Origin of the sequence: Nocardia sp. NPDC058705, assembly GCF_042749305.1 — a bacterium.
In the GTDB taxonomy this organism is placed as follows: Bacteria; Actinomycetota; Actinomycetes; order Mycobacteriales; family Mycobacteriaceae; genus Nocardia.
The window spans coordinates 1-57,671 of record NZ_JBHYRN010000005.1; the positions used below are offsets into that span (position 1 = coordinate 1).

Genomic DNA, 57,671 nt, shown 5'->3' on the forward strand with positions numbered 1-57,671 from the left:
GAGAACAACTCCACCATCACCGGGTCAGACGCCGAGATCACCACCGGTAAGACGATACCTGTTGCTGCTCAACGACTTACGGGACATTCCTTAGGCGGGCACGAACAGCGCCTTCCAATTCGGCGAGCCCCACGGCACGACGTGGCTGGCCGTGAGGATGGTGCGCGCGCCCAGCAGTGACGCGGTGCCCCACCAGCTCCAGTTCGGGCTGGTCGCGTCCGGCCAGACGAAGATTCGCCCGACCAGTGAGTACGGGTAGGCGTTGGGGTAATACGGCGACCGGGCGTCGGGCGGGATCACCCATTCGGGACGGACGCGGGTCCCGTTGCGGCGCAGGATGGTGGGCTGCTCGACACCGGGCGCCAGGGTCGGCATCGCCGACACCGCGGTCCAGTCCGGAATGTAGGACGAACCTTCCGGGCTGAAATCGTCGGTCGGCGCGAGTTCGGCCTCGATGTCCGCGGGCGTCACCGGCTCAACCGCACCGACGACCACGCCGAGCACGGTCTCGGGATCGGTGACCGTCAGCCGACCGTCCGGGGCGATGGCGAACGTTTCGGCGGGCTCGGGTGCGCCGGGGGAAGGGTGGCGATCGAAGGTCAGAAAGTTGGCCGGGTCATGTAGCTGCGTCGGCGCATCGCCTTGCTGGGGGCGCGATTGTGCGAGGACTCGTTCGAGTGGGTCGGGTCGATCGTTGGACATGGGGGTTCTCCCTCGTTCGGGTGGATGTGGCTGCGCAGCTCGCGCTGTCACCCATCGTGGGAGGTGAAAAACGGCCTGACCAGGCTTGCGGCCAAGGCCATACCGGTCCATACGGAGTCGGTGTGTATGGACCGGTATGGCCTTGGCACCAACCCTGGTCAGCGGTGTCGGCGGACTCGCACCATCGGTGTGTGCGGTTTGCGGAATGCACCGCACCCCCAACTCAGTATCGGAGCGCGACCATGTCCACCACTTCCAAAGCTTGCCTGCGGCACCGTATTTTCCGGGTGGCCGTGCTCACCGGGTTCGTGATCGGACTCGGTGCGTTGACCCCCGCCGTCGCCACGGCCGAGGACGAGCCGTACATCCTCGCCAACCTGTACTCCGGGCTGGTCGTGGACGTCCCCGCCCCCAACGGTTCCACCGCGAACACCTTCACCGTGCTGTGGTCGGACTGGGGCGGCGCCAACCAGCGCTTCGACCTCGTGCCCATCGACCCGAACAATCCGAACTCCGACTTCCTCATCAAGGTCCGCCACGCCGGCAAATGCCTCGACGTCAACAACGCCCGCGGCGACGACGGGGCCAGAATCCAAACCTTCGACTGCTACGGCGGCGCCAGCCAGCGCTGGTACACCGAGATCGTCCGAGACCCGTACTGCCAACCAATGACCTTCTGCGGCAACGCCACCACTATCCGCGCGCGCCACAGCGGCAAGTGCCTCGACGCGCACAACCCGAACCCGTCGTTGGCGAATCGCCCGAAACAGGGCACGCACCTGCAGCAATGGACCTGCTTCAACAACGTCAACCAGTTTTGGTCGATCCGTGGCGGGCCCGGGCCCATCCTCCGCTGAAACACCGAGCAATAGCGTCCGGTTGGCTGCGCGGGAACTCGGGGCGGCCAACTAGACGCGTGCCCCCTTTCGTGAGTTCCTGCAGGGCAGCGCGGTTGCTGTCGGATTCAGTGAACGCGGATCACGGTGGCGTCAGCCTCGACCAGCCAGACAATCCAGGTTCGCTGCTCGGTGCGGACGGCTCGGTCCCGCAGGCGGCAATCACCGCGGCGGACACCGTGAGGGCGAGGATTGGCCGACGACACATACGATCTCCTTGGCTGGTGCGAGTACACCTGCCCTCCGGGACCGAAACGCCGAGCGATTCACAACTCTGGGGTGCGCGGATGCGTTTCCGCAGGTCAGAGCGTTGCGCGTGAGATTGGTTGTGGAACATGATCGTTCAGGAGGGGATGCGCGGATCGTCGGTGTGTCGATGCAGGTCAACGGGGTAAAATCGAGGAGCTGTTACGCATGCACGACTCCCGCGAGGGAACAGAAACCATGTAAGTCCTGTTCTTTTGTAGGGACGAAACCGTTACGCGCACGCGACTCCCGCGAGGGAACAGAAACCTGCGATTTCCCGGACGTTTGAGTCCGTACGGCAATTCTGGTCCCCGAAGTCGTCTGCGAATGGCAGGCGAAGGGAATACGGATGTCTGGCGGATTGCTCGAGGCGATTGTGGCGGATGCGAATCTGTTGCAGGCGTGGCTGGTGTCGGAGGCTCGATTGGGAAAAGAGCCCGTGCCGCATGCGGAAGTGGTGGCACTGCGGGACGGACTGCTTGCCAATCTCGCCGCGATCGGGACGGCGTTGAGATCGGGGACGTGGGAGCCCGGGCCACTGCGGCGTGCGACGATCGCGAAAAGTGACGGCGGACAGCGGGTTCTGCACATCCCACCGTTGGTCGATCGGGTCGCTGAGCGCGCGATAGCCGCGGTGTTGACCGTTTTATCTCGATCCGCAGTTGCAACCGGACAGTTATGGGTTTCGGCCGGGATTGGGAGTCGAGGACGCGACTGGCGTGAGCTGCGGAGGTTTCCCGCAGCGAGTGAGGAGCTGGGTCGATGTGGCCTCCATGGTGGGAGCAGTTGCGCCCGTGGGTCCGTAGAAGGTGAGCTGGTTGCGGTCGGTGACCGCGAAGCCGTATCCGGCTCGTTGGGGGTTGGTGGCGAAGTGAGGAAGGGTCCAGGCCGTCGTGCCGGTTCGCAGGTTGAACGCTTATAGCACACCACCTTTAGTGAACACGGTGTGCTCACGGTCGGTGAGCCAGTGAAACGGGACGGTGTAGGACTTGACCACGTCGAAGGGCTGGGTCGACGGGGTCTCGCCGGTTCGGAAGTCGATGGCCGACAACGTGTCTTCGCCGACGAGCAAGACCGTGTCGTCGATGATGTCGGTTACGCCGCGCCCACCTGACCAACGCTGGCTGCCGCCGGTGAAGTTGTAGGCGGTCTCGCCGATGAGATAGCTGTCGGGCGAGTCTGCCACTGTGAGTGGGGCTGCGTCGTCGCCCTGGCTGTCGTGGGTGCGCAGCGTGTTTCCGTCGCTGTCGGGTACGACGGTGCTGCGCTGGGTCTTCGAGCCGCCCGGGCAGGTGACGGCGACGAGTCCGTGTCCGGGATAGTGCAGACGGCGATGCCGTTGGTGGCGATCACCTGTTTGCCGTCGGTCGCGCGTCGGACGATGCTGCCGGTGTCGCCGCCGAAGTAGACGAATTCGTCTGTCGTGCCGAAGTGTTGCTGATCGCCGGAGCCGGGGCAGGCCTGTGTCGACTTGCGATCGACGCTCCAGTCGGCCGTGAGGTCGTCGATACTTCCGCGGGTGATCCGGCACCAAGATCAGCACCGCCATGTCGGACCCCAATCGAGCATTCGCGTTGCCCGGTCTGCGGGCTTGGTAGCAGTGAAGTTTCCGGCGTGAGTTTCTGCGGGGTCTCGTCCGAGGCGAAAGGGAGCGCTCCCATCAGCGGCGCGCTCGTTAGATCACTTGCCTCACAGGCAATCTCGCTACTGCTGTATCGCCCTTTCGCGGGCAAACGCCGACCACCTCGACGTGAGCCGCAGCCGGCTCCGCAACGAATCCGGCAACTCGAGGTTGAGGATCAGACCATCCGGTCTTCACCGGTCCGAACGCTCCGGTGCGCCGTAACTATAAGCAGGCGAGTGTGTTTCGAGAGCTGAAAGCAGACCAACGGGTCTGTGCCGGTCAAGATCGAGGCTGCTGCGGCTCGTGGGTTTTCGCAGTCGAGTGGTAACAGTTCGGCGGTGGCGGCGATACTCCACGGGGGTTTGCGTTACGCATGTGCGGAGAAGGGACCATCCCAGTATGGACGCCATATACAGGCAGTATGCGCAAGAGATGCATGCTGAGTTCGGCTATCTGGCATGTTGGGCACCGTCGGTGCCTCTAGCTTTGGGTGATGTCGGTGTCGTCACCAAGGGGAGATTCGACGGGAGCACGACCCTCGCCGCGTTGGGGATTTCATTCAAAGGTAAGACGCAGAAGAAAAAATTCGATTTCGAGTATTCGTCGGCGCGTTCGGTTGAGATTCGTGCGAACGGCGAGTTGGGTGTGAACGACAATTTGCGGTCGTCTGCGTCGATCCAATTCGACCGGGGTGGTGCAACATTTTTTCAGGCTACTGATTCGACGATCGAGCAGATCGTGAACCTGGTAGCGCTGGAGGCGGATTTGCGTCGATGCCTTCGAGATGGGTTGTGGCGTCGGGAGTATGTTGTGATCACCTCGCTTGTGCACACCGGGCCGACGGTGATCTTCGTATCCAACGGACCAGGTGGCCGGGTCGACTTTAGTGTACGTGGTGACGGGCTGGGCACCCCCCTGCCGATCGCCAGGGCGGCGGCTGATCTGGCTATCACATCGAAGACGGAGTTGGCCGCCACTGTGATCGCACCCGAGGGGGCAACTCCTTTGTTCCGCGCGGGTCAACTACGTAGGCGTTTGATCGGTGGAGAACGGTTGCGTATTCGAGGACCCGAGGACTCCGACGAATGGCAGTTCACACCCTTGGGCTGGGCCGAAATGGCAGATCCTTCCGAGGTGTCAAATGATCCTCGTGAATAGCGGGGGTGAACAGTCGACTCGGCGATTGTCGGAGGCGACCGGCATCGCCCGGGAGTTGGCATTGGTGGATGGCCGGATCATCGATGTGCGAGACTTGGCGACCGCTGTTGTGTATCACCCAGACTCGTCATGCCGGGCGCGGTTGGTGCTGCGCCGCCTGGGAGCTTATCGGCGGATTTCCGACGACGATAGCGAATCCGAGGTGGCTGCGGCGATGTCGCGCAGTCACCGTCCCTCTGCGTCGATTTCGGCAGCAGAGAATACGCTCACGGTGCTGAATCAGGTGCCCTACTGGGCCGAACGAACTGGGGATCGTAATCCCGACACTGTGCATCTGCTGCTCGCCTGTCTCGCCTATGACGCCAACGTCGTACAGTTGCGCGATGCCGGTATAACGGTTAGCGACGTCATTCGTGCCGCTATGGCCGTTCGTCGGAACGTTTCTCCTCTCGACCGACAATTCGGCGATCGCGGTGCCATACCGTCGACTGCCCGACCAGATGTGCCCACACCGTACTTCTTCAAGAATCAGGAACTGCCGGAGGCCGGCGCACTCGGCTACGGCGACGCCATGAGCCGATCACAGGTACCGGGGGTGGCCCATACGAGTTCGCGTGTGCAAGGTCATCTACTTCAGTGGCATATGTGGCTTGACATGGCTGCTCTGGTCACGGCAGTTCTCCTGCCCCTGGGAGCCGTCTATGCCGCCTTCACAAGCAGCGTCTGGTCACTGCTGTGGCTTGCTGGCCAATTGCGCCGATCCGATGCTGGGCTGGGGCTTCGACTGGGGGGCGATCTGGCTCTGATCGTGGTCACGATCGTTCTGGGTTTACCATGGTTCCTACCGATACTTGCCATCGCGAACCGAATCATCGATGTGATCGAAGGCCGTCTGGGGCTCCTTCACGCAAAAGCTGACACCGCTGATGTCACCCTGACAGAGAAGAGCATCAGATCTGATCGACGCATCAATCTGCGCGCCGCGAACACCGAACTCATATCTCGAATAACCGGCGGGGTGAATCGAGAATGAAGGTATCCGACTGGAACGTCTCCACATTCGACCCGCACGCGAAGGTCACGGAGGAGGACCTTCGTACGTGGTTGGAGCAGCGATATCGACTTCCCGATGACGAAGACGTCAACAGCTACATCATCTGGCTCCCGTCGGCCACTGTTACAGTGGGAATCGGATTGCCGCTGCTCATCGAGGCGATTGCACGAGCGCCGTTGTCCATGCGGATTGCGCGCACCTATCGGACTAGGCGTGGATCGATCGGACTGTTCCGATGCGACCTCACATCATTGCTTAACCGTTGTACGTTTCTGATACTGGTCCTCAAAGCTGTTCTGGTCGCCACGGCCTGGGTCGCGGGTTCGCATATCTCCGATTCCGCTCTGTGGGGTGGGCTCACGAGTATCGCGGCATGGTCCATGATGGGATGGCGGGGCCAATTCGCGTTCCCCGTCTACGGCGCTGTGGTCGTTCTCGCCGCTGTGGACCAGCATCTATTGCTGTGGCTGCTGCTGCCCGGCATTTTCGTGTTTCGAGCGGTGAGAATCGCGCTGATGGCGTGGGAAGCGGGTGTGCTGTCCCCAACCATCCTCGATAGTCCCGTGCTGTTCCTGGGCCACCACTACGTGATAAAGGCGTTCTGGAACAAAACCGCAGCGTCGGTGTTGCTCGCTGTCGACAAAGCCACCCACGATGACCGAGCCCGAACCGTCATCTTCACTCGCGACGCGATGGCAGATGCGCCAGCCTATCTCAAACCTGTACTCGTGCAGTGCGATGCGCTTGCCGCTCTCGCGGAACCAGATCTTCAGTCCGCGATGCGGTTGTCTCAGGAGGCACGAGCACTGTGCGACGAGGACCGCCCGGAGATCCGGGGGTGGTGCGCGTTGCAGTCAGGTGACGTGCTGCTTGCAGCCGGACAACTCGCGGCAGCCGAAGTCCGCTGGAAAGAAGCCGAAGAGGATCTCCTCAAAGCAGGCTCGCGTGCGCGATATTGGCTCGCCGAAACGCGTCTTCGACGGATCGAGGCCCTGACCCGAGACCTCGACTCTCCCACACAATGCCTTGAAGGTCTTAGGATCCTGTACGAGCTGCGGCTATCGGCGGTGCGCCGGGCGGACCTAGCGCTGCTCGAAAAGACCGAGAATCTACTGCTGAGGCTAATGCGCGAAGCAGAGAACAGCGCAGGCGCTCTCGAACATTTGGAGGAACGCCATCGGCTGGCGGAAGGACGAATGGCCCTCAAAGTCTCTGTCGGAGATAGTGCGCGTCTAGCGTTACTGCTGGCCACGCTCTGTGTGGATGCCCTCGAGAACCCAGAGGATTACCCCGCGAAAACTCACGGCGACATACGTCTACGACAAGAACGCTACGCATTCGCTGCGAGTGTATGCGACGACGCACTGCGACATCTCAGCACGACGGCCGATCGAGTAGCCGAAGCCCTAGCGCTGGCTTTGCTGGCTCGCATTCAGACTGCTGTCGACCTACGTGAGGAAGCGCTGGCCAACGCGCTGCACAGCCTCAACGTCGTCCATCAGGTCCGATACCAACTGCCGACCACCGCGTGGCGCACGAGTTGGACCACCGGCAACGCCGAAACATACGCGCTCGCTTTGGATCTCGCGTCTGGCCAGGACTCGTCCTTGGTTGCTGAACTGCTCGAAGTTGTCCGAGCGCAAGCCGTTCCGCTCGAGGCGGACTCGGCGAGCAATCTACTGAGATCAGTGTTCGATTCGTTGGTATCACAGACCGGATTGCCGATCAGCGAGCAACGCTCCGATACGGATCTGAATGCTGACCCGGTGATTCCCGACCAGACGATTCTTGTTCAGCAGGCATCGTGGGTCGGCGGCAACATCGAATCTGCAATCGATCTCGACACCGAGCTCCAAGCGATGTACCCGAATAGTTGGTATTGGAGCTATTGTCGGGTCGGTCAATCTGTATACCACGCGGTGCGAAGTCCGGACGGTGACTGGGTCGACGAACGTCGGGATTACGGCGAACTTGCCGACCCACTCCATGTTTTCGTTCGGCACCTACCAATCAACTTGCAAAGTGAAACCAATTACGAATCAAGAGACTCGTACGGCGCTATACGGGCGGAGTATCCGGATAAGCCCACCGATCGCGGCACCGCTGGCCAAGTCTGGTCCCGGATACTCAACGATCTGGGTGGCGCGCTGATTCCCTGGGTGCTCGCTCAGCGAATCGACACTGCGGATGCGGCGGATCCGATCTCGCTCGTGGCGGCACCCACCGGTGCTCTGGTCCTCGTGCCGGTCAGTGCTTTGGTGACCGGCGCAGGTCGCGACGTTGTCGATTATGCCTACACCACGTATGTTCCGTCGATCGCTTTGCTAGCAGCACGGCGGCGGCTCTTGACGTGCGTTGACTCAGGCGGGGATGCGAGCAAGGTTTTGGCCGTGCTTGCACCGCATGTAGTTCCGGGCGACTCTACGGCCAAGGACGGTTTGCCCCAGGCGGAAACTACGGTTCCTGATAGCAGCGCGGTATTGTTCGGCTATTTGACTAGGGATTATTTCGCCGATCGACTCAGGGGCGAGCGCTCGGAGGAGGGCACGCTTTTCCTCGCTGGCCATGTCCTCGAACTCGACGACGTCAGTGCACCAGGTCGAACTGGTATCCAGTTCAGCGACGGTCCCCTCAACCTTCGCGAGTTCTACCGGGTTCGGCCGGACGGGACGCCGCACTATCGGATGCCTGGACGCGTCGTTTTGGCCGGATGTATGAGCCTCGGTGTTTACCCGGACATCATGGACGACAGCATCGAAGACCCTGACTCGACGTTGCTTGCCCCGGAGTGGCTCGGTATGGGTGCGGCAGTTATCTACGCCGGGGCGCAACATGTGTTCTGCACGTTGTATCCAGTCCTAGACACCGAGCACACTAAACGTATCGACCTCGCTCTCGTCGATGCAATGCGCGAGGGTAGCGACCCTGCTCGTGCTCTCAGGGACGTGCAGCGTGCGGAGATCCAACGGTGGCGAAATTCCAAAGGCACACTCCTCGTGGTAGCCAACGCATACGCCTACGTCGGAATCGGTGACAACGTCACAGACCCCACCCAACCCCAGATCCTCCTCGCCCCCGCACCGTTGACCCCCCGATCGCCGAATACGGAACAATCGATCGCCGCGATAGGGCCGAAACCCCGAACCTTTCACCCGGTATTCGAAATGCTTCGATCCCATCCTGCTGGTAGTACCGGCGGTGACGGCATTCTCGAGCCATCCCTGGTCGACGGAGTGGTTCAATTCACCGACTTCGACGGCACGCCACATGGGCCAATTGAAGTTCACAAAGTCACGTGGTCAGGAGAAAACGTCAATACTCTGGTGTATGTACAGGAGAAATCGCGGCAGTGTGTACGGCGCCTCCATCTCTACATCACAGACTGCCGGATCGTCCTGATCTCGAGCGACCCGCGCGCCCGTAAAGTGGCCGTCGGTCATATCCGATACCCCTGGATCTCGGCACTGCTGTTTCGCCCCACCCACTCGCTGTACGACAGTAGGATCCAACTCCACATGAGGCAAGGCATCGACGACACGACAGACCGCTTCTGGGAACTGCGTATTGAGTTTCCGAAGCATATTGACAGCGCGGAGATCACTCACCACATTCTGCGACGACTCGCTGACCACCATCTCCGCCTCGGCGAGCTACCAGTGGAAGCGATCGCAGGCTTCGAGTCCCTTCGCAATGGAACTCGCCAACCCTATATGGACACAGGTGAATTCGCAGCTTACCAAATCGGATACTTCAAACGCTATCCCGACGGCATCGACTACCTATATGGAAAAAGTCCGCGGAGCGGCTGGCTGGGTCCGCAATCTGTTGACCCGGGCGAATACAAAGATGACCACTCGTAGACGACGCAGCGTCAAAGCTCGTCGACCGCGGTGCACTGGCGAACTTTTGATAAGACTGGCCAACTACCAATGCGAGTCACGGTGTCGAGATTCAGCCGTGTCGGAGTGGTCCTGCTCGTCTCAAGATTCGGATGCTGTTTCGATCGCGGAATCCGTTGCGGCCGAGAAGAATTTCGTTAACCGGATAATATGTCGACCCAGGCAACCTGCCGCCAGCGCTGACTGAGTTTACCTCTGGATCGTCACGGCTCAGGCAAAATCGTCTGCGTCCCAGCTGAACCAGCATCGCAACTCGAACTCGTAGCCCCGCCGGGGAAACAACCTCCACGGCCAGCCCTGGGTACGGTAGGCCCAAACTCCAAGCTGGCATGTCGGGCGTGCACTCCCCGGACACCATGCCACCCGGCCCGGGTCCTAATCGGTGACCAGGACGACTATGTGCATCTCTCATTCTCGTCGTCCAGTCGACGGTTCGGCCTGGGTGAAATGACCGATGGCAGGCCGCCGCGAACGGGGTTCGCGACGGCCTCGTCGGCAATGCCTATTTGTTCTGTTTGGTCTCTTGGACTTTGCGGCGCATCTCGGCGGCGAGGGCCTTCTTCCGTTCCTCCTCTCGCTGGCGACGGATCTTGTCCTGCTCCTTGGCGTAGCGGATTTCGCTGGTCTGGGGAGTCAGGGGTGGCTGGTCGATGGGCATGGTGTGCTCCTGTCCGGTGACGGTTGGTCACTGGTTGTTTCCGGGACCAGATCTGCCTGTCCGGCGATAGCGGTGGTGGTTACCGCACCGAGCCCAGTGGGGGTATAGCGGCCGAGCGAGGCGATTTCGGCGAACGCGCACAGCACCCGAAACCACACCAGCACGACGGGATCTTCCGCGGCGCACACCAAGTCGAGATCGAATTCGAGTGGAACCTCACGAATGGCAGGGGTGCCGCTGTCGGGGTTGGTCGCGATCTGATGCGCGGTCGCGGGCGCGCAGTGGCGAATGGCGGCGATGGTGGTGTGCGCGCGGAGTTGTTCGAGGATGTCCTCGGGCACCACCGCTGGTTCGCGCGGCGCGGGCTCGGTCGGTGGGGACCACGAGTTGAGCAGTTCCCACCGGTTGGCCAGGGAATTGAGAATGTGTGTGGCGCTGACGTATTCGGTGTGGCCGCGTTTGAACAGCACGCCGGAACGCGTGCGGAACCGGCACGCGACCCAGTTCTCCGCCGCGGTCGTGGTGAAGAAATGCCACAGCGCGGCGGCGGTGACGGTGGTGGGGGCCGATCGCAACGTGAACTCGACCACGCTGGTTCCGTTGCCCCAGTTGAGGTGTCCGGTGGGTGGTGGCGTACGCAGCGGCGGCCACCGGTCCGACAGCCAGGTGAGCTGGAGCAGGCCGGGATGGCGTGGCCCGGGAGTTCGCAGATACAGCGCGCGGGGTTTGACGTTGTCGTCGTGTTTGTCGTCAGCGGTGACGTGTTCGCCGAGTAGTTCGATACCCATCTCGCGCACTTGTGTGCCGCGCGGGGACCGCATCCGATCGCCATCGAGCAGGCCGCTACGGTAGGTCAGATCGAACTGCCAGGTGTGCATGGAGCAAGCGTAGGTTGGCGGCGGTATCGTCACCGAAATAGGCTCAGGCAGGGTCGAATCGGTGCAATTCGGTGCAGCCGAGGGTGCCGTCGGCGAGCGCGCGCAGCGGACCCGGCACCGGCAGATCGGCCCGAGTAGCGGCGACCATGGCGACCGCGCGCGAGACCACGTAGTACACCCCGGTCCGGGCTGCGGGGAGTCCGTCGACGCGTGTGCCGAACTGTCGTCGCCGCACTGCGACAGGGACGCTGTGCGACCCGCACAGCTGCACCGGAAAGGTCGACGATCCGCACCGGGCGCGTCGCTGGGGGGGCAGCCGACGCGTGGTGTTCGCGGCGACTATGAGCACGACCTCGTGCGGAGTGAGATTGATCAGCACCATCGCCTGCCCGACGCGTCAATGCTGTTCGCAGCGTGGGTGATAGCGGACTAGATCAGCACATCCCAGGACGCCGTGCGGGGCCCGCACCCGCATTGTCCCCGGAACCACCAGGTCACCAAGGTCGGCACGCAACAGCGCGACCGCGCGCGAGACGATGAGGCACACCCCGTCGACCGGCGCAGGCAGGCCACGCACCAGCGTGTCCGGGGTCAGATCACGGACCGGGACCGGGACCGGGAGGGGGTTGGGCAGCCGTGTACTGAACACATCGTCGGTGACTCGGGCGATGGTCTCCCCGGCCGGCACCCGCAGTGGGCCGGTGGCGGTGAACAACACAATCGGGTGGGGGTGGTGTTGACCAGTCGCATGTCCTCGTGCCTTTCAGCTGATCGGCTGGAGTCGAACGGAACGGTTACGCGCGGCCGGACCCGGCAATAGCACGCCGTCGGCGGTGATGTCGGGCACGAACTCCGCGAAATCTGTTCCGACGCCGCGCGCGATCAGCCGATCAGCGGCGATGCCTTCGTCGAGGAGCACCTGGCGTACGGATTCGGCTCGCGCGGTTGACAATTCGATGCGATCGCGACCGTGCCCCGGTATTCCGGTGGCGGTCGTTCCGGTGATCTGCAGCCGCATCCCGGGATCGGCGCGTAGGGCCGCGACGACTGGGGCCAACACCGCGCGGGCGGCGTCCGGGTTGACGAACTGTTCGCTCTCGGGCAGGAACCGCAGGGTGTTGCTGTCGAGGACGGTCGGTGTCGCGGCGAAGGCGGGCGTCGCGGGGGCCGACACGAGCGTGACAGGGAACGGGGAACCGGTAGGAGCGCGGTCGGGAACGGTGTTGAGGAACGAGATACATGACGCGCCGGCCGTTTCCAGCACTGCCCGATAGATCGCGCGCAGGTGTATCGACTGCGCGTCGGTCAGCGGTTGCTGGGGGCTCGCGGTCGAACCGATTCCGGCCAGCAGCACCGCGACCCCCGAGAGGTCAGGCAACGCCGCTGCCTGCCGCAAGAACTCAGCCACCTCGCCAGGGTCGGCTCCCAGCACACCTGGCTGCGAAAAGTCTAGCGGCGGAACGGTTTGCAGACCCGAATCGATCACCAGCACGGTCGGCGTCCCGCTGCCGGTCCGCGCGGCCCGCGCCGCGACGAGAAGCGCCCCGATCACATCGACCTCGTGCGCGTCGGCCCGCAGGGTACCCAACCGCGCGCTCACCTCGACGATGTCGGCATCGACCCGCTCCCGCCGAGCCCGCTCATTGGCGGGCAATGTCTCGGGCACGAACTTCGCGCGCACCGTCGGAGACCCATCCGCATCGACGAACACCACCGACCGTCCATCCCTAACCATCCCCACGATCACCTCCCGCACCGGCCCCTCCACCCGCGGGCCGAGGCGAATTCTGCCGCATGGCGGCGACCACCGCGAGCGACCCCGACCCGGCCGCACATTCCAGGTCGCTGCTCGGTGCGGACTGCTCGGTCCCGCAGGCGGCGATCACCGCGGCGGACACAGTGAGGGCGAGGACTGGCCGACGACACATACGATCTCCTTGACTGGCGCGCGTACACCTGCCATCCGGGACCGAAACGCCGAGCGATTCACAGCGTTGTGGGTGCGCGGACACGTTTCCGCAGGTCAGAGCGCTGCACGTGAGATTGGTTGTGGAACATGATCGTTCAGGAGGGGGTGCGCGGATCGCCGGTGTGTCGTTGCAGGTCAACGGGGGTAAAATCGAGGAGCTGTTACGCGCACGCGACTCCCGCGAGGGAACAGAAACGAAAGCCATAGTGACACTCCTTGGTGAGGTGCGTGTTACGCGCACGCGACTCCCGCGAGGGAACAGAAACAGTTTTCTCCTACGTCTTGATGAACCCTTGTGTTACGCGCACGCGACTCCCGCGAGGGAACAGAAACGAGTCGACATGACTTTACTCCCTTGTGCTAATGGTTACGCGCACACGACTCCCGCGAGGGAACAGAAACAGTTTCTGTTGAGCGGACTTCGCGCCCATGGGGTTACGTGCACGCGACTCCCGCGAGGGAACAGAACCTGCGATTTCCCGGACGTTTGAGTCCGTATGGAAATTCTGGTCCCCGAAGTCGTCTGCGAATGGCAGGCGAAGGGAATGTGGATGTCTGGCGGATTACTCGAGGCGATTGTGGCGGATGCGAATCTGTTGCAGGCGTGGCTGGTGTCGGAGGCTCGATTGGGAGAAGAGCCCGTGCCGCATGCGGAAGCGGTGGCACTGCGGGACGGACTGCTTGCCAATCTCGCCGCGATCGGGACGGCGTTGAGATCGGGGACGTGGGAGCCCGGGCCACTGCGGCGTGCGACGATCGCGAAAAGTGACGGCGGACAGCGGGTTCTGCACATCCCACCGTTGGTCGATCGGGTCGCTGAGCGCGCGATAGCCGCGGTGTTGACCGTTTATCTCGATCCGCAGTTGCAACCGGACAGCTATGGGTTTCGGCCGGGATTGGGGGTCGAGGACGCGACCGGCGCGTTGCGGGGGCAGATCGCCGATGGGCAGCGATGGGTGATTCGCACCGATATCGAGGAGTGTTTCGCCTCGATTCGCGTGGAGCAATGCTTGGCGGAGTTGGCACGGGCGGTCGATGATCCGGCCGTGGTCGCCTTGGTGGCGAAGGCAGCGCGGCGGTCGGTGGGTGAGCGCGCGGGTATCGGGTTGGCGCAGGGCTCGCCGTTGTCGCCGATATTGGTGAACCATTTTCTGGACGGGCTGGACAGGGCTGGTTGGGACGAGGGTGTCTCGGTGATCAGATATGTCGACGACATCGCTGTCACCGCGACTTCGCGGGCAGAGGCTGAACGGCAACTCGCCGTCCTGCGACGGCTCGCGAAACAGCGTGGCCTGACTCTGACGCCGCACAAGACACGGATCGTCCGGGCGGATGATGGAGTCGACTTCCTCGGCACGGTCGTGCGATCAGCGACGGTCGGCGCCGGCGCGCGCCTGACCGATCCGGCTCGCGCCACCGTGCACATCACCCGGCGCGGGTCGGCACTTCGGGCTTCTGGCAGTCGGTTCGTGGTCACCGGTGCTGGGCGGAACTTTCGACATCCGGCGGGCCGTACCCGGATGATTGTGTGTGCCGACCGTGTACTGATCACCTCGGCCGCCCTCGGCCTCGCAGCCAGGTCGGGAGTCGGGCTAGTGGTGGTCGACCCGCAGAACGAGCACCTGATCTTCCTCTCTCCCAACAGCGGCCGGTACGAGGTACTTCGAGCACAATACGCCGCCGAGGAGGATCCCGCACGCGCGCACGCTGGCCGCCGCGATGGTACGAGCCAAGATCACCAACGGACGAATCCTGCTCACCCGCACCAAATCTCGTCGCGACGCGGTGCCCCACCCCACTGCCGCCCGCCTCGACAGGCTTCGTGATCACTGCGCGAACGCGACCACGATCGCCGGCCTGCACGGAATCGAGGGCGCCGCGTCGCGCATCTACTTCGACAGCCTGCGCGCGTTGATCCCCGCCGACTGGGGCTTCGTCCGTCGCAACCGTCGTCCACCGAAAGACCCGATCAACGCCATGCTGTCCTACAGCTACACCATCCTCGCCGCCGAGGCTCGCCACGCCGTCGAACTCGCCGGCCTCGACCCGACCCGGGGCTTCCTCCACACCCGGCACCGGGGCCGCCCCAGCCTCGCTCTCGACCTGATGGAGGAGTTCCGCGCCCTCGTCGTCGACACGACCATCCTGCGACTTATCGCCACCCGCGCCGTCAAACCCGAGGGATTCACCACGAGCGTCAACGGTTGCCGCATGGACCAACCGACCAAGCGCGCCCTCGTCGAAGCGCTCGAGCGCCGCCTCCTCACCCGCGTCGTCCATCCAATACGCCGCACCCCGATGTCCTACCGCGACTGCATCGAGCACCAAGCCGTCCTCTTGGCGAACGCAATGGTCACCGGCGGCACCTACCAGCCGATGTTGTGGCGGTAGGCCATGTCTCGCGCGCTGGTCGTGTACGACATCGCCGACAACCTCCGCCGCGCCACCCTCTCGGCGCTGCTCACCGAATACCGGCCGCGCGTCCAACTGAGCGTCTTCGAAATCGAGCTGCCGACCGCTGCGGACCGCGTCATCCTGCTCTCGCGCATCCGCGCGGTCATCGACCGCCGCGAAGACCAGGTGCGAATCTACGAGATGCCGGTGCACGCCACTTCCCGCACCATCATCGGCGAGCGAGTACTGGAGGAACGCCGTGGCTACTACATCGTCTGATCGGACGGCGTGTCATCGCCGAGGTGCGCGCACCCATCGATGCAGGTCAGGGCATCGTGGGCGATGTCGGAACTGAAACAAGATCGTTCGGGTGGGGGTGCGCGATTTCGGGCTATGTCGTCGCAGGTCAGACGGGGTAGAATCGGCGAGCTGTTGCGCGAACGCGCGTCCCGAGAGGGAACAGAAACAGCCATATCGGCTCCTTACTTGAGTGAGGTGCGTGTTGCGCGAACGCGCGTCCCGAGAGGGAACAGAAACCCTCATGCTAACCATCCTCCTTGTGCCGAAAGTTGCGCGAACGCGCGTCCCGAGAGGGAACAGAAACCCGAATTGCCCCGCGTCATATTTTCAACCTTCTGTTGCGCGAACGCGCGTCCCGAAAGGGAACAGAAACGCGTTGCTCGGCGGACTTGCTGAAACAGGAAGGTTGTGCGAATGCGCGTCCCGAGAGGGAACAAGACGGTCCCGTGAGTTGGCGCGAGTGAATTAATCGGAGATCGGGTTTCCTTCGCATTCGGTTGCGTAATGGTGCCAGAGTGCGGCATCTATGATCAGCACAGCCACCCCGCCGAGTCGATGGTGAGTCCGCTCGCGGTCGGCAGTACCATCGCCAGCGCCGAGCTGACCAGCGGAACCTCTACGATCGCGGCGACGAGAAGCAAACTCTTGCAGGCGATCTCGAAGGCGATGACAGCGATGAACGGCCACCCCAAGTAGCGGTGCAGCAGGCGCGCTGCTGTGCTCAGTCCCGGTGGTCGGCGTCGGTGGTCATGGCGGATTCGAACGAAGTCATCGCGGCGCTCCGAGTGGTGGGTCGTGAGCACAACCTCTCCAGGATCAGATGCGGGCCCGCGCTCGCTCACCGATGACGCCCGACAGCCGTGATGAGATCCGGGGAATCGGTAGGTGGGGCATTGACACAGTCGCGGCCGGTGAAGCTTCTATCAGCATGGGGCGGCCAGGGGACGTTCGATGACCACCGTCCACCGATCCGGATACCTGCGCGCGCCCCACTCGCGGTCGCCGCCATCACACCCAGCAGCACGTCGCTCGCCACTGCCGTCAGTTCGACCATCCCGACGGACGGTGCACCGACCGCCGGCGACGCCCATGAGTGACCACGACCCTGACCACGCACGGCCACCCAACAGCGCGGACATTATCGTCAGCGGCTCGCCGTGAGCTGCTTTCACACCCGATCGACAGGACGGTTTGCTCGACGCAAGTGTTGATGCGCTTCATGCCCTGCTGATCGGGGTGGAGGTCACGGAGCCGAGTCCGGTAGGCGTGTAGCGGCCGATCGATGCGATTTCGGCGAACGCGCAGAGGGTCCGGAACCAGGTGAGGGTTGTGTCGGTTGTGCTCGCGCACCGCAGATCGAGGTCGAATTCGAGGGGGGTCTCGCGGATGGCCGGGGTGTGGAGTTCGAGTTTGGTGGCAATTTGGTGCGGGTTGCTCGGTCCGCAGCGGCGGACTTCGATGGCGCAGGTCGACAACAGTTCCTTCATGACGTTGGCCGGGACCGGCTGGGCAAGAGCTAGTTTCGCTGTGCCGGGCGGTGTCCAGGTGGTGACCAGTTCCCATCTGTTGGCGATCGCGTTGAGCAGATGGTTGGCGCTGACGTAGTCGGTGTGGTCGCGTTTGAACAGGACGCCGGAGCGGGTGCGGAGTCGGCACGCTGACCAGTTTTCGGTGTCGGTGTTGTCGGTGAAGTAGTGCTCGAGCGCGGCGACGGTGACCGCGGTCGGGGCTTGTCGTTGGTGGAAGTCCACGACACTGGTGCCTTGACCCCAGTTGAGGCGGCCCGATGGTGGGGGAACCCGCAGGGGCGGAAAATGATCCGACAGCCAGGTCACCTCGAGTAGTCCCGGGTGTCCGGGGCCGGGTAGCTCGAGTCGGAGCGCACGGGGTTTGAGTTCGTTGTCATGGTTGCCGTGTTCGGTGGTGTGTTCGCCGAGTAGTTCTATGCCCATTTCGCGGATCTGGGTGCCGCGTGGTGCGCGAATGATGTCGCCGTCGAGTTGTCCACTGCGGTAGGTCAATTCGAGGGTCCAGGTGCGCACCGATCGAGGGTAGCCGGTTAGTGACTTGCCCGGAGGCTGTGGACGTTCGCGACAGCGCCCGACAGGAGATGTCGGGCCGCTGCGCTCACTGCCTATTTCTTCTGTTTGGTCTCCTGTGCTTTGCGCCGCATCTCGGCGGCGAGGGCCTTGCGGCGCTCCTCGTCACGTTGGCGACGGAGTTTGTCTTGTTCTTTCGCGTACCGCACTTCGCTGGTTTGCGGGGTCAGGGGTGGCTGGTCGATGGGCATTGGGGCTCCTCGGGTTAGAAGGGGGGGACATTCTGTGTATCCGGGACCGAATTCGCTTCCGGCCGTGGACTGGTCAGCGTGAGCAGCGTGGACAGTGACGGTCGAGTCGCGGCCGTTCGCGGCGGTGGTGGAATCGAACAAGGTCGGCGCAGCCGATCTGGCCGTGGGGTGGGCGTACCCGCAGCGCACCCGGGACGAGCAGGTCTGTCCGCTGCCGACACAGCATCGCGATCGCGCGCGAGACGATGTACCGCACGTCGTTCTCGGGTGCGGGTAGGCCGTGGACGGTTGTGCCGAGGGCTAGATCGCGGACGGGAACGGGTAGGGCGTTCGACTGGTTCACCTCGATCGCGGGGTCAACGATCCTGGCCGGGGCGGTGGCGGCGGGCAGTCGCACGTGGCCGTTGTTGGTGAACAGGACGATTTCGTGGGGTGTGGTGTTGACCAGTCGCATCGGTGATGGTTCCTCTCAGCGGATCGGCTGCAGCCGGACTGAACGGTTGCGGGCAGCGGGACCGGGCAACAGGGTGCCGTCGGCGGTGAGGTCGGGGATGAACTCGGGGAAATCGGTGCCGACGCCGCGGACGGTGAGCCGATGGACGTCGACGCCTTCGCCGACGATCAGGATGCGCACGGATTCGGCTCGCGCGGTGGACAGTTCGATGTGGTCGCGGCCGTGACCCGGAATCCCGGTGGAGGTGGTCCCGGTGATCTGCACCCGCAGGGTGGGGTCGTTGCGTAGGGAAGTGACGACCGGTGCGAGAACTGTGCGGGCTGCGGCCGGGTCAGCGAATTGTTCGCTGTCTGGCAGGAATTGGAGGGTGTCGCTGTCGAAGACGGTCGTGCCGGCGGAGAATGTCGGCGCGGTGGGAAGCGCGACCACGGTGACGGGGTACGGGGAGCGGCCCGGAGCGCGATCGGGAACGGTGTCGAGGAACGCGACGCAGGGCGCGCCGGCGGCGGACAGGATGGCGCGATAGACCGCGCGCAGATGTGTGACCTGTGCATCGGTGAGTTGTGCTTGATGGTCGGCGGTCGCGCCGAGTCCGGCGAGCAGCACTGCGACGCCGGTAAGGTCGGGCAGTGCGTTCGCGCGCTGCAGGAACAAGGTGATCTCGGCGGGATCGGCGGACAACACCCCCGGCTGGGAGAAGTCCAGGGGGCAATGGTTTGCAGGCCGGAGTCGTGGAGCAGGACCATGGGTGCGCCAGGGCTCGTGCGGGCGGCGCGGGCCGCGACGGTGATCGCGCCGAGAATGTCGGCTTGATCGGCGTCGGCGCGCAGCGTGCTGAGCCGCGCGGTGACCTCGACGGTGTCGGCGTCTGCCCGCTCGTCGCGTGCCCGCTCGTTGGCGGGTGGCGGTTCCGGGACGAATTTCCCCCGGACAGATGGTGACCCGTCGGTGTCCACGAAGTACACCGGTTGTCCGGCACGCACCGTGGCGGCTACCGCATCATGAACCGCGCCGTTGATCCGAGGTCGCGGCGAATTCTGACGTATCGCGGCTGCGACAGCGAGCGGGCCCGAACCTACCTCGCACACGGGGTGGGGTCCAGGCTCGGCATTGTCGGAGCCGCAGCCGGTCACCGTGCCAGCAGCCACGGCGGAGGTCGCGAGTGAAACAAACAGGCGGCGCATGGGAGCTCCTTCGAACTGTGGTGTCGCGCTTGGTGTCGGGGACCAGATTGGTGATGTGGACGCTGTGCATGGGTCGCGGCCGCGTAGGGTCCGGGATGCGCAGTAGTGGAGACCGTCCACTTGCCGGGGAACCGATAGGTTGAGTGATGTGACCGCGCTGGGCTGCGAAGTCTCTCCTCGGCGGAGGGTGGGAGGTGCGCGGCAGCATTTGTGCTGGTCAAGAGGTTTTGGTAGTTGTTGAAAGTGAAGCAAGATCGTCCAGGTTGGGGTGCGCGATCTGTCGGTGTGTCGTGCCTGGTCAGCGGGGGTAAAATTGAGGAGCTGTTGCGCCCCGGCGCTTCCCGAGAGGGAACGGAAACGCACCGTTTTCCAGCGTGTACATGGCCATGATGGTTGCGCCCCGGCGCTTCCCGAGAGGGAACGGAAACCCGGATACTGTCATCTTGTTAACTCCTGGACTCGTTGCGCCCCGGCGCTTCCCGAGAGGGAACGGAAACCTTACGGTGGTTACCTGATGCATTACAGTCCTCTCGTGGTTGCGCCCCGGCGCTTCCCGAGAGGGAACGGAAACACTTCATGAAGTCGCATCGCTGGAGGTCAGCTGCTGAGTTGTGCCCAGGCGCTTCCCATGAGGGGAGGCGCCTTCTTCGGTGTGCTCTTGGTGGCTGAGTTCGGTCCCGGATCTCTCCTGTGAAGGAAGGAGCGGGGCGATGGTGAGCGAATTGTTGGCCGCGATCACGGCAGACGCGAATCTGCTTCAAGCGTGGACCATCTCGGAGAGTCGTCTGCCGGACGAACCAGTTCCACACGAGGAAGTGTCCGCGTTCCAGTCTTCGCTGTTGCGGAATCTCGAACAGGTCGGAACGGCACTGCGGGAACAAACCTGGTGTCACGGACCGTTGCGCCGCGTCGCTATCCCGAAAAAGGATGGTGGGCAACGGGTTCTGCATATTCCGCCGCTGGTTGATCGTGTCGCGGAACGGGCGAACCGCGGGATCCAAAGTCGAAGCCGAAAGGCACTCGCGGTACTGCGCCGGATCGCCCGCCACTCCAAGCTGGCGCTGTCGACGGGCAGGACGCACATCGCGCACGCCCGTGACGGCGTCGACTACCGCCGACAAAGCGCGCACTCATCGACGAACTCGAACGCCGCAATCTGATCCGGGGTTGTTCACCTGATCCGTCGCGCCCGGTTCTCTTACCGGGACCAGGTCAGGATCTACGAAATGCCGCTGCACGCCACATCTCGGACCATCCTCGGTGAGCGGGTGCTCGAGGAACGTCGCGGGTACTACATCCTCTGAACGGGGAGGCAGGGGTGCGCGCAAGCATTCGTGCAGGTCAGGGCGTTGTGGCTGAGATAGGGAGCGAAGCATGATCGTTCAGGTGGGGTTGCGAGATTTATCGGCGTGTCGTTGCTGGTCAGAGGGGGTAAAATCGGGGAGCTGTCGCGCCCCGGCGCATCCCGTAAGGGAACGGAAACCACATTGATTGGTCATCGACGACCTGTCTTCGTTGTTGGTTGCTCACGGGCGTGTCCCGCGAGGGAACGGAGTCCCCTGTATCCCAACCTTGTTCGGCTTAGGTTGTTGCCCCTCCGGGCATATTCTGCGAGGTAAACGGAAGTTCAGGCGCCTTGTTGAGGCTCCCATCGAGCTGATGTCCGGGCGGCCGAGCGGTCCTGGACATGGTTCACGGCGAAGGGAAGTTCGTGGCGGGTCCAGACCTTATGGTCGCTACTGTCGGGTTGAACCCGGTGCCGGTGGTGTTGGCTGTTCTGACCAGAAAACCTGATCGAGTGATCCTGGTGCACAGCACCGAGTCTGCCGCCGTGTCGATACGTATCGCCGCACTGATCAGCAGCCTGACCGATATGCTCGCTCCCGAGGTTGATCGTTGGGATTGTGGTGGGGCCGAGGGCTTCTCGAGTACCCTTGAGTCGTTCAAGCGGTTGGCCGACGAAATGCTGGGTGGCGCAGACACCTACCTGTTGGATTACAGCGGTGGCAACAAGATCATGACGGCATGTGCGGTGTGGATGCATCTGCGCCATCACTGCGGGGGTGGGGAGCGGCAGCGGTCCTACGTGGACAATCAGACAGGCATGCTCGTCACCGGGTCGGCTGAGGACGCGGCGCTGACCGTTGTCAACGAGGGTCTGACGCTGTCGAATCTTGCTGAGTTGCACGGATATGTGCTTGATGACATCAAATTGGACTGGCAGCGGGCTCGGACAGTGGAGGTCGCTGATGTTCGGAGCCTGATCGTTGACGTTGACCGCGAACGTCCTCAGGTGGTTCGGCTCCAAGAGCGTCTGGCGCGGCTGACGCATGCGGCGGGTATTGAATCGAGGTGGCTCGACGAGGCATTCGAGAACAAGCGACGCGCCCGGGAGAAGGTTCAAATAGTCAAGGGACTCGCGCGGGAGTTGCTTGCTGTGTGTCTGCTCGCGCCGTTGGTGGACGACGGCGTTGAGGCGATGTTCTCAGTTTCCGTGACGGACCCGACTCGGCCTGGTCAGCGTCGCCTTGCCGAGCTTGATCTGCTTGTGCGGCAAGGGCATCGGGTCCTTCATGTCGAGGTCAAGTCAAGTGCCGAAGGGGCGCGGAAAGAGCTCGGGCAGCGAACAGCGTTCTCGCGGTTGGTGTTCGGTTCGGCTGCGGAGACCGCGACTGCGGCCACCGAAGGCTTCGTGCGGCATAACGGATGCGACTGGGAGGCTCTGACGACTAAACGGGAGGAGTTGACACGAGCCGCGCCCTGGTTGGGCAAAGTATCGATATGGCGGCTGGAGGCCGACTCTGACAAGGGTGTCGAGTTCGCGGCTGGTCTGCGGAATTGGTTGGCAACCGCGCCGGATCCAGGTGCGGTTGGCAATCCCGGTCCCGCCGTGAAATCGAACAGTGCCGTTGTCCCGGCCATTGGTACGAAGCTGGCAGTGATCGCTTCGTTGGAGCGAGTCGGTGATCTGTCCGATGGTGATGTGGTGGGGGTGGGAAATGGTGATCCTGCCCGGAATTCATGGTATTTCGACCGGTGTGAGGATCTGGGTGTTGAGGCCGACGAGGAGGTGACGGTGTTGCGCGGGTTCAGCGAGGCCGCCACTGTCGAGTTCGTGCCGGAAGCTGCTGCCGCGATGGTGACTCCCGGGCCGAAGGGAGTAACGGCAGGCTTGGTTCGTGCCGTTTATGCGGGCAACGGAACCGTCGGCCATGTTGGGCTGGACGGTCGTCTGCATACGTTCAGTGGGACGGAAGACCCTATGGGCGAAGAGCATGCACCCGCCGCGGGATATAGCGCGCGATGGGCCGACGTCCTGGATGGTCGATTCGACCCATACGTCAAGCAAGATGGTGCGCGAAAGTCGGTGCGCTCGGTGGCCGACTTATTGCGGGCGTGTTTGGCCGACACAGATGTCGAGTTCTGGTGGCCTGTCGAGCCACGGGTCAAGCATGTCCGAGACCCGCGCCCCGAGTTGCTGATCACGGGACGCTACGGATGTTGCTCGGTAAATGTGTTGCATCTACCCGAAGGCGAATACCCCTCGCCGGGGAAGATTCAGGCACAGAGAGAGCGTGGGGACGCCCAAAAAAAGCTGGACAATGAGGTCAAGCGGTACCGATTCGGCGTATTGTCCGCCTCCGCTGAAGCGGCGAACATGCTGGGCGATGCGCACCGGCCGCTCGTCGTGTTGCACAATCGGCGCGGAGCACGCGCACTCGGCAATCGGAAAGACATCGTCCGTGCGACGCTGATGAGCCATTCCGACAATCAGTGGGAAAGATTCGCTGAGATTGACCGCTGGCTGCCTCTGGGATTGTGGTCGGATGCGGATGTCCCGGCGGTACTTATCGACCGGGAGGCGGTCATTCAGCATCTCAACGGCCACCAGGGTTAGCGGGTCAGCCGCCGATCTCGAAAACTCCCAGCATGGGTATCTTCGCGCGGTGCCCACTCACACCCATTTCGGCGGTAGCGGCCGGATCGGGGCGGGTGTTCCAGCGTGCTGCGGTGAGCCACGCCGCGACGTGTTCGGGCCAGGACTGGTTGGTGACGCGGTCATGATGCCAAGTGGCGTCGGCCTTTTCGGAAGTCCAGCCGACTGCGCACCGAAAGGCGGTGATGAATTCGGTGCCGTCGTCGGCGACGATTCCGTCTTCGGTCAACGACAGGTAGCGGTCGGGGGTGTGGCGGAAGAGGTCTGCGGTGATCGCGACCGAACCGAGCCCCAGGGATTGGCCGCCACCGAGTTTGTGAGCGAAGGGGTGCCCGCTCTCATTGTTGGTGGTGGGGAAGCGTAGGACGAAGAGAAGGGCGCCGAGTTCAGCGTCGGTGAGGTTGGTGAAGGTGAGGCGGGCGGTGAAAGTGGTGCCGATCGGCAAGGGGGCGAGCGTTGTTGAGGTTTCGTCGCCTTCGTGGGGGTCTTGAGTGTTGTCGGTGACCTCGGCGGTCAATGCGTGATGGGATTCGACGGCCGTGCGCCACTGCTGCGCGCCGCCGTCGGTACCATCAGTGGGCCAGTGATGCCAATACCGTTCCCGTCCACGGTATTTCGGCGTGTTGTTGCTGTAGTCGATGGAGGGGGTGTGGGCGGTGGCTGTGGTGCCGGTTTCGTGGTTGCCGCCGTCGGGGGACAAACGGGTGTGGGCCGATTGAGGATTCGGGGATAGCAGCACGACGGGCAGCGCGGCGAGCGGGGTGACGCCTGTTGTCGCGGTCGCGTGGCCGACGCCGATGCGGGCCGCGATTTGCTGGTCGCCGTCGATGGCACCGAGCAGCGCGATGACCGCGTCGTTGGTTTGTACCGGAGTGCCGATCTTGCCGGCCCACGTGCCGCCGCCGTTGGCTACGGCTTCGGCGACGGTGTGGGTGGCGCGGATCGGGAACCCGCCACTGCCGCCCAGAAACGTGACTTCACCGTTCTCGGCGTCGAAGAATATGGGCCACCCACCCTTGCCATGCAGGTCGGCGGGTGTCGGGAACCCGGTCCAATATGGTTGGCGCAGAGTGAGTTCCAGTGTCTTCAACGTGTCGCCGTTGACGCGTATCGGTGCGTGCGCCCCGTGGTAGGTGTCTTTGGCGCTGGCGGAGAGAGCGGTGCCGGGATCGGCGAGTAGATAACAGTTGCGGGCAACGTGGGTGACCTCGCCGTTGCTCTCGTTCGCACGGGACGTGGCGACGCCGTTTGCGTCGAGATTGCTCAAGTTGGTGGGGAAGAAGGTCAGGGGCTGGGCGACAGGGGTGTCAATCTGGGACCGCCGCGCGTCGAGGTAGTGATCGAAGGTGTGCTCGCCGTAGCCCTTCTTAGGCGGTGGGGCCACGATCTGGATCGCGGATTGGCCGCAGGCGAGTCTGGCGGTGGCGTTGGCGCGCGCGGTGGACTCGTCGCGCCCGATCGCGAACACGACCGGGCGGGGTATCGCATTGACCCGCACGCGCGCACATACGACATGAACACGCGTTCCACGCAGTGCGCGGAGAACGTCACGCACATCACCGGAAGCGCCGCCCAACAGGTCCTCCCGGACGACCCTCCACTGCGCTGAGGGCACTTTGCGGCGATTCCCGAGCTGCTGCTGCGGGCACTCCCGCACGTACGCGGTGTCGGACTTGCCATCCCAGTCGAGCAACCCGACTCGTTGTTTGCCGACCTTGGCCGATGCGCCGCGGCGCTGCAGGTAGGCGTTATGCCGGATTTGAGCGACGTCACCGTCTTTTCCACGGACCGGATGTCGTTCCAGCACTGGAATATCCAACTCGGCAGGAAGCCCGAGTGCACCGCCGAGGACTGTAGCGAGTTCGGCGCGCAGCATTCCGCGCAGTGAGAAGGCAGGAATGGCGTGACGGCCGTTGTCTACCGGCCAGCGAAAGGGGTGCTTGTCGGTACATTGGCCGACGTGCAGGGGAGTCAGGGCGGTGATCGTGAGGTCGATATGTCCGGTATGCGCGCTAGGCAGCAGTCGGTCGAATGATCGGGTGGGGTCCACGTCGGGGGTCTCGTCACCGGATGGCCACAGCTGCGCGGCGGTGACCGTCGGGGCGAACGGCACGAACGTGTACGGGGCGGTAGTGGGTCGGATGCCGCCCGCGTTGTTCGGCGACGGCTTCTGGATGCCGGTGTGGCGGCGTGGGTTTCGCGATTCGATCGCGGCGGTGTCCTGGACCATCGGTGTGCGGAACTTGCCAGGCTTGTTCTTCCTCGCGGGCATCAGACCTCCTCGACGGGGTGGGGGTTGTCGCCGTAACCGGTCCACACCACGGCTGCGACTCGGACAGCGCCGGTGACCGCGTCGGTGGTGAAGTATTCGGTGGTGTGCGCGTAGCCGCGCTCACCGGTGAGCACCCATGGCACGACCGCGAGCTGACCTGATCCGTGCGTGAGTATGGTGAAATGGGTTCTGACCTGGCGAACTGTGCTGTCGGTGGCGATGAGGTAGGACCGCTGACGAGGCCGCACAGGACCGTCGGGTGCGGGGCCGGTTGCCTGAACCGGCCCGGCAGGGCAACGATTCGTGCGCGGTGGATCCGTGTCGACGACAGTCGGCCGGAACTGCCATGCCCGCCAGATGCCGTCGATGCGGGCGACGACGACCTCGCCGTCAGGACCGAAGAATCGCAGGCGTTCCAGACCTGCGGCCGGGCCGCTGCGGGGATGCCCGACCTGCGCACGGTCGAAGGCTTCCGAACCCCAGTGCCAGCGGTTGCCGTCGCGGACCGCGACGTCATAGCCGTGGAGATACGCGGCGAACGCGTGCTGGTAGGCAGCAACGTCATCAGGTAGCTCAGCGGCGGGGGAGCCGGTAGACCGGTCGACCAGCGTCTGAGCTACCGCGGAGTCGAGTTCGGTGACATCGAGTCCATAAACGGGCCCGATCATGGTGTGCCCCTGGTGATTTCGGTGACCAACGCGGCGACATCCGCGTGGACAGACGGGTCTTTCACGGTTTCGGTCCACGACAGTTCGCGGGTGGAACCGGTGGTGTGGAAACAGAATCCGACCGATTCCAGTTGCCGGCGGTGTGGGCCGGTGGCAGCGGCGAGCCCGTCGCGCAGGTCTCGCACGACCAACATCAGCAGGCCGCGTTCGGCCGCGGTGACGTCGACCGCTTCGATGCGCAGCAGTCGGCTGCCGCCGTAGTGGGCGGCCACCACGCCCTTGCGGCCCGGAATCGTCGCGCGGGTCAGGGGGTTGATCGGCACGCGGTCGAATACCACCGGTACCGCATCGCTCAGCGGCAACTCGTTGACCGACAGCCGTGAGGGGGTCGCGAGCCGGAAGTCGGGGTCGGCGGGGTGGGTGCCGAACAGGTCGCGCACCAGGGCGCGACCGCGTTCGCGGGCATGTTCGTAGGCGGTGCTCGGTTCGGCATCCGGTGCCAAGAGTGACGCGGCGACGAACTCGACGACCCGGGACGCGGTGGCACGCAACAGTGCTTTGACAGCTGACCCCGAGTCGACCGGGTACTCGCCGGGCACGGTGCGAACGGTAGACGCCAGGACCGACCCCGCGACGGTCTCCGCGACCCGCAGCTGCCCGGTGACCACCACACGATCACCCGTCGGCGGCGGGGGAGCCTCGGGAAGCGGACTGCACCACGGTGAGTCGGTGTCCGGGGTGCACGCTGCCCATCGGGTTCGCAGAACAGTGAGCGCGGTGCGCAACCTCGGTGTCGCTTGCGCGTCGTTGGTGAGGTCGCCGATGCGGTCGTAGGGGGTGGAATACCAGGCTTCGGCGTCGGTGGCATCGTTGGTCAGCGCGAGCCACCGGACCTGCCAATCCTTGGTGGTCACCGCGCCTCGGCCGGCGCGGGTGCGTTGACCGAACCTGATATGCCCGGCGTCGAGGAGTGCGCCCGCCGCGGCCACTGTGTCGACAATGGTCGCCGCCGCGGTGGCGGTGGCGGGATCGTCAGGTCGGGGCAGCCACACCTGCCACACCAGATCGAATTCGGTTCCAGCGGGCACTGTTTCGACGGTGAACACCCCGCCCGGCCGCACCGTGCGGGTCGCGGGGTCGACGGCGTTGCCGGTACGGCGCCGAGTCGACGTCGTGCGGGCGAGCATGTCGTGGGGACACAGCGCTGCCGGGTGATACCCGATGCCGGATTCGTCGATCGGCGCGACCCCGAACACCCTGCCGACACGGGCTCGATCCAGGCGGGCGGCGAGCGCGTGTCGTAACACTCCAGACTGGGCGGTGGCCGGGATCATCGGCGCACCGGTGTGCGGGTCGCGGTGGACCACGATGTCGGACAAGGCATCTTGGGCGGAGCTGTCTGCGATGGTGGTGTCGGCAGTGGTGGTGAGGGTCGCGGTCAGCAACAGTAGATCGTAGGCGGGAGCGAGCCCGCCGACGCCTGCGAATCGCCTCAGTTCGCTCTCGGAGTCGCGCAGTGTGCTCACGGGATCGCCTCTTCAGTGGTGCGGGCGCGCTGGAAGGTCAGTACGACAGCGCGGGCCAATGCGAACATGATCGCGTGGCGATGGCTGTCGAGCCATAACGGCACCGTTGTCGGACCACCCAGATCGACCGTCGCGAGTGGCTGTGTGCAGGCCGCCTGGTCATCGGCGGGCAGTGCCTGCCATGCGTCGTCGGCTCGCTGCGGACTCGCCGCGGCGCGCAGCCATGCACCTAAAGATGTTGTGCCTACCTGAATTCCATTCAGGGTGGCTTGCACGGGGCCTGGGCTTTCGCCGGGCTCAGGCGCGAACGAGTCGAGCAGCGCCAGGAGGTCGTCCGGGGTGTCGAGTGCGGTGCGGAGCCGTCCGAGGAGCGAGACGCCGAGCCCGTTGGTCCCGGTGGTGAGTGTGGTCGCGACCAGCGTCTCGGCGGTGCCACGGACCCAGCGTTGTACCGCGGTGTCGAACAGGTGCTCTTGCAACAGCTCGAGTTGAGCTGCGGCCTTCTCGTCGATGTCACCGGGTGTGGTGTGTGCCGCGCGGGGGATGTGACAGGCGATGGCGTCGTGTACTCGCACACCGGAGGTACGCGGGACCATGGCGAGAATTCCGAGACCGTCGATAACACGGTCACCGACACGATGGGCCAGGACCCGCGTCCAGTCGTGCCCGGACACCTCGGCGCTGACCGCGACGGTGACGACGCTGCCGGCGCCCGCCGCCCAACGGGCGGGCCGCATCCGACCGTATCCGGCGTGCGCGCCCCCGACCTGAGACCTGACCACCGACACCCCATGCGCTGCTGCATCAAAGCCGAAGCGGTGCAACAGAGTACGGACATGATCGCCGAGTGCGTTGGGGTTTGTCGCGCCGTTGCTTGGGTCGGTCAGCAGTGCCGGCGAATGCAACACGAGGTCGACCTCCTCGTGTGGTTCGGTGCTGCGAACCGGAAGGCTCACCGGGCTGTCGCTGAGCCGACCTACGGTGACAATCGCGTCACCACCGTAGGAACCATCGGCACCGGACCCAAACCGCACCAGTTCGCCCTGACGGCGGTCGGTGTCGAGCAGGGCGTGGATGTCCTCGCGAAGGTCCGCTTGCCGCGCGGGGTCTCCGCTGATCCGGAACCACGCACGGAACTGGTGACCGGGTTCGAGCACCGTGAACGAGATCGGCCCGAACCCCGTGCTCGCACCGCCGGCACGCGGCCGAACAAGACGGGTGTGGGTGCGGGTACGGGTCCGCGCGGGCACCCAATCGATTCCGGTGAACGCGGCCAAGCCCCGCACGGACTCCGGGGTGTCGGAACCGGCGTAGTCGGTACGGGCATCATGGGCCAGATCGTGGTCACCGCCGCGGGCCTTCACCCGACGCAAGGTGCGCGGGGTGGGAAACGCGGGGAACAGGGTGTCGTTGGTCTCGACCATCGGAAACCCTGGTGCGACAGCCACATCCCCGGAGACGATAACCCGGTCGAGCTGCGCGGGGTCGCACCGTTGGGCGAGCACACCGCGCAACACTGATCCGTTGATCACCGACAATGTCACCGGCGCGACGGTCGGACCATCACCGCGCAACAACAGCTGCTCGGTCGTGTCGAACACCACCTCGACGAACTGAAAGCCGTTGGCGCCGTGGAGTGGAGCAGGTGTGCTCATCGCTGGTCCTCTTGGGGGAAAGCCAACGCGACCGTCGCGTCGAAATCGCCGTCGAGGCTGCACGTGACGTGGCCGCGATGGTCGGATGCCCCGTGTCCGATCTGCCGCAACGCCAATACGCTCAGGGCCAGGAATCGCAGGTCGTCGGCACTCGGGTTCTCGCGCCAGCTCAGTGGCGCCCGCAACAACACTCCCGGGCGGATCCCGCGCGTGAATCGCAACGACCCCGCCAGTGGTGCGCCGTTGTCCGCGATCGCGGTCTGTCCGATCTCCACGGTGAGCCCCCGGGTGATCTCGCGCCGCACCATCGCCACCGGTGCGAGCCCGTGCTGGGCAAAGCGCCGGCCCAACGCGGCCAACGTGGTGTCGACCTGGGCGGTCGCCGCGGCGGGCCACTTCGCCGCGCCCACACTCAGCAATCGCGGGGTGTTGCCCACCGAGTAGGCATTGCCGAACAGTGCCGTCGCCGAAGTCACCGCAGTCGGGCCGCCCCCGGGGCCTGCCAGTACCGTCAGCGCCGCGTCCCGCAGCCGGGCTGACATCCGGTTCTTGGGGATGTAGGGAATCCCGTTGGCGTCACACACGGTGTCGATATCGACACCGTGTGTGTTGACGGGGTCGGTGCCGACCACACACGGAGTCCGCACGAGCACCTCCAGCATCGATGGCGCGGGAGTGGTCATCAGCCTGTGGCTCCTTTCCAGGCATTGCCGGTGGTGTCGGCCTGGACGGGAGTCAGGTGTTCATCGAGGAGTTCCAGTGCGGCCAGCACGTGACCAGGATCGGGGTCGGCGGGTAGGGCGAGCGGCGAACGGCCTGCGATCTTGCGTGCCCGGTTGAGCTGTTCGACCGCGCGCTGTACTGGGCTTTCACCTGCGGATTTCCCACTGGCGGCGGCGCGGCGCAACGTATCTCGACACCAGCCACGGTGCAACGAGAAGTCCGCGCCGTTGAGTGCGGACTCGGTGCCGCCCAACCACGTGCCGAGGAACGCACCCAGGGAGGAGTCGGGCTTGTCGGCGCGGTGGGCGAACGGGCGGGGATCGTCGATGCCCCACGCCTCGCGGTTGCTGGACACTGCGGCCGGATCGGCGCAGCCTCGATGCCAGTCCACGGCGTGATAAATCGGTTTACGACCGTTGCGGTGTCGAGCACGTGACTTGGCTGATCCGCACAGGGTTTCGGCCAGGTCGTGCGCCTGGACCAGCGGATAACCCGACGGCACCACCGCGATGCCGACGCCGGCCGTCGGTCGCTGCCCGAACAGGTCCGCCAGCACCGTACGCGGGTCTTCGGGCTCGGCATCGGCATCGAGCCAGTCCGTGATCGCGGTGGCCAACCACCACGCGATCCGCGACTCACACACCAAGACCAGGTCGTCACCGGCCAACACCCACGGACGCACGGGCAACACCCATGCCCTGTGCTCACCGGGACCGACTCTGGCGAGCGGGAACTGCATTGTTTCCGGTATGCCGCCGACCACTGGATTGCCGGTCGCGGGATCCGAAATCAACGATCCGGCGATCCGGCTCACAAGATGTGTCCCCAGAGCCGGACCCAACGCGCGTAACGCATCACTTGCCTGCCGCAATCGGGCGGTGGGGTTTTCGCCGGCCGCGAGTGCCTTCAGCAGGCGACCGATCCCGTTCAGGTCGGCGACGATGACCGCCACCTGACTGGATTCGCCGTGTGTGCGTCCCAGCTGGTCGATCTCGCGGCTCAACGTCAGATGAGCCCGCAGCGGTTCGGGAACAGCGGCGAGGAACTGGCGCACTTGCTCGTTGTGGAACCTTTCGCCCTCGATCGCCGACCGAACGACCTCGCCCGCGCACGCCCGCCTGTCCCGATCCAACATCTCCGCACCTGCTCCGGTGACCGCGCACCGCAACGCCGCCCACGGCGCCTCGCCCGCGATCGACACCGCGGTCGTGTGGCGGGCCGCCAGCAACGCCCGCGGTGCGTCCACCACCGCTTGCGCCACGTCTTCGTGGGAGCAGAAGTCGATGTGCACCACAGGACTGAGAGCGTCCGACACCTCGGCAAGACGCCGGGTGTACCAACGGGCGAACTGATGCGCGAGCTCAGGATTGTCGTCGGTGGCGTTGTCTACCCGCACAGAAATCCGGCCGGCCCCTGCGAACACCAACTCGACTCCGGCGCAAGGATTTCCGTCCAGCACGGCGGTCGAGGTGAGTTGCTCGACCTGGTGGGACCGACCGATGGTGTCGATGAGTGTCCTGGAACGAAAGACGAAGTCCTGGATACCCGTAACCTGGACGTGCACGACAGCGACCACGTCGCTCCCTTCATCAGAAGATCGACTATATGAGCATGCCAGTGTGTTGTCAGGCGAGCAGCGACAGTTCAGTCGTTCGGCCGACAGTGCGCGTGGACTACTGGTCGTCCGGCCAGTCGTCACCGCTCGGCGCTGGGCGGAAACACCGTGGTGGTGGCGTCGGGGTTGGCCTGTCGCTCGGCGATCAGGTGGCGAACGAGTTGCTTGGCCCGTTCGAATCGGTCATCGAGCGACTCGGTCAGTGCGCTCGCGTGCCGCTCGCGGTCGGCGGCCACGATCTGCTGTGCTTGGGCGCGTCGGGTGGCGTCCCGGTGGGCGGCGTCAGCGCGAGCAGCTCGGCGGATGGTCCGGTCGGCGGCGGACCGTGCCAGGTGCAAGGAGAGTGCCTGGTGGCGGGTGGGGGAGTAGAAGCCGACGAGTAGGGCCACGAGCGCGAGCATCGTCATCAACGCCACGGTGAAGGTGGCGTCGGGCCAGAAGGCGCTCCACCAGGCGGTGTGCTCGATTCTGGCGAGATCGGCCGCGTCGAGCGGATCGACACTCGCGGCTATCGCGGCGGAAACGGCGTGGCGGGCAGCGGAATCGGCCAACGATTTGGTGCGCAGGACCGCGATCGCCACCACGACCGCGACCATGGTCACCAGCAGCGCACACGTGGCGAAACCCGGACCTCGACGTGCATCGGGTGTGGTGCGTTGGAGGCGTCGTGATTGGGCGAGCCGGACACCCAGGATGTCCCACAGGGTGATGTAGAGGATCAAGAACGCGATCGCGCCGAGCGTGACCGTGCGCTCGCCCGCGGTGGGGAACACCACCGACAGGGTCGTCTCCATCAGCGGCACCTCGATGATCGAGGCGACCAGAAGCACGCTCTTGCAGGCGATTTCGAACACAATGACGGCAAGGAACGGCCACGCCAGGTAGCGCTGCAGCAGGCGACGGTCGTGTTCGGTCGCGGCGAGATGCTGCGCGTGACGGCTGTCGACCGACAGTGCGGTGTCGAACGAGGTGGTGATCATTGCGGCTCCCTACTTGTGCGTCTGTCTGGGAAGTCCGGGACCGAAATCGAGGCAACGGCTTTCACGCCTGTGAGGGGTTGACAGATGTGGAATCGGACGCCGATAGTTGGTGCACCGTTCTCGGACGGGCATAACTGAAGAATGTGGCTGGTGTCATCCACGCCGGTGCCGTTAGGGCGCTGGCATGAAGTGGAGGACACACCTCATGAACGACTTCACCGACGCCGGCCACCCGTTCCCCTGCACTGCCCGTGCGGGGTCGGATTTCTGTGTCCCCGAGGCGATCCGCGAGCGGTTTGTACCGATGGCGTTGGAGGTCGCGCGTCGTGTTCGGCGCGGCGCCCGCGTCGGTGTGGGACACAGCGCAGCGCTCTCGATCGGTTACCGGGTCGCCGCGCTGTCGGAGGATCCGCGGTTCGCGTTCCAATTCGATCGCTGCTTCGCGTTGTTGCAGCGTGCTGCCCTGTGCCCCGACCACTTCCGTGCCGATGAGGAAGCCGTCGCCGCGAGCATGCAAGGCTCGCGCAGGATTGTGCGGCTGCGCGCGGTGCCGACGGGCCTGCGTTCGGCGATGCTGGTCTATCTGGCCGCTGATCGCGCCCACCGACCGACAGCGGCCAAGGATGTGATCTTCCGACTCGATCGCGCGGTCAAGGACTTCGGGCGCGCATTTCTCGCCGAGACGGCCTTCACATCCCGTCCCGGACGATGCATAGCAGCCTTGCGTGATGCGGACAACAAACCGCTGTTCACCGAGGTCGAAGCCCACGTCGCCGACCTGTTGGTCCGTGGCGTCTCGTTCGGTGAGGCCATCGCGGCCCGGATCGTGCTCGGACGGTGCGAGGACTACGACGCGGCGCAGTACGTGCGTCGGCTCTCGCAGCAGTGTGCCCGCGCCGTCGACGCCGACCGCACCGGATTGTTGGTTCGATGCACCGACCCGGAATTGTCGGCCGCGCTCGACAACGTTCGGTCTGAGGCTCGGTGGCGCAGGGGGAAAGTCGGCGGGGACGGCGAACGCCGGGCCGAAGTTCTGTACGACACGTTGTTGGGGTGGGCGCAGGAATTGTTGGTCGGCAGTCTCGACGAGCACATCGAGCGCACCGGCGTCGAACCCGTTGAACCCGGCCATGTTCCGGCGTACTCCGCGACCGAATACCTGGTGTTGCTGCGGTCGGTTCGAGAGACCAGGTCGTGGAATGGGCGGCGGCTCACCGCGGCTCAGTGCCGACAGGTCGAGACCGAGATCTCGGAACTGACACCGCAGTGACTTCGGCAAGTCGCTGTCGGTGGCCGGTTCGATCTGGTCCCCGAAGTACCGAATAACGCTTGCGAAGGAAGGATTTCACCATGTCGGCGACGAAGAATCCCCCAGCCGCTTCGACCGATCTCGAGGCGGTGGCGTTGAGTATGGAACCTCGGCTGCGGCACCGGGTGACGGCGTGGTGGGCTGGGCGACGCGACGGTCGCAAAGGACTTGTCCCAGACGCCGAGACCGGGCTGACGCCGTACCTGCATCTGGTGTGCGCGGTGAACTCGACGATGGTGGAGTCCGAGCGGTTGCGGACGACACAACAGTGCGCGCCGTTGGACAAGGAACGTGCGCTGCTTCTCGAACGTCGCGAACGGGCCCAGGAATACCTCGATCAGGACGAGGCCCCACCGGACGGATACTCGATGGAGGCAGTACGAGCACGCCGGACAATGACGGCGGCGCAGGCCCGATGGTTGCTCGAGACAGCGCGCGCGACGGAGCGGATTTCCGAAGTCGATGAACTGCGCGCCGAGCGGGTGACGGTGGGGGAGTTGCGGATTCGACGGTGCACGCAGCGGACCGATCAGTTGGTCGCCATCTATTGGCGGATGTTCCAACGCACCCATGCCCACGCCGAGGAGCTGCGCGCGGTGTACCGCGTGCCCGCGGTCCCGATCCCGCCGCACCCACTCAACCCCTGATTCAGCAATAGCGCACACGAGGAGTCGCCATGTTCACCAACCGTTTTCGTCGCCGGCGCGACGTGCTGCCGGTCGACGCGCCGGCCAGCCTTCCCCTGGACCAGTCACCGGTTCCCGACATGGTCGAGTTGGAGGCGGAAGTGACCGAGCGGATCGGCAAACTCATCGCAGCCGGCGCGACCGACGAATTCTGTGCGCACGCCCTCGATGGGTATCTCGATGCGTGGCACGCCGAGGTCGCCGTCAGTTTGGCGGGTTTGGCGATGGAGCAGCGGCGGGTGGACCGATCGTTGGTCGACACGATGCAAACTCGCGCCGACAATGCCTTACGGGCCGCCGAACTGGCCGAGCAGGTGGCACAACGCAATCGAGAACGGGCCGATCGAGCGTGGGCGGAGCATGATCCTGCAGCACCCGTTACTGACACAGAACGCATGAGGTTGGTCCGATGAACAGCCTAGTGGTTGATTCCACAGGAGCAGACGGTCGCGTGGTACCACGGCTGGCAGCCGCTGCCGTTCGTCGAGGAGGTTCGTATCGACGAGGCCTGGACGCTCGATGCTGTGACGGATCGGATCTTTCGCAACATCGGACATAGCTAGAGGCCGGCGTCCACGCGACTGGACGGTCGTGTTCGACTGTTCCCACCCGAGGAAGCCCCGTCGACGCCGCCCGCACGCCGACAAGTACTTCTTAACGGGTGCCATGCCGACCATTGACAGATTGGGCAGGCCATTCCGTTGCCGATCGCAGGAGCATGTCGTAGACATGTACGTACCCGCAGTACGGCGCCCCGTATCAGGGATACGGGGGGCGCGCTCGTTCGACCTATCGGGCTACTCGAATAGGTTCGCAATCGGGTTGGCTGCTCCAGGGGGCATCGCGAGCGCGTGCCCGTCGAGGTACTTCAGCGCTTCGATCTCGTCCTCCGACGCGGCGCCGAGAACGTCGCCGGATTCTGGATCGACCCGCTTGCATCCATCGATTCGGTACCCAGGTCAGGGCGAACCGGCGTTTGTCGGTCGCCGCGCTCCATGTGACGCCCGCGTACAGCGCCAGGAACCGGCCAAGTCGAAAGGCTGCGATTGCGTTCGACCGCGGACCGACCACCCAGTAGCCACGAACGGACAGCCACAGATTGACGCCGCTCGTGGTGAAATCGGCACCGATTGCTTTCGTCGGATTTCGCGACCGTCGATGAAGCCGGGGATGGGCAAGTGGTCCCCGAACTGCGGGCCGGAGGTCTCGGCGCCGCCGGCGCGGCATGGGAGGATTGCGCTTCAGACCGCCGCCCGCCTTATCGAACGATGACGTCCCGGGACCGTATACGCGAACCCTATTTCTCCGTCAGCTTCGTCCTGATGAACGCGAGGGTATTTTGGGAGTCCCGGACGGCGTCCTGATACACGGCTGGGGATTTACTTGCCAAGCTGGCACGGATTGCCAGAGCACTTTCGGCGAGGGGCAAGGCATCGCGTCCACGACCCGTTTCGGACAGATGAATCGCAAGATTGTTTCGCGCCATCGCCAGCGATGCGATGTGCGCTTCGTACATCGATTTGACCAATTGCTCGAAAAGAGCTACGGACTCTTCTCCTGATGCAACGGCATCGTCGTGACGTCTCACATCCCGAAGACGCATCCCCAGGTTGTTCAGCGACATCGCATAATCTCCGAGTTGCGCGCTCGGTCGATCCAGCGCGAGTTTCCGTCGTATCTCCACTGCTTCGAATTGCATGTCGAGTGCCAGGCCATGGGCCTCTGACTCGGCGAGCGCGTGACTGTGGTTCGCCAGCGACATGGCAAGGCCGACGAGGTGGGCGTCGGGATTTGCGCGGGCCAAGTCGCGATACAGGGCGACGGCCCTCTGAGTATAGACAAGTGCCTCATCTTGTAGCCCGGCTCGAATCAGAGCATTTCCGAGATTGTTCTGCGCGAGCGCGTAGTCGGGGAGGTAAGTGGCGGGCTCGCGAGCAGCAAGGCCTTCGAATATCTCGACGGCTTCCTTGATGAGCGGAGCGGTTTCGGCCGACTGTCCGACACTCTTGAGTCGGCGACCGTGGTTGTCCAGGGCACGCGCCAGGTCCGCGAGGACCTGTTCGGCATCTGCGACGTCCGCCGTGCCTCCAGCAAGGCTACGGTAGATTTCGACCGCTTCGATCGATCCTGGAATCGAGTCCTCATCGCGCCCAGCTTCACTCAAGAAGGTGCTGTGGTTGTCCAGCGCCGCGGCGAGATCTGGCAGAGTGACAGGTTGGCGGGTCGCGAGCCTGCGCGCGAGTCGCACTTCATCCGCGGATACTTCGACGGCTCGACTCGTCTGTCCGGAAAGATGAAGCACGATCGCGTAGTTGTTCAAGGAGAGTTTCAGCTCGAAGGCGTTGTTGTCGGAGGCATGATTCTCATAGGCGTCGCGGCAGGAGCTTACTATTTGCGCCGCCGCGTCTGCCGCCTCGGCGTACTTTCCGGCACGATAGAGCCTCAATATGTGCTTATTGAACAACTTTGCGAGCGGTTCGTCATCCGTTCTTGTCGCCAGTCTCCTTTCTAAGAGTGCGGTACTGAAAACTGCTGCTGCGAGATCTAACTCGACATGGGGGCCATTCGGGAGATTGTCATCGAGTATCTCGAGTATCTCGAGCTCGATGTCGGGTATCTCGGCGATCCTGGTCAAGGTCTGGCCACCTGCGCTGATGACACGATGTGGGTGATGCCGAACGAGCGGATAGAGAACCTCTGTCAAGATGTGCGGCCAACGATGTGCGGTTTCCACCAAGACAGTGACAGCATGGGATGTCCAGATCGGCGCCTTCGTACCACTGGACACGAGTGACTCGGGCGCGGAAATGCTCCAGTCGTCCGGCTGCCACTCGGCGAACGTATGGCCGGGGGTACTGAGCCCGATGAGGTCTTCGCCGAGTCGGTCCGGTTGCAGGGGGTCGAAGACGGAATGCGTCTCTGTCGCCGGGTAACAGTACGTGTGGTCATCGATGATCGAGTCGGCACGGTGTTGCGAATCGGCCAGTCCCACCGCCGCGAGTGCCGCGCGCGCGTCAAGACGAGGCAGCGATCCTGTCAACGTGGATGTGACTACTGCCCGGTTCATCACTTCGGGAGGTGTCCCCCGTCGCCCTTCTGGTCGCGCGTGAAGAAAAAACCAATGCGCGCGCTCTCGTTTCAGCAGATGGGCGGACAGAGCATGCGGATCGGTCGGGATGGCCGCAGGGCTCGACATGTCGACGCTGACAAGTGCGGCCATATGAATAGACAGAACCGTCGCGAAAGGGGGCGAGTCCAGGTCGAAGACCTCTGCGTCGACGTTGTTCGATGGAACTTCCAGTGCTGAGCCGAAGGACTTCGCCGCATCGTAGAACAGTTCGTGCCGGTCGATCTGCTCGCCCAGTGGAAGCAGGTGGTGCGTGTGACTGTCGATATTGAACTCACTGTCGATCCGATCCGATACAGCGGTCCACCAGTAGCCTGCGGAGCGGGCAAGCATTAGAACACGCACAACCAGGCCGGTGCGCAGGGACAACGCGTTCATATCGGCGACCAGTCCGAGCAGATCGGTCGGCTGCCACCTGTCGGCGTAGTCGACGACGACCAGCACACCTTGTTGCCCGGTCAAGGTGCTTCGGCTCTCTCCTGTCCATGCCGGGGTATTGGTGACACGCCAGACCGCCCAGCCCGCGGCTTGCGCGTCGGTGACTATCTTGGTAGCGAGCCTCGTCTTGCCTTGCCCGCCCGGACCGCGAAACATATACGCGGACACCGGATCTCCGGCGGCCAACCACGCCGCCACACCGTCGAGTTCGCTGCCGCGCGCAGTGAAGGGCACCAGCTGATAGCGGGGATGGAGCAATTTACTGGGTTGGCGACGTGCTGTCGACGGCGACAGGGCAGCAGGCGCGACCGAGAATGATTCGACCCGGTACGGCGGTCGTCCGGTAGCGACGACGACATCGCCCGAGACACCCGAGATCTGGACGACATCGCCGAACACGACGATGCCGGTAACGGACTGCCCTGCTACGGGCCCATGCCATCCGGTCATCGTTCGACTTCGATGTCACAACCGGGTCGGCCCGTTCGGAGGAAAGCATCTTCATCGACTACTCGATCGACCAGTGAGGATGGTCGCGCCTGAACTGTCATGACTTACCGATCTGTGGGCGTCCCGGTGGGGCGCGGGTTAAGGTGCACGTTTCGGCGCACACCGGAGATCTGGACGGCGTCGCTGCCGATGGTGCTGTCGGCGATGGACTGGGCGATTCGAGGTATCGGCCCGCTCGTACGTTCCGGCGGCGGTGCGGGAGACAGCGATGTCGGCGTTGTGTCTCTCGCTGCGAACGGTCGGAGTGCTTCGGCGAGGGCGCGTTTCAAGGTTAGGTGGCTGCGGTGGACGGTGGAGTCGGGACGGATGACGGTGGAATGGTCACCGGGGAGTGTGAAGCGACGTTCGTCGTCGAAGACGAAGGTCGCCGATCCGGAGCGCACCACGCCGTCGGATTCGCCCGCGATCGCCCAGATCGGGATCGGCACACCCGGCACCCGCGCGGATGCGCAGTGCACGATGCGTTCGATGACCACTTGCTGGGCCGCAGTCACCTCCTCGTTGAGGGGGCGCAGTTGTCGTTCCTGTGGATGTGACCACCAGCGCATCGAATGGCGCAGTGCGCGAAGAAGGTCCGACCCCTGATTCGGGCAGGCGAACATGACGACGCCGACGATGTTCGACAATTCGTCGAGCCGCCCCGCGCGTAGTCGCTCGGCCAGGAATCGCTGCGCCACCAGGCCGCCCATACTGTGTGAAACGATCACCACGGGCCGGTCTTGCGGCTCGCCGCGAAGCCATTCGCGAAAACTCGACGCCATGTCCGCCAGATCCGGTATCCGCCGGAGCGGACCCAGCCGTAGCACAGGAGTGGCGTAGGAGAACCGCTTGATCGTCACGCCCGCCAACTCCCCGTCGGCCGTGATCACCTCGGCGAAACGGTCCCAGGTTCGTTCATTCGAGAAGAAGCCGTGCACCAGCACGAGCGTCGCATCCATCATCTATTCGTCCCATCGTTCGGGCTTTGGCCCATCTAGAGCCGGAGCCGTTGCGACCGTTTCGACGGGGTCCGTGCCAGCGGTCTCGTTATATTGCTAGCGCGGGCGCCGACTGCACCTGACCGCGCGCCAAGCTCACCGGTCGATGTCAAGCTCGCCGACATCGTGGATCTGGTCCACCTGGCCGCTGATCCGGCTGCGGGTCACGAACTGGCCGTAAAGAGCTGTCGGATCGGGTGGAGTGGGCTCAGAGGTGCCATATTCCGCCGACGGTGCGGCGGGTGACAGAGCGGTGTATTCGTCACCGGCCCCTCGGCGGATATGCACACTTCCGCGGACACCGGAGATCTGTATGACGCCGCCGCCCACCTCCGACCCGGTGACGGACTGACGGATGCCTTCCGCGGAATCGTCCTCGCCCTGCGGAGCCGACCTTTGACCACTGCCGCCGCGGCGCTGGGCCGCAGACGAGGACAGGGCGCCGTCCTCGACGAGGTGGAGGACGAATTCCGCCGCATTGCGCGCGGCGAGCGGCTGGGCTTCGTCAGTCTTTCCGGCCGCGAAATCGCAAATGCCTTTGATAAGAAGGCATTCCACGCCGCCCAATCGAGCCGCAGCATGGAACCCGATGCCTTCCATGTCCCCACCGATTGCGTCGGGGTGGCGCCGCCGGAGTTCGGCGACCACGGGCGGAGCGTCGACCAGTTTGTTCCACGCCAGCATGAGACCGACACGAACAGGCGCATCGGATTTCCGCGTCCAGGTGCGCGCCGCGGCGCGCGCGGCGTTAAGCAATAGGGTCGAGGGCATGACGGTCTCACCCCGCAGGTGTTCTTCGATGCGGCCGTCGAGTTCGACGAGTTTGCCGTGGTCGAGGTCGCGGATCCGCTCGGAGACCAGGATGTCGCCGAATCGCTGGGTCTCGGGGCGCAGTCCGTAGCAGATGCCCACGATCAACGCGTAGTCCGGGGCGATCTGGCGCACCGCGCTTGCTGTGACGGCAAGCGCCCCCGCCCCGCCGCCGGATCCCTGCGAACCCGCTTGCACGACGAAGAGTTCGACCTCGTTGATCGCCCCCGCCGCGAACACTGGCACCGCGCCGGCGTAATCGGCTCGGATGTGTCGACCCGTGCGTTCTTCGAGGAGATCGAGCATCACGTCGCGCTCGACATCAGCGACTGTGACGACCAGCACACGGGTCGACTCCATACTCTGCTTCTCCCCAAAAGTTCCGGCTTTCCGGGCGTCGAGGTTCGACGCGCAGCGACTTATCACGATTACAAGATTAATCGACAAGTCATATGTGTCAAGCTGACGAAAAAAAGTTGATCTACTACGGTGTGTAGGGTGCCTCCCGAAGCTGCAACCGACTACTGCCGCCCTCGAACGACCGCCGACCTGGTGGTTTTGACCATACGCGAGGGCGTGTTGCAGGTTCTGATCGTCAAGCGTGGAACGGAACCGTATCGGGGCCGCTACGCGTTGCCGGGTGGATTCATCCATCACGGCGAGACGGCCGCCGAAGCCGCGCGTCGGGAGCTGCTGGAGGAAACCGGTCTGGACGGCGGATCGCTGCCGCTGGAACCGATCAGCTACTACGACGCCGTCGACCGCGATCCCCGCGGACGCATCGTCACCTTTCCGTTCCTAGCAGTCGCCCCGGACCTACCCATCCCGCACTCCCATTGCGACTCCGATGCCTGGGCCGCGACTTGGAAGCCGACAGCGACATTGCTGACCGATGAGTCCATCCTGGCCTTCGACCACGCCCAGATCCTCGCCGACGCTGTGACAGTGGCTCGGAACAAGTTGCGTTACACGACGATCGCCACGAACTTCTGCCCCGAAGAGTTCACGATCAGTGAGTTGCGCGCGGTTTACGAGGCAGTTTGGGGACTCGAGTTGGATCGGGCGAACTTCCACCGAAAAGTGAAGAACGCCACGGAGTTCATCGTCGAGACGGGCAACGTTCGCCCGGGAGCGGAGGGGCGACTGGGTCGGCCAGCGAAGCTCTACCGCGCAGGCGACGGTGACGAGCTAAGCAGTCCTATTCTCTTGACCCTCTCGGCACGCCGCGACTGAGCGCGACAGCTCGGGCCGTTGTCGGCCGATGTTCGGCGCATTGCGACTTTGGTGTTCTCGGCTGTGTCGGCGAAGTCGGTGAGCTGCAGTTTGATGCTTGTGACCTGGCCGTTATTGGCGCGGATTGGCGGCCAGAACAAGCACGTGCTCTGGCCTGGGCATTCGGCGTGCGGGTCGCTCCCGGTCCGGCTCAGACAACACGACGTCGAATTGGGGAGCCGGACCGACCGGCAGATCGAATGTCTGGTCGGAGCATCGGTGGTCGCCTGGCCGCCAGTAGAAATCTCGAACTGGCTGTCAGAGCGGCAGAGAGTCGCTGAGCCCTTCGATCGATGTACTAGCGAACTCGGTGGCCTCGTAGTGGCGGCTTGCGCAGGTGAATTAGTGTGCTCCCCGCGCGAGCGGGGATGAGCCCGGGCCACCGATCCTTTGCACTCACATAGCCTAGAATGAGTAGCTGATCGCCAATGGTGCCCGAACAGCCGACCCGCAGGGCAATGCTGGAAGCTGTTGGCTGCGCCCCACAGAAACCCCACAGTTTTGGCCGGAATCGGTGGGAATTCATGGGTATCGTTGAGATGTCCGGATTCTCGAAACATGTTGATACTGAGTACTATTGGGCAGTGATGGGTGCGGTTTGGGCAACTGGAACCCGCGCCAAGTGGTCGCAGGTTCAAATCCTGCTAGCCAACAACACGGAGCGCGGGACCAGAACGGGACCGAAGGTGGTTCCACTGAGCTACGAGTCCCAGCTGAACGTCACTTCTATCACGCAGCAGCGCGGTCGGTGAACGTCCCCGAGTGCTGAGCGTCCGTCACTTCGACGGAGTGGTTGCTGAATTTCGCTTTGTAGAGTCAAGGTGCGTGCGCGGACCGAAGGCGGGCATTCCTCTGGCCCGCTTCTTCGATCAACCGAGGAGAGCCGGGTACGACACCAGCCGTCCCCGCCCGACCTACCACAACAGACAACGAATCCGCCGGCACTCTGCCCGGTCGACTGGCTGTGGTCCGGCCGAATACGGTTCTGGCAGCTTCGATACGCACTGAACTGGGATCCTGGCCGTATACGAGCGCGGCCCGACTGGAGATTGGAACCTGATCGCGATGTACTGGGACCGAAGGCGGAAGTGAACCAATGACCAGGTGGTGGGACGAAATCCCGCGCATCGACCGTCTGCTGTGGCCGATCATTTACATGCACTCCGTCGAGTTCGGTGACGAGATGTGGCGATTCGCCCCGATACTGCGTGCCGAGCTCGCCGCGGACCCAGAGCATCGGGACAGAGTTCGCGAGGCCCTCGACTTCGTGATCGCGCGACGCCCAACACCGGAGGAGTGGTTCCACCCCACCTACATTTGGTTTTTCGATCAACGCGAACTGGACGAGTACCTGCAGGCCTTCCACGACTACCTTTTCGGTGATCGTCCGGAGCCGATCTACCCTCCCGACAGCGAGCGGCTCCCGCCGGAGCCGGACCCCGGTTCATTCACCAACGATCAATGACGGCCGGACGAAGACGGACGGGCTGCCCGACCAGTCACCAAGCCGCTCATCAGGTGTGAGCGGATTGCTGAACGGAATCCGGTGAGGTCGGTGGTATCGCGACCGGTGGCCGTGTGGCCCTGTTCTGGGTTGGCCTGCATTGTGATCTCGCGCCCGTCATACCTCGAGGGCGCCGGGGGCGTCATTGCTGAGCAACCCTTGACCTGTGAGCCTCTACGCGTGAACGGCAGGCCGTACCGGGCAGGCGGTGAGCCGACATTCGATGCTCAACAGCAGGTTCGCGATGTGGCAGAACCTGATTCAGCAAATGTGAGCCGTATTCCGTTGTTGCGGTTGTGGTCTGGATGCTATCGCTGCGAAAGGATGCCCATGGATACCGCCGAACGAGCAATAGCCGATCAGCCCTCCTGCGTCCGTCGAAATCGGTGGCTGTTGATCGCGAGCGCGGTCGGCGCGGTGATCGGGTTGACGCTGGCCGGCGGTGGCCTCCAGCACCTGAAACCGCTGTTCGGCGTCGAGAGCGATTCGGTGATGTTGTCCGAACCAGATGTGCTGCAGGGGCTTCCGCGTCTGACCGGTCCCGAGATCGAGCATGAGGCCGCGACGGTCAAGAGCACCTACGGTGCGGATGTCGACTCGGTAGTCGCCACCTACGGCGCCTCGAATGGGCAGCCCGAGCTCATGGTCCATGTGGTGGCCGCGTCCTTGCGGAACCCTGAGACCAACCTCGACCGGCTGTTGACGGACACGCTCGGCACCACACCCCGTGACGTGACGAGGGTGGATGCGGGCCCATTGGGCGGTATCGCCCAGTGCGCCACCGCCGAAACCGCCAAGGGCTCGACGGCCCTGTGTTCGTGGGTGGCCGACAACAGTTTCGGCAAGATCGTGTGGGTGGGTGCCTCGCTGGCCGACGTGACACGCGCATTCCCGCACATCCGAGGGCAGCTGGAGAGCTGATGACGCCTGACCGGCCACGGCGGCGATGGCCGCTACGTCCTCGGTTCAGCTATGCCGCAACGGCTTTGGGTCCATAACGGCCTGTGTCCGGCGATCGGTGTGTATCGCCAGTGGTTCCGCTGACCTGAACTACTTCTTCTGCGGCACGATCTGGCGTCCCGTGTGCTGACCAACGGACTCCAGTCCTGAACCGGCTTCTGCCGTACCGGACTGTCGCCGTCCAGTAGGTAAATTGGTAGGTCGCACCGCCTATTTACGGTGTTCAGTTGATCAGGATCGGTGCCCCGTCGGACGGCACATGCGTGATGTTGCGGACCCGGCCTCGCGTGGTCGCGGTTGCGGGCAGGGACAAGGTGCGGCGGCGGAGGATCTCTTGGAGTACCGCCGCGCCTTCCATCAGCGCGAAACCCGCGCCGATGCAGCGGCGTACCCCACCGCCGAACGGCAGCCAGGTGTTCGGCGCCACACTGCCGTCGAGGAAGCGGCCGGGGCGGAACGTCGCGTCCGGGAAGGCTTCGGGTCGTTTGTGTGCGAGGAGGATCGAGGGTGCGACGACGGTGTCGGCGGGCAGGTCGTGGCCGCCGATTGTCATGTCGCGGGTGAGCTTTCGTACGACACCGCCGATGACCCAGTGGTAGCGCAGTGCTTCCTTCATCACCGCTTCGAGGTAGGCGGTGTCGCCGTCGAGCGCGGCTCGGCGGGCGAGGTTCTGTTCGGTGGGGTTGGCGGCCAGTTCGTGTAGTGCCCAGGACAGTGCGGCAGAGGTCGTTTCGTGGCCGGCGGCGAGCAGGGTGACCAACTGGTCGCGGAGTTCGTCTGGGGTGAGCGGGGTGTCGTTGCCACTACCGGTTGCCATCAGTCGCGACAGCACATCCGCGCCCGAGGTGTCGCTGGACATGCGGCGTTGCTCGATCTCGGCGTAGAGGTGGGTGTCCAGGCTGGCGCGGTCGTGGTGGAACCGTTTCCAGGGGCCGCGGTTCTGTAGGGCTGGGTAGCGGGAACCGAGCAGGGTGAGCGGGGCGATGTCGGTGATGCGGCGCATGGGTGGACCGAGTAGGTCGCGGCGGCTCGGATCGGCGACACCGAGCACCACCTCGCCGATGACGTCGAGGGTGATCCCGGTCATCGCATCCAGGCTGCGGACCGTCGAACCGGCCTGCCAGGTCTCCACGTGGGTGGCGGCGATCTGCTCGATCATCTTGCGGTAACCGGTCAGGGCTGGCCCGGTGAAGGCGGGCATCAGGAGGCGGCGGGCACGAGCGTGTTCGGCTTCGTCGGTGATGAGCACCGAATGGTCGCCGAGCAACGGACGCAGGATGCCGTTGCTCTCGCCGGCGTGCAGGTCGGTGGGGGAGGCGGCGAAGATCTCGCGGATGTGTTCGGGGCGGGTGAATACGACGAGATGTCGGGCGTACGGCGGCACCATGCGCAGGGTGAAAGTGTCGCCGTATCGGCGAGCGGTGGCGGTCATGAACCGCTCGCGCGCTTGCACATACCGCATCGTTTGCGCGATCGGGGGTAGTCGGGGGCCGGGCGGGTACATGGCGACGTCCTCTCCTGGACACCTCACTCCACGGTAACCTCAGTTGCTCGGTCCGGGTGTCGATTCGGAAGTCCACGAGTTCGCTGCTTTGTGGGCAGCGCGGCGGAATGGTGTTTTGTCTGGATTGTTAGTCTTCGTGGATGATTTCAGCACCGCAAGGGTTTTGGGCGGTGGCGGGGGCTGCGTTGGTTTGTTCGATGGTGGGGTGTTCCGGCGAGAGCACCGCCGCGACTTCGCCGCGTTCGTCTGCGCCGCCCACCACCACGACGGTCAGGCCGACTCAGACCGATGGCACGTTGCCCGACGGCACCGACGCGCATGGCTACCGGAACTCGTTCGCGCGATGTAAGGACACCGAGCGACTGGTGCTGCTGGTCAGTCAGACCACCGGGCGACCGGTGAGCACTTTTCAGGGGACCCAGGTGGGCGGCGATCAGCGATTTGTCGTGTGTGAGGACGAGTCCGCCACCCGGGTCATGCGGGCGGTGGCGCCGGCGCTGCGGCCGGATCCCTTGGAAGGTGTCTTCTTTACCTTTACCGCCAATAGTCAGCAGTTCGTGGCCGATGGGATGAAGATCGACCTGGCGCGCGCGACGATCACCGTTACCGACGATCCGAAACACCCCGAATTCCGTGCGGTGACGTGGACGGTTAACGAGTACTGGAGTGCGGTCTACTGATTCGCCTGAACGGTGGATTCAGCGCGTGATCCCCGAGGGTGGGGTGCTCAGGATCTGATGGATCGCTCGGGCCGCGCGTGTCGGGGACGGGTGCCATGGGGCGAAATCGTCGGTGGGCCAGGCGTATACGGGGACATCGTCGGCGAGCAGCGAGCTGAGTTCGGGTTGGCCTAGTTCGACGGCCGACCATGCGTAGAGGTGGTGGACGCGGGGAGCGATGATGCCGATGTCGAGTAGGCGGCCGAAGCCGTGCTCGTCGCTGATGTAGGTCTCGACGTTGTCGGACAAGGGGTAGCGGTCGGGCAGAATTCGCGACAGTGACAGGAACATGCCGGTCATTCCCAGTCGCGGATCGCCGAGCAGTGGTGCTACCGGCGCGAGCCAACCGAGCGCCAGGCGTGGCGCGGACACCAGGGCGTGGGCATACAGCACCCGGATCAGCACCAGGTTCATGAAGAACCGCTCGGTGCGACTTTCCTGCTGTGCGAGCGCGCGGTTGGCGAGATAGCCGGCCACGATGCTGGAGTTGTGGGCGCGATACCAGTTCGCCGAGGTCGGTTCGGCGATGAAGCGGATCGTCAGTTCGACGCTGGCCGTGGACGGGGTGCCGCTGACTCCTCGGGCCAATGCTCGCGCTTCCCAGCCGTCGCGCAGCAGTTGCTCGTTGATCGCGCGCCACCACGGGCTTCCCGGTCGCGGGTCGGTGGGCGGTCGCAGCAGGCCCCGGTTCAGCTGCCAGTGCATGAACGCGGTCGCCGCGCGCTGGAAAGGTAGTCGGCGGGAACGGGATTCGTCGTCGTAGAGATGCTCCAGTGACTTCAACCGCCCGTGTGGATCGTCTCGGACGCCGACGACTTGATGTTCGGCGAACATCGCGGCATCCGAGAGCGGCACGGGCCGATTGTCGCACGGGTGAGCGTCCGAACGCAGGCACGTAGAGCTCGGGCAAAGCGCTCTACGTGCCTGTACCGGGATCAGCTGGTGGGGGAGAGCAGTTGGTTGAAGAACGCGCGGTAGCTGCGCAGCGCGCGCCGCATCGACTCGGTGTCGGGGCTCTCCGACCATCGGCTCGCGATGATCTTCTGGCGCTCGGCGTAGGTGCTGGTGAGCTCCTGGATCAGCTCGGTGACCAGGTGGTCTGCGTTGGCGACGGCGTCACGGGGATCGTCGACGAACTCGCCCTGCAGATCGTGCCAACGTCCGCGCAGCCGGTTGAGGGACTGTTCGTCGAACAGTGGGACGATGTCTTCGTCCGTGGCGGCGGCCGGACCACGCTGCGCGACAACCGGTTCGGGCTCCGCACCGGTTGGGTCGACGAGGTCGGTCTCGCCTGTGGTGTGGGTCGCCGCAGGAATGTCGTAACCGGTGGCATCGGTGTGGCGAGGGGTTCTGGTCTCGTTCACGGTGCCGGATGTCTTCGGTACCGCCGGATCGATGCCGTCGGCGTCGATTATCTGGTGACCGTGGTGCTTTTCGTCGGTGCGTGCATTGTTGGTGGTTCGGTCGTATTCGGTGCTCATGAGACGGTGTCCTTCGTGTGCGCGGTGTGGCCGTTCGTCAGTTCGAGGAACAGCGCGCGGTAATGCACGATGGCGGTCCGCAGGTCCTCGGTGCTCGCCTGGCCGTTGGCCTGCTTGACGGCGATGTCGTGCGCGTCGCGGTAATGGCCGAGGGTCGCGGCGTGCTCGACGGAGAGGTCGGCGACCTGCTGGTCGAAACCTTCTGTGGGGTAACCGCGTTCGGCCATGACGGTCGTGACGAGCCGGTCGGCCTCGCGGACGGCGTCGGCGGGCTCGTCGACGAAGCGCTCCTGCACGCTCGCCCAGTCCGCGGTGACCTCGTTCTTGCGTTCGGGAGTCAGTTCGCGCAGCTCGAGCGAATCGTGCCTGCGCTCGCGTTGCAACAGTTCACGTTCGGCGGCGCGGCGACCTTCGGTGTGTTCGAGCGTCCGATCGTATTCGGGCCCGAATCGGTCGCGTAGGCGCTTTCGGCGCAGGAACGGCGGAACCAGCAGCGCCGCACCGGCGAGCACGACGACGATGACGATGGCAATGATCAATATTTCGGAAATCACAAGTTCTCCTTCGATGAGCCTCGTGTTCCGGTTATGCCTCGAAAATTGATTCTCAAACGGATTGAGGCACACGGCTTGTGGTATGAAGACCGATAATCGGCGGCGGCCTCGCTCTACGATGTTCCTGTCGATACGCATAGGACGCGGTCGCTGAGGATTGCCAGTCGGGGAGCAACGGGTTCTCGGCGGTATGTGAACCGAAACAAAAATTGGGCGCGCGTCAGCGTCCTGGCGGTTCCGGGAATCTAGGCTCACCACCATGGTCAACAGTCGGTGGCTGATGTCAGCCCGTGGGAATGCGGTTCTGCTGGCTGCGGGGTTGGTGTTGAGTTCGGCGGTGGTTCTGGCTCCCGCCGCAGCGGCGCAAGTCCAGTGCGCTGAGCCCGCGCCCGGCGCCGCGCCCGAACGCCGCGCGCCCGCCGAGGTCGGCATGGATGACGCGGCCGTCGCCGCCGCGATCGACTTCGGCGTCGACGCCAAAGCCCATGCGATCCAGGTCTATCGGCACGGCTGTCTGGTCGCGGATCACTCGCCCACCGGTGATCTGTTGATGCCACTGTTCAGTGCGAGCAAGGGCGTGACCGCCGTGGCCGTGGGTCGGGCGGTGACGCTGGGGTACTTCGGTGTCGACGACCCGATCGGCCGGTTCTTTCCCGAGGCCGACGCCGAGCACGCGCGGATCACCGTGCGTCAAGTGCTCACCCAGACCAGCGGCCTGCATTTCTCCTGGCCTGCCGATATCGCGACGATCGGCACCGGCACGGTGTCGCGAACGCTCGATTCCCCGGTCGACTTCGCACCGGGCACGACATTCCAGTACGCCCAGGCGGTCCTCTCACTGCTGCCCGAGATCATCGAGATCACCACCGGACAGGACTACCAGGACTTCGTCCAGCGGGAATTGATGGATCCGATCGGCATACCGCGCAATCACTGGTCCTGGCTGCGCGACCGCGACGCGACCACCGCGGTCGCGGGCGGTATGTCCATGCGCCCGGCCGACCTGGCCCGGATCGCCAGACTTGTGCTGCAGGAAGGGGTTTGGGAGGGGCATCAGTTGATCGATGCCGATTATGTCCGCCAGGCGAGTACACCTACCGAAGCCAATGGTGGCTACGGCTTCCTGTGGTGGCTCAACGCCGGTGACACCTACCGCGGTACCAATGTCCCGATGCCCGCGCACTATGACCATCGGCTCTTTCCCGGGCTCCCGCACGACACCGTCGCGTTCGCCGGCGCGCTCGGTCAGTTCGCGGTCGTCATCCCGAGTCGCGACCTGGTCATCGTGCGTCTGGGTGTGCCGTCGACGTTCGATCCGAACAACATCACCGGGTTCCTCACCAGCACCAGCAATCCCGACAACCGGATGCTGTTCTACCGGATCGTCGCCGCGATCAACGACCAGCCCGAACCGCTCGACGATCCGAACATCCCGCCCGATCCGGTCCATCGCGTCGGCGCCACCCCGGAAGAACGCGCACTGCTGCTCGACCAGGACAATGTGCTCGCGATTCTCCTCGGCACCGGCGCGTATACCCGGACTGCCTGCGACAGCGCGGTGTGTCATGGCAGCCCGCTGCCCACCGACCTGTTCTCCCGGGCGGCAGATATCGGCCGCCAGTTCGCGGCGGCAACGCCTCGGTGAAAGGACGACCATCGACATGCTCGGTGACGAGCCGATTACGCGAGCCTACGACCTCAACGCCGAGTGCTGTTCCCGCTCGTCGAAGCCAGACTCGACTGAGGTTGCATCGCGAGACAACTTTCCATTGATCATGCTGTGAGGGAACACAATTCGTGTTCCGCGTCACCCGAAATGGGTGGGAGCTGTCTAGGGTTTGTGATGGGCAAGGTCGCCTTCGGCCGTTTGTGAGATGAGGTCTGTGGACCTGGGCTCCGATATCGCACAGCTCGTTTATCGAATCCAGGAAGACCCGTGGAAACGTGTCAGAAACTGATCATCGCGATGTCCCGCAGCTCCTTTCCCTCGACCCCTTCATGCGCTGTCCCACCGATATCGCCGCCTACGCACCGGGCTCGCTGATCCGGAGCAGACGTGTCGAACTGTCACTGTTCGGATCCGTTCGGCAACGGGTTCAAGCCTGGCAGTTGGCCTACCGCAGCAACGACCTTTTCGGCCGGGCGGAAGTCGCGATAACAACCGTCGTGCTCCCCGATGGGGCTGTCCCGAATCAGGACCGACCGCTGTTGTTGTTCCAGTCCGCGATCGACTCGGTGACCGAACGGTGCGCGCCGTCGTACGTGTTGCGCCACCACACGCGGGCGCCGGGTTCGATCACCCCCCTCGAATGGCCGCTGATCGCGAACGCGCTTCGTCGTGGCTGGGCGGTCGGTATCGCCGATCACGGTGGTATGAAAGGAAGTTTCGGCGCGCCACGGGAGCCGGGTTATCGCAGTTTGGACGGGGCGAGGGCCGCGCTGTCGTTCGCGCCGCTCGGGCTGGGTCCGCAAACGCCGACCGCGCTGTGGGGGTACTCGGGTGGGGGCATGGCCAGCGCGTGGGCCGCCGAGATGGCGCCGACTTACGCCCCCGAGCTGAACCTGGTCGGTGCGGTGCTCGGCGCACCGGTAGGCGACCCCGGTGCGGTGTTCCTTCGGCTGCACGGCAGCCGATTCTCCGGTTTTCCGCTGATGGTCGTGGCGGCACTGCGTCGGCTCTATCCGGACCTCGACGCCGCCCTCGATGCCGACATCTTGCCCGGGGGACAGGCGTTGCTGGCAGCCGTCGAAAAGCTACCGCCGATCGTCGCGCTGCTGCGCATGTCGGGGCAGCGTCTCGACGACCACCTGCGACGCCCGCTCGCGGAGATTCTCGCCGAGCCGAAGGTTCGCGCGGTGCTCGACGATCTGCGGTTGGGGATGTCCGCCCCGGCCTGTCCGCTGCTGGTGATGCAGCCGGTCAATGATCAGGTGATTTATTGCGGCAGCGTGGACGAGCAGGTCGAACGGTATCGGGATGCGGGCACCCACGTCACCTACGTGCGCGACCGCTTGAGTGACCACTTCACCTTGCTTCCGCTGTCCACCCCACTGAGCCTGAGCTGGTTGTCGGACCGCCTCGCCGGTGAGCCCTTGGCTGCGCCGAGCACGCGAACCGTACTGTCGTCGAGCATCTCTGCGCCGAGCCGACGCGGACTGATGGGGGTTGTCGGTACGGCGCTGGCGGTAGCGACCGGGCGGCCGCTGATCGGTGCGCCGATCGCTTCGCGCGGACGTCACCAGATGGGGAAGGCAGCCTGATACTCAGGAGTCGCGTAGTTCGAGCTGGCGAGAGATGGACGCCGCCGCGTCTTTCACCGCGGACTCGATAGCGCGGAGCTGGCTGCAGTCCTTGCGCACACCTCACAGTGACAGTTCTTGTGGTCCGTCGATTCGGAACCGCGCAATTCATCCCCTACGGGTGATGTCTCGCACGGCGTCGGCACCGACGATGGATGCGGCCGACCCCACCGGGACCATGATCTGCAACGGAGGCGTGATGAGCGTGTTGTCCAGCGATCTGAAAACCTTGAGCTACGAGGCGTATGTCTACCTCTACTCACTGGTCACCATGGATGTCACTCGTCGGCAGCAGACGAACTCCCCGGCCGGGAAGACCCCGGGTTTCGGACCGCCGAACCAGTTCCATCACATGTACGAATTGCCTGATGTCGATTTCCGCGCGGTCGTGCGCCCGAACTTCGACACGCTGTACTCGTCGGCATGGCTGGATCTCACCGAGGGGCCGGTCCAGATCCACATTCCCGACAGCCACGGCCGGTACTACATGATGCCGATGCTCGACGCCTGGACGGACGCCTTTGCCACCCCCGGCAAGCGGACGACCGGCACCGAGGCCCAGGATTATGTCGTCGTCGGGCCGAGCTATAGCGGAGAGCTACCCGCGGGCATCCCGGTGATCCAGGCGCCGACCCCGATCGTGTGGGTGATCGGGCGAACCCAGGCGAACGGCCCCGACGACTACGCATCGGTCAACGAGTTCCAGAACGGACTGCGGATCACCGCACTCGGCGACCGGACGCCGTTCACCGCCGATCCGGCCCTGGTCAGCGAGATCGAACCGCTCCGCCAGGTCAACGAGATGCCCGCGACGGAGTTCTTCGGCCACGCGGCCAATGTGTTGAAGACGATCCCCGCGCACGCGACGGACTTCTCCATTCTCGCCCGCATCTCGCTGCTCGGTATCGTTGTCGGTCAGGACTTCGACGCGAAGCGGTTCTCCGCCGCCGACCTCGCCGAGATCGACGCAGGCGTCAGCGCCGCGCGCGCCGACCTGCTCGCCGCGCGAACCACGATGATTCCGCCCATCGACGGCTGGATGAGCATCCTGTACACCATCGGCGTCTACGGCAACGACTACTTCCGCAGGTCGGCGGTCACCCTGATCGGCCTCGGCGCCAACCCCGCCGAGGACGCGATCTACCCGCTGCTGGTTCGCGACGCCGCGGGCAACCCGCTCGTCGGCGACGACGACTACGTACTCCACTTCGACGCCGACAAGCTACCGCCGGTCGCGGCATTCTGGTCGGTCACCATGTACGACCTCGAGGGCTTCCAGATCGCCAACGAACTGGACCGCTACGCCCTCGGCGACCGCGATCCGCTGAACTACAACTCTGACGGATCGCTCGACATCTACATCTCACACAAGAACCCCGGCCCCGACCGCGTAGCGAACTGGCTCCCCGCGCCGAGTGCCCCCATGGGCATCACCCTGCGCCTCTACGCGCCCGACGCCGCAGCCCTCGACGGAACCTGGACCCCGCCGCCGGTCCACAGAGTGTCCTGACAAGTCACGCTATCGGTGCATCCGCTCAGTCACCGGTCCACTCCGAAACCGGCGGAAAAATTGCGCACGTACCCGGCCGCCCTGAGTATTCGGGGCGGCCGGGTTTTGCTCATGGCTTGCGGGCGATCGCTCCGACCATGAGGCGTTCAGGAAGGGTGAGTTTGTCGCGGACGATCCGGTCGGGACGCCACTGCGGCAGGTAGACCAGGCCCGGTTCGACCATTTCCAGGCCGACGAAGAACTCGCTGAGTTCGTCGGTGGTGCGGAAGCGTCCGGTGCCGAGGAAAGTCAGGAAGGTCTTCTCGAGTTCGCGGGCTTCGTCGCCGGAATCGCAGAAGTGGGTGATGAAGACATAACTGCCCGACGGCACCGCGTCCAGGTACGCCTTGACGATGCCCGCCGGATCCTCGTCATCGTGCAGGTGGTGCAGCATCCCGACCAGCATGATCGCGACCGGCTCCGAGAAGTCGATCATTTCCCGTACCGCGGCCAGTTCGAGCACCGTGCTCGAATCGCGCAGGTCGGCGGTGACGACCCGGGTGTTGTCGTTGGTGGCGAGCAGCGCCCGCCCGTGCGCCAGCACAATGGGGTCGATATCGACATAGACCACCCTGGCTTGCGGGTCGACACTCTGGGCGACCTGGTGGGTGTTCTCCATGGTCGGCAGGCCGGCGCCGAGATCGAGGAACTGCCGGATCCCCGCCTCTTCGGCGAGATAGCGCACGCCTCGCCCGAGGACAGCCCGGTTCAGCCAGGCCAGTTCACCGATCTGCGGCAATGTCGCGCGCAGGTGGTCGGCCACCGCACGGTCTGCCTGGTAGTTGTCCTTGCCGCCCAGTACCGCGTCATAGGCACGCGCGATACTCGGTGTGTTCACGTCGAACGCGTCCGTTTGCTCTGTCACGGGAGTCCCCTCCTCCACGCCCAGCCCTGTTGTGCCCGAACAGGCACGATCTCACTCGAACCGAGCCGCTTCCACACTAGGGGCCGCGCGGGTATCTCGCCTGTTGTGTCCGTCGAATGCTGCTGTACGTCAATCGAATTCATGGTGAGGAGCATCAGAACACTCCGCGCCGCGCGGCTGTTTCTGAGCGAACCGGGCGGTGAGTTCGGTCGCGATCTCGTAGTGGCGCACGAGAAACGAGCGCTCGTCGAGTTTCTTGCGGCGCAGCCAGCTGGTCACCTCGGCGTTGCACTTGCTGGCGTTGCACGACCCGCACGCCGGTACGACGTTGCCGAGGGTGTAGCGGCCGCCGCGGGAGATGGCCTGGACGCAGTCCTTTTGCAGGGAGGGGGCGGGTGCGCCGCAGTAGGCGCATCCGCCCCATGACGTTTTGAGCGCGTCCCATTGCGCGTCGGTGAGGTCGTGGGTGGCGTTGGCCATGCGCTTCTTGCGTTTGCGCGCGGCGCGGACTTGTCTACTACCGCCGGTCGGCATGAGGGGTGACATTACGCGTCGCGCGGCGGCAGGTCAGTGACGCGCCACTGCGAATTCCTCCGCTTCCTGAGATCGGAGATCGAAGACCGGGCAATGCGGCGAACCCGGTGCTCGCGGCCGTGACGATGAGCCGAATTCACTCACCGGAAGGAAATTCTGTGCATATTCGTCGCATCGTCATCGCCGCCGCTGCCGCGGTCGCGCTCATCGGAGGGTCGGTTTCGCTGCAAGCCGGCGCCTCGCCCTTCTCCGGGTCGGGTGATTCCGGCAGCGCGGGCAGCGGTTCGGCCGCGCCGACCAGCGCCGAGAACGCCCCGATCGAGGAGGACGCCCCGGAGCTGGACGGGCCTGGCTCGACCGCCGAGGTGACCGTGGAGAAGACCACCACAACCACGTTCTACCGGCCGAGCACCCTCAGCAACGCCAAGTACCCGGTGGTGGCGTGGGGCAACGGCACCGGCGCGAAGGTCTCCTTCTACGACGGGTTGTTGCGCAATCTCGCCAAGGCCGGTTTCATCGTCGCCGCGGCCAACACCACCCAGTCCAACCTCGACGGCGGCAAGAAGGTGCTCGACGGCGCCCGCACCCTGATCGCGGCCAACGACAAGGCCGACAGTGTCTACTTCGGCAAGATCGACACCACCAAGATCGCCATCTCCGGCCACTCCCAGGGCGGGCTCGCCGCGGTGAACTCGGGCTCGAACGAGATCGTGAGCACGGTCCTGGCGATCCAGCCCGGCCCGGGCAACCAACAGGACGAGCTGCGTGTGCCGACCCTGTACCTGGCGGGGGAGAAGGACAACATCGTGCGCCCGGGGTGGGTCCTCGACCAGTACAAGCGCACCACGCAGGTGCCCGCCTGGTTCGCCGAACTCGGCGGTGAGGGCCACCTGTCGGTCGGCAAGGCGGACAACGGCTTTCACCCGCTCATCATCAACTGGCTGAAGTACCAGCTCTACGGTGACGCGGCAGCCGAGAACGTCTTCGTCGGCCCGCAGTGGAGCCTGTCCACCGACGCCGCCTACACCAAGGTTCTGCGCAACGACAAGGCTTCCGCGCTGAACTGAGCTCGATGCCCTGCACTGCGTATCCTGATCGGATGATCTCTGCGGTCTTCGTCGTGGTGGTCGAATCCCGTTCGAGTGGAGGGTAATTCGTGATCAGTGAGCAGGAGATCCTGGATCGGGTGGCCGAGCTGGTGGTGGGTTTCGCCGCCGACGCGGCAGGCTACGACGAGCGGGCCGAGATTCCGGTCGAGGAATTGACCGCGCTGCACGACGCGGAGGTGGACAGGGCGGTGCTGCCCCGGCGGCTGGGTGGGTTCGGATTGAGCTACCAGTCGTTCGGGGCGGTGGTCCGGATGCTGGCGAAGGCGGACCCGTCCATCGCGACGATCTGGGTGATGCACGTCGGTGCGGGCGTCGGGTTGGCGGAGTTGACCGGCAGTTCGTTTTTCGCCGACGAGTTCCTTGTGGGTAAGCGGTTCGCCAACGCCCTGTCGGAACCGGGCAGCGGGAACCGCTTTCTGCAGCCGCAGCAGGTGGCCGAACCGGTGGCGGGCGACTGGTCGCTCACCGGGGCGAAACGGTTCGTCTCCGGCAGCGAGATCGCGGACTACCTGCTGGTGAACGCGCTGGTCGAGGAGGCGCCGACGTTCTTCGGGGTGGTTCCGGACGAGTCCGTCTCGATCATCCCGATCTGGGACACCCTCGGTTTGCGGGCGACCCGCAGTCAACTGCTGGTCTTCGACAACACCGTGTTGCGCGCCGAATACCGCGGTCGCGCACCGGGACCGGGCGATTTCGCGGCGATCCCGGCCGGGTTGCCCGCCATCTCCCTCGGCGTCGCCGACGCGGCGCTGGCCGCGTTGGTCGAGCACGCGCGGTCGCGGATGATCCTGGGAAATCCACTGGCCCACCAGCAGTGGGTGCAGCACGAGGTCGCCGACGTGCAGATCCGGCTCGTCGCCGCGCACGCCCTCTACGAGCAGGGTCTGCGCGAAGCCGACAGCGCGAACCCCGCGTTCTTCCCGACGCTGTCGCGGGCGAAGTATCTGGCGAACAAGGTGGCCGTGGATGTCGCGCAGCTGGGCGTGCGCGTGGGTGGCGCGTCGGGTTATCTGCGGGGGTCGCCGATTCAGCGACACCTGCGCGATGCCGAGGCGGGCCAACTCATGGCGTATTCGACCGAGGTGCTCGCGGGCGAGATCGGCCGGGAGGTGCTCGGTGTCGCGCCGAGTCCCTGACCTCGGTCACCACCCCGCCATGGCATCGCGGCGACGTGCGGTGCGGTAGGCCGCTGGGGTAACCCCGTACTTGGCGCGGAAGGCCCGGGAGAACTGGTCGACCGTGCGGAAACCGCAGCTGTCGGCGATGTCGCGCAGGCTGCGGGTGCCGTCACCGAGGGCACTCGCGGCTGCGGCCAGTCTGCGGGAGCGGATGAGCCGCCCCACGGACATGCCCTGAAGTTCGAACGCGCGGAACAGCGTTC

The 57,671-nt window shown here is 64.5% G+C and carries 50 protein-coding genes, 2 pseudogenes and 3 CRISPR repeat arrays (1 of these 55 running past the window's edge); of the genes and pseudogenes, 22 read left to right on the plus strand and 30 right to left on the minus strand.

Annotated elements, in window-relative coordinates; all coding sequences use genetic code 11:
• Positions 1-90: 90 nt before the first annotated feature.
• On the minus strand, positions 91-702 hold the full coding sequence (locus ACFW6D_RS09000) for a hypothetical protein (protein ID WP_379326319.1): 612 nt from the start codon (positions 700-702) through the stop codon (positions 91-93).
• Between the two features lie 242 nt (positions 703-944).
• Here ACFW6D_RS09000 and ACFW6D_RS09005 point away from each other — a divergent pair, with 242 nt between their 5' ends.
• Positions 945-1,559, plus strand: a complete 615-nt coding sequence (locus ACFW6D_RS09005) for an RICIN domain-containing protein (RefSeq protein WP_379326321.1) — start codon at positions 945-947, stop codon at positions 1,557-1,559.
• Between the two features lie 1,201 nt (positions 1,560-2,760).
• On the opposite strand, the gene ACFW6D_RS09010 is transcribed toward ACFW6D_RS09005, so the two are convergent.
• Positions 2,761-3,030, minus strand: a complete 270-nt coding sequence (locus ACFW6D_RS09010) for a hypothetical protein (protein ID WP_379326323.1) — start codon at positions 3,028-3,030, stop codon at positions 2,761-2,763.
• 837 nt (positions 3,031-3,867) lie between these two features.
• On the opposite strand from ACFW6D_RS09010, the gene ACFW6D_RS09015 reads away from it, so the two are divergent.
• The 3 genes from ACFW6D_RS09015 to ACFW6D_RS09025 are packed head-to-tail and all read left to right on the plus strand — an operon-like array spanning position 3,868 to position 9,540.
• The gene (locus tag ACFW6D_RS09015) at positions 3,868-4,626 is read left to right on the plus strand and encodes a hypothetical protein (protein WP_379326325.1); all 759 of its coding nucleotides are present in this window, start codon (positions 3,868-3,870) and stop codon (positions 4,624-4,626) included.
• On the plus strand, positions 4,610-5,659 hold the full coding sequence (locus tag ACFW6D_RS09020; RefSeq protein ID WP_379326326.1) for a hypothetical protein: 1,050 nt from the start codon (positions 4,610-4,612) through the stop codon (positions 5,657-5,659). The genes ACFW6D_RS09015 and ACFW6D_RS09020 overlap by 17 nt, the downstream gene beginning before the upstream one ends.
• Complete coding sequence (locus ACFW6D_RS09025) at positions 5,656-9,540, plus strand: CHAT domain-containing protein (protein ID WP_379326328.1); 3,885 nt, start codon at positions 5,656-5,658, stop codon at positions 9,538-9,540. The genes ACFW6D_RS09020 and ACFW6D_RS09025 overlap by 4 nt, the downstream gene beginning before the upstream one ends.
• Before the next feature lie 541 nt (positions 9,541-10,081).
• Here ACFW6D_RS09025 and ACFW6D_RS09030 read toward each other — a convergent pair.
• The 6 genes from ACFW6D_RS09030 to ACFW6D_RS09055 form a co-directional block, all read right to left on the minus strand.
• Positions 10,082-10,237, minus strand: coding sequence for a hypothetical protein (locus tag ACFW6D_RS09030; RefSeq protein ID WP_379326330.1), 156 nt, complete (start codon positions 10,235-10,237; stop codon positions 10,082-10,084).
• Positions 10,213-11,115, minus strand: a complete 903-nt coding sequence (locus tag ACFW6D_RS09035) for a hypothetical protein (RefSeq protein ID WP_379326332.1) — start codon at positions 11,113-11,115, stop codon at positions 10,213-10,215. Before ACFW6D_RS09035 ends, ACFW6D_RS09030 begins: the two co-directional genes overlap by 25 nt.
• A 43-nt stretch (positions 11,116-11,158) precedes the next feature.
• Positions 11,159-11,350, minus strand: a complete 192-nt coding sequence (locus tag ACFW6D_RS09040; protein WP_379326334.1) for a hypothetical protein — start codon at positions 11,348-11,350, stop codon at positions 11,159-11,161.
• A 162-nt stretch (positions 11,351-11,512) separates the two neighbouring features.
• Positions 11,513-11,830, minus strand: coding sequence for a hypothetical protein (locus ACFW6D_RS09045; RefSeq protein WP_379326336.1), 318 nt, complete (start codon positions 11,828-11,830; stop codon positions 11,513-11,515).
• Positions 11,831-11,878: 48 nt separating this feature from the next.
• Complete coding sequence (locus ACFW6D_RS09050; protein ID WP_379326338.1) at positions 11,879-12,850, minus strand: OmpA family protein; 972 nt, start codon at positions 12,848-12,850, stop codon at positions 11,879-11,881.
• Positions 12,843-13,043, minus strand: coding sequence for a hypothetical protein (locus ACFW6D_RS09055; protein WP_379326340.1), 201 nt, complete (start codon positions 13,041-13,043; stop codon positions 12,843-12,845). The genes ACFW6D_RS09050 and ACFW6D_RS09055 overlap by 8 nt, the downstream gene beginning before the upstream one ends.
• A 201-nt stretch (positions 13,044-13,244) precedes the next feature.
• A CRISPR array of direct repeats spans positions 13,245-13,554; the repeat unit is 36 nt; unit sequence GTTACGCGCACGCGACTCCCGCGAGGGAACAGAAAC.
• Positions 13,555-13,635: 81 nt separating this feature from the next.
• On the opposite strand from ACFW6D_RS09055, the pseudogene ACFW6D_RS09060 reads away from it, so the two are divergent.
• From ACFW6D_RS09060 to cas2, 3 genes and pseudogenes are all read left to right on the plus strand, one after another.
• Positions 13,636-14,430, plus strand: a pseudogene (locus ACFW6D_RS09060) (reverse transcriptase domain-containing protein); the annotation flags it as partial.
• A 123-nt stretch (positions 14,431-14,553) separates the two neighbouring features.
• A pseudogene (cas1, locus tag ACFW6D_RS09065) lies at positions 14,554-15,475 on the plus strand (CRISPR-associated endonuclease Cas1).
• Between the two features lie 3 nt (positions 15,476-15,478).
• On the plus strand, positions 15,479-15,757 hold the full coding sequence (gene cas2 / locus ACFW6D_RS09070; RefSeq protein ID WP_379326342.1) for a CRISPR-associated endonuclease Cas2: 279 nt from the start codon (positions 15,479-15,481) through the stop codon (positions 15,755-15,757).
• A gap of 151 nt (positions 15,758-15,908) precedes the next feature.
• Positions 15,909-16,219: direct repeats of the CRISPR family, unit length 36 nt; unit sequence GTTGCGCGAACGCGCGTCCCGAGAGGGAACAGAAAC.
• 89 nt (positions 16,220-16,308) lie between these two features.
• On the opposite strand, the gene ACFW6D_RS09075 is transcribed toward cas2, so the two are convergent.
• The 5 genes from ACFW6D_RS09075 to ACFW6D_RS09095 form a co-directional block, all read right to left on the minus strand.
• A complete protein-coding gene (locus tag ACFW6D_RS09075) occupies positions 16,309-16,581 on the minus strand; it encodes a hypothetical protein (protein WP_379326344.1) in 273 nt (90 codons plus the stop codon).
• Positions 16,582-16,995: 414 nt separating this feature from the next.
• Entirely contained in the window at positions 16,996-17,820 is an 825-nt protein-coding gene (locus ACFW6D_RS09080) for a hypothetical protein (protein ID WP_379326346.1), read from the minus strand.
• 92 nt (positions 17,821-17,912) lie between these two features.
• Complete coding sequence (locus ACFW6D_RS09085; RefSeq protein ID WP_379326348.1) at positions 17,913-18,068, minus strand: hypothetical protein; 156 nt, start codon at positions 18,066-18,068, stop codon at positions 17,913-17,915.
• Positions 18,069-18,141: 73 nt separating this feature from the next.
• The gene (locus ACFW6D_RS09090; RefSeq protein WP_379326350.1) at positions 18,142-18,522 is read right to left on the minus strand and encodes a hypothetical protein; all 381 of its coding nucleotides are present in this window, start codon (positions 18,520-18,522) and stop codon (positions 18,142-18,144) included.
• A gap of 15 nt (positions 18,523-18,537) precedes the next feature.
• Entirely contained in the window at positions 18,538-19,203 is a 666-nt protein-coding gene (locus ACFW6D_RS09095) for an OmpA family protein (protein ID WP_379326352.1), read from the minus strand.
• 50 nt (positions 19,204-19,253) lie between these two features.
• On the opposite strand from ACFW6D_RS09095, the gene ACFW6D_RS09100 reads away from it, so the two are divergent.
• The 3 genes from ACFW6D_RS09100 to ACFW6D_RS09110 all read left to right on the plus strand — a co-directional run bounded on the left by ACFW6D_RS09100 (position 19,254) and on the right by ACFW6D_RS09110 (position 23,604).
• Complete coding sequence (locus tag ACFW6D_RS09100; RefSeq protein WP_379326354.1) at positions 19,254-19,463, plus strand: hypothetical protein; 210 nt, start codon at positions 19,254-19,256, stop codon at positions 19,461-19,463.
• 566 nt (positions 19,464-20,029) lie between these two features.
• Positions 20,030-20,350: direct repeats of the CRISPR family, unit length 36 nt; unit sequence GTTGCGCCCCGGCGCTTCCCGAGAGGGAACGGAAAC.
• Between the two features lie 81 nt (positions 20,351-20,431).
• A complete protein-coding gene (locus ACFW6D_RS09105; RefSeq protein ID WP_379326355.1) occupies positions 20,432-20,866 on the plus strand; it encodes a hypothetical protein in 435 nt (144 codons plus the stop codon).
• 527 nt (positions 20,867-21,393) lie between these two features.
• A complete protein-coding gene (locus ACFW6D_RS09110) occupies positions 21,394-23,604 on the plus strand; it encodes a hypothetical protein (RefSeq protein WP_379326357.1) in 2,211 nt (736 codons plus the stop codon).
• 4 nt (positions 23,605-23,608) lie between these two features.
• On the opposite strand, the gene ACFW6D_RS09115 is transcribed toward ACFW6D_RS09110, so the two are convergent.
• The 7 genes from ACFW6D_RS09115 to ACFW6D_RS09145 form a co-directional block, all read right to left on the minus strand.
• On the minus strand, positions 23,609-25,915 hold the full coding sequence (locus tag ACFW6D_RS09115; RefSeq protein ID WP_379326359.1) for a hypothetical protein: 2,307 nt from the start codon (positions 25,913-25,915) through the stop codon (positions 23,609-23,611).
• Positions 25,915-26,583: a hypothetical protein gene (locus tag ACFW6D_RS09120; protein ID WP_379326361.1), complete on the minus strand. Its 669-nt coding sequence runs from the start codon at positions 26,581-26,583 to the stop codon at positions 25,915-25,917. The genes ACFW6D_RS09115 and ACFW6D_RS09120 overlap by 1 nt, the downstream gene beginning before the upstream one ends.
• The gene (locus ACFW6D_RS09125) at positions 26,580-28,109 is read right to left on the minus strand and encodes an RAMP superfamily CRISPR-associated protein (protein ID WP_379326363.1); all 1,530 of its coding nucleotides are present in this window, start codon (positions 28,107-28,109) and stop codon (positions 26,580-26,582) included. Before ACFW6D_RS09125 ends, ACFW6D_RS09120 begins: the two co-directional genes overlap by 4 nt.
• The gene (locus ACFW6D_RS09130; protein ID WP_379326365.1) at positions 28,106-29,764 is read right to left on the minus strand and encodes a hypothetical protein; all 1,659 of its coding nucleotides are present in this window, start codon (positions 29,762-29,764) and stop codon (positions 28,106-28,108) included. The genes ACFW6D_RS09125 and ACFW6D_RS09130 overlap by 4 nt, the downstream gene beginning before the upstream one ends.
• Positions 29,761-30,447: a hypothetical protein gene (locus tag ACFW6D_RS09135; RefSeq protein WP_379326367.1), complete on the minus strand. Its 687-nt coding sequence runs from the start codon at positions 30,445-30,447 to the stop codon at positions 29,761-29,763. Before ACFW6D_RS09135 ends, ACFW6D_RS09130 begins: the two co-directional genes overlap by 4 nt.
• The gene (locus tag ACFW6D_RS09140; protein ID WP_379326369.1) at positions 30,447-32,063 is read right to left on the minus strand and encodes a hypothetical protein; all 1,617 of its coding nucleotides are present in this window, start codon (positions 32,061-32,063) and stop codon (positions 30,447-30,449) included. Before ACFW6D_RS09140 ends, ACFW6D_RS09135 begins: the two co-directional genes overlap by 1 nt.
• 119 nt (positions 32,064-32,182) lie before the next feature.
• Positions 32,183-33,082, minus strand: coding sequence for a hypothetical protein (locus tag ACFW6D_RS09145; protein ID WP_379326371.1), 900 nt, complete (start codon positions 33,080-33,082; stop codon positions 32,183-32,185).
• A gap of 205 nt (positions 33,083-33,287) precedes the next feature.
• On the opposite strand from ACFW6D_RS09145, the gene ACFW6D_RS09150 reads away from it, so the two are divergent.
• From ACFW6D_RS09150 to ACFW6D_RS09160, 3 genes are all read left to right on the plus strand, one after another.
• A complete protein-coding gene (locus ACFW6D_RS09150; protein ID WP_379326373.1) occupies positions 33,288-34,352 on the plus strand; it encodes a hypothetical protein in 1,065 nt (354 codons plus the stop codon).
• An 80-nt stretch (positions 34,353-34,432) separates the two neighbouring features.
• The gene (locus ACFW6D_RS09155) at positions 34,433-35,038 is read left to right on the plus strand and encodes a hypothetical protein (protein WP_379326375.1); all 606 of its coding nucleotides are present in this window, start codon (positions 34,433-34,435) and stop codon (positions 35,036-35,038) included.
• A gap of 29 nt (positions 35,039-35,067) precedes the next feature.
• The gene (locus tag ACFW6D_RS09160) at positions 35,068-35,490 is read left to right on the plus strand and encodes a hypothetical protein (protein ID WP_379326376.1); all 423 of its coding nucleotides are present in this window, start codon (positions 35,068-35,070) and stop codon (positions 35,488-35,490) included.
• Positions 35,491-36,374: 884 nt separating this feature from the next.
• Here ACFW6D_RS09160 and ACFW6D_RS09165 read toward each other — a convergent pair.
• The 3 genes from ACFW6D_RS09165 to ACFW6D_RS09175 form a co-directional block, all read right to left on the minus strand.
• Entirely contained in the window at positions 36,375-39,092 is a 2,718-nt protein-coding gene (locus ACFW6D_RS09165) for a tetratricopeptide repeat protein (protein ID WP_379326378.1), read from the minus strand.
• Positions 39,093-39,196: 104 nt separating this feature from the next.
• On the minus strand, positions 39,197-40,093 hold the full coding sequence (locus ACFW6D_RS09170; RefSeq protein WP_379326380.1) for an esterase/lipase family protein: 897 nt from the start codon (positions 40,091-40,093) through the stop codon (positions 39,197-39,199).
• A 132-nt stretch (positions 40,094-40,225) separates the two neighbouring features.
• Entirely contained in the window at positions 40,226-41,299 is a 1,074-nt protein-coding gene (locus ACFW6D_RS09175; protein ID WP_379326382.1) for a hypothetical protein, read from the minus strand.
• Between the two features lie 192 nt (positions 41,300-41,491).
• Between ACFW6D_RS09175 and ACFW6D_RS09180 the strand changes: the two genes are divergently transcribed.
• The 3 genes from ACFW6D_RS09180 (at position 41,492) to ACFW6D_RS09190 (ending at position 44,636) form a co-directional block, all read left to right on the plus strand.
• The gene (locus ACFW6D_RS09180) at positions 41,492-42,172 is read left to right on the plus strand and encodes an NUDIX domain-containing protein (protein WP_379326384.1); all 681 of its coding nucleotides are present in this window, start codon (positions 41,492-41,494) and stop codon (positions 42,170-42,172) included.
• A gap of 1,135 nt (positions 42,173-43,307) precedes the next feature.
• Positions 43,308-43,676, plus strand: coding sequence for a hypothetical protein (locus ACFW6D_RS09185; RefSeq protein ID WP_379326386.1), 369 nt, complete (start codon positions 43,308-43,310; stop codon positions 43,674-43,676).
• A 369-nt stretch (positions 43,677-44,045) separates the two neighbouring features.
• Positions 44,046-44,636, plus strand: coding sequence for a hypothetical protein (locus ACFW6D_RS09190; protein ID WP_379326388.1), 591 nt, complete (start codon positions 44,046-44,048; stop codon positions 44,634-44,636).
• 262 nt (positions 44,637-44,898) lie between these two features.
• Here the strand turns inward: ACFW6D_RS09190 and ACFW6D_RS09195 are convergent, their stop codons facing one another.
• The gene (locus ACFW6D_RS09195) at positions 44,899-46,179 is read right to left on the minus strand and encodes a cytochrome P450 (RefSeq protein ID WP_379326843.1); all 1,281 of its coding nucleotides are present in this window, start codon (positions 46,177-46,179) and stop codon (positions 44,899-44,901) included.
• Between the two features lie 140 nt (positions 46,180-46,319).
• On the opposite strand from ACFW6D_RS09195, the gene ACFW6D_RS09200 reads away from it, so the two are divergent.
• A complete protein-coding gene (locus tag ACFW6D_RS09200) occupies positions 46,320-46,859 on the plus strand; it encodes a hypothetical protein (protein WP_379326390.1) in 540 nt (179 codons plus the stop codon).
• A gap of 18 nt (positions 46,860-46,877) precedes the next feature.
• Here the strand turns inward: ACFW6D_RS09200 and ACFW6D_RS09205 are convergent, their stop codons facing one another.
• The 3 genes from ACFW6D_RS09205 to ACFW6D_RS09215 form a co-directional block, all read right to left on the minus strand.
• Positions 46,878-47,753 carry a hypothetical protein gene (locus tag ACFW6D_RS09205; protein WP_379326392.1) on the minus strand — a complete coding sequence of 292 codons (876 nt, stop codon included), beginning with the start codon at positions 47,751-47,753 and terminating at the stop codon, positions 46,878-46,880.
• Between the two features lie 80 nt (positions 47,754-47,833).
• Positions 47,834-48,379 (minus strand): hypothetical protein, encoded by a 546-nt coding sequence (locus ACFW6D_RS09210; protein ID WP_379326394.1) that lies wholly within the window; start codon positions 48,377-48,379, stop codon positions 47,834-47,836.
• Positions 48,376-48,933 carry a hypothetical protein gene (locus tag ACFW6D_RS09215; protein ID WP_379326396.1) on the minus strand — a complete coding sequence of 186 codons (558 nt, stop codon included), beginning with the start codon at positions 48,931-48,933 and terminating at the stop codon, positions 48,376-48,378. Before ACFW6D_RS09215 ends, ACFW6D_RS09210 begins: the two co-directional genes overlap by 4 nt.
• A gap of 259 nt (positions 48,934-49,192) precedes the next feature.
• Between ACFW6D_RS09215 and ACFW6D_RS09220 the strand changes: the two genes are divergently transcribed.
• The 3 genes from ACFW6D_RS09220 to ACFW6D_RS09230 all read left to right on the plus strand — a co-directional run bounded on the left by ACFW6D_RS09220 (position 49,193) and on the right by ACFW6D_RS09230 (position 53,743).
• Complete coding sequence (locus ACFW6D_RS09220; protein WP_379326398.1) at positions 49,193-50,578, plus strand: serine hydrolase domain-containing protein; 1,386 nt, start codon at positions 49,193-49,195, stop codon at positions 50,576-50,578.
• 353 nt (positions 50,579-50,931) lie between these two features.
• Entirely contained in the window at positions 50,932-52,194 is a 1,263-nt protein-coding gene (locus ACFW6D_RS09225) for a lipase family protein (protein ID WP_379326844.1), read from the plus strand.
• Positions 52,195-52,432: 238 nt separating this feature from the next.
• Positions 52,433-53,743, plus strand: coding sequence for a DUF1254 domain-containing protein (locus tag ACFW6D_RS09230; RefSeq protein WP_379326400.1), 1,311 nt, complete (start codon positions 52,433-52,435; stop codon positions 53,741-53,743).
• Positions 53,744-53,852: 109 nt separating this feature from the next.
• On the opposite strand, the gene ACFW6D_RS09235 is transcribed toward ACFW6D_RS09230, so the two are convergent.
• Positions 53,853-54,647 (minus strand): SAM-dependent methyltransferase, encoded by a 795-nt coding sequence (locus ACFW6D_RS09235; protein ID WP_379326402.1) that lies wholly within the window; start codon positions 54,645-54,647, stop codon positions 53,853-53,855.
• Positions 54,648-54,776: 129 nt separating this feature from the next.
• Positions 54,777-55,181 (minus strand): HNH endonuclease, encoded by a 405-nt coding sequence (locus ACFW6D_RS09240; RefSeq protein ID WP_379326404.1) that lies wholly within the window; start codon positions 55,179-55,181, stop codon positions 54,777-54,779.
• Between the two features lie 158 nt (positions 55,182-55,339).
• Here ACFW6D_RS09240 and ACFW6D_RS09245 point away from each other — a divergent pair, with 158 nt between their 5' ends.
• Complete coding sequence (locus ACFW6D_RS09245; protein ID WP_379326406.1) at positions 55,340-56,248, plus strand: hypothetical protein; 909 nt, start codon at positions 55,340-55,342, stop codon at positions 56,246-56,248.
• 89 nt (positions 56,249-56,337) lie between these two features.
• Positions 56,338-57,426, plus strand: coding sequence for an acyl-CoA dehydrogenase family protein (locus ACFW6D_RS09250; RefSeq protein ID WP_379326408.1), 1,089 nt, complete (start codon positions 56,338-56,340; stop codon positions 57,424-57,426).
• A gap of 6 nt (positions 57,427-57,432) precedes the next feature.
• Here ACFW6D_RS09250 and ACFW6D_RS09255 read toward each other — a convergent pair whose 3' ends face one another.
• On the minus strand, positions 57,433-57,671 hold the final stretch of the coding sequence (locus ACFW6D_RS09255; RefSeq protein ID WP_379326410.1) for a helix-turn-helix domain-containing protein. 721 nt of this gene lie beyond the right edge of the window; only the last 239 of its 960 coding nucleotides appear in the window; its start codon lies beyond the right edge, outside the window — the gene reads right to left on this strand; its stop codon occupies positions 57,433-57,435.

Excerpts from the sequence above, each read along its gene's own strand:
- ACFW6D_RS09000 (WP_379326319.1), bottom strand. The coding sequence starts at position 702 with ATGTCCAACGATCGACCCGACCCACTCGAACGAGTCCTCGCACAATCG.
- ACFW6D_RS09005 (WP_379326321.1), top strand. The coding sequence starts at position 945 with ATGTCCACCACTTCCAAAGCTTGCCTGCGGCACCGTATTTTCCGGGTG.
- ACFW6D_RS09015 (WP_379326325.1), top strand. The coding sequence starts at position 3,868 with ATGGACGCCATATACAGGCAGTATGCGCAAGAGATGCATGCTGAGTTC.
- ACFW6D_RS09020 (WP_379326326.1), top strand. The coding sequence starts at position 4,610 with ATGATCCTCGTGAATAGCGGGGGTGAACAGTCGACTCGGCGATTGTCG.
- ACFW6D_RS09025 (WP_379326328.1), top strand. The coding sequence starts at position 5,656 with ATGAAGGTATCCGACTGGAACGTCTCCACATTCGACCCGCACGCGAAG.
- ACFW6D_RS09030 (WP_379326330.1), bottom strand. The coding sequence starts at position 10,237 with ATGCCCATCGACCAGCCACCCCTGACTCCCCAGACCAGCGAAATCCGC.
- ACFW6D_RS09035 (WP_379326332.1), bottom strand. The coding sequence starts at position 11,115 with ATGCACACCTGGCAGTTCGATCTGACCTACCGTAGCGGCCTGCTCGAT.
- ACFW6D_RS09050 (WP_379326338.1), bottom strand. The coding sequence starts at position 12,850 with ATGGTTAGGGATGGACGGTCGGTGGTGTTCGTCGATGCGGATGGGTCT.
- ACFW6D_RS09055 (WP_379326340.1), bottom strand. The coding sequence starts at position 13,043 with ATGTGTCGTCGGCCAGTCCTCGCCCTCACTGTGTCCGCCGCGGTGATC.
- cas2 (WP_379326342.1), top strand. The coding sequence starts at position 15,479 with ATGTCTCGCGCGCTGGTCGTGTACGACATCGCCGACAACCTCCGCCGC.
- ACFW6D_RS09085 (WP_379326348.1), bottom strand. The coding sequence starts at position 18,068 with ATGCCCATCGACCAGCCACCCCTGACCCCGCAAACCAGCGAAGTGCGG.
- ACFW6D_RS09090 (WP_379326350.1), bottom strand. The coding sequence starts at position 18,522 with ATGCGACTGGTCAACACCACACCCCACGAAATCGTCCTGTTCACCAAC.
- ACFW6D_RS09110 (WP_379326357.1), top strand. The coding sequence starts at position 21,394 with ATGGTTCACGGCGAAGGGAAGTTCGTGGCGGGTCCAGACCTTATGGTC.
- ACFW6D_RS09115 (WP_379326359.1), bottom strand. The coding sequence starts at position 25,915 with ATGCCCGCGAGGAAGAACAAGCCTGGCAAGTTCCGCACACCGATGGTC.
- ACFW6D_RS09120 (WP_379326361.1), bottom strand. The coding sequence starts at position 26,583 with ATGATCGGGCCCGTTTATGGACTCGATGTCACCGAACTCGACTCCGCG.
- ACFW6D_RS09130 (WP_379326365.1), bottom strand. The coding sequence starts at position 29,764 with ATGAGCACACCTGCTCCACTCCACGGCGCCAACGGCTTTCAGTTCGTC.
- ACFW6D_RS09135 (WP_379326367.1), bottom strand. The coding sequence starts at position 30,447 with ATGACCACTCCCGCGCCATCGATGCTGGAGGTGCTCGTGCGGACTCCG.
- ACFW6D_RS09145 (WP_379326371.1), bottom strand. The coding sequence starts at position 33,082 with ATGATCACCACCTCGTTCGACACCGCACTGTCGGTCGACAGCCGTCAC.
- ACFW6D_RS09150 (WP_379326373.1), top strand. The coding sequence starts at position 33,288 with ATGAACGACTTCACCGACGCCGGCCACCCGTTCCCCTGCACTGCCCGT.
- ACFW6D_RS09155 (WP_379326375.1), top strand. The coding sequence starts at position 34,433 with ATGTCGGCGACGAAGAATCCCCCAGCCGCTTCGACCGATCTCGAGGCG.
- ACFW6D_RS09160 (WP_379326376.1), top strand. The coding sequence starts at position 35,068 with ATGTTCACCAACCGTTTTCGTCGCCGGCGCGACGTGCTGCCGGTCGAC.
- ACFW6D_RS09165 (WP_379326378.1), bottom strand. The coding sequence starts at position 39,092 with ATGACCGGATGGCATGGGCCCGTAGCAGGGCAGTCCGTTACCGGCATC.
- ACFW6D_RS09170 (WP_379326380.1), bottom strand. The coding sequence starts at position 40,093 with ATGATGGATGCGACGCTCGTGCTGGTGCACGGCTTCTTCTCGAATGAA.
- ACFW6D_RS09175 (WP_379326382.1), bottom strand. The coding sequence starts at position 41,299 with ATGGAGTCGACCCGTGTGCTGGTCGTCACAGTCGCTGATGTCGAGCGC.
- ACFW6D_RS09185 (WP_379326386.1), top strand. The coding sequence starts at position 43,308 with ATGACCAGGTGGTGGGACGAAATCCCGCGCATCGACCGTCTGCTGTGG.
- ACFW6D_RS09190 (WP_379326388.1), top strand. The coding sequence starts at position 44,046 with ATGGATACCGCCGAACGAGCAATAGCCGATCAGCCCTCCTGCGTCCGT.
- ACFW6D_RS09195 (WP_379326843.1), bottom strand. The coding sequence starts at position 46,179 with ATGTACCCGCCCGGCCCCCGACTACCCCCGATCGCGCAAACGATGCGG.
- ACFW6D_RS09200 (WP_379326390.1), top strand. The coding sequence starts at position 46,320 with ATGATTTCAGCACCGCAAGGGTTTTGGGCGGTGGCGGGGGCTGCGTTG.
- ACFW6D_RS09210 (WP_379326394.1), bottom strand. The coding sequence starts at position 48,379 with ATGAGCACCGAATACGACCGAACCACCAACAATGCACGCACCGACGAA.
- ACFW6D_RS09220 (WP_379326398.1), top strand. The coding sequence starts at position 49,193 with ATGGTCAACAGTCGGTGGCTGATGTCAGCCCGTGGGAATGCGGTTCTG.
- ACFW6D_RS09225 (WP_379326844.1), top strand. The coding sequence starts at position 50,932 with ATGCGCTGTCCCACCGATATCGCCGCCTACGCACCGGGCTCGCTGATC.
- ACFW6D_RS09230 (WP_379326400.1), top strand. The coding sequence starts at position 52,433 with ATGAGCGTGTTGTCCAGCGATCTGAAAACCTTGAGCTACGAGGCGTAT.
- ACFW6D_RS09240 (WP_379326404.1), bottom strand. The coding sequence starts at position 55,181 with ATGCCGACCGGCGGTAGTAGACAAGTCCGCGCCGCGCGCAAACGCAAG.